Here is a 44,826-nt window from a genome sequence, read left to right on the forward strand (position 1 = left end):
GGAACGAAGGCGAAGCCCAGTCGGCGGCGGGCGGCCGCGTCGAGCGCGCCAACATCCTTTCCCATCATGTAGATACGGTCGGACTGTTCGCGCGGCAGCACAGTTTCGCCTGAAATCAACGCTGCCAGTTCACTCTGCCCGTTGCCCGATATGCCCGCGATCCCGAGGATCTCGCCGGCCCGGACCGTCAGGCTGACGTCGGAAAGCGCCACGGCGAAGGGATCGTTCGGCCGATGGTCGAGGCCGACGATTTCGAGGCGCTTTTCACCGCCGGAATGCGCGAGCGCCGGCATGGGCTGCGGCATGTCGCGGCCGATCATCATCCGGGCAAGGTCGTGCGCGTCGTGGTCGCGCGGGTCCACGCGGCCGGTGATGCGCCCGCCGCGCAGGATGGTCGCGCGGTCGCAGACCGCGCGGATCTCCTCCAGCTTGTGGGAGATGAACAGGATGGAGACGCCGCGGTCGCGCAGCCGCCGTAATGTCTCGAATAGCTTGTCCACCGATTGCGGGGGCAGGACGGAGGTCGGTTCATCGAGGATCAGGAGTTGGGGTTCGGTCATCAGGCAGCGGATGATTTCCACCCGCTGCCGCTCTCCGACAGAGAGCGCGTGCACATGGGCGAGCGGATCGACTTCGAGTCCGAACTCGCGGCCGAGCATGCGGATGCGATCCGCAAGATCCGATTTGCCCCTGGGCAGGACCAGCCGGATGTTCTCCACCACCGTCAGCGTCTCGAACAAGGAGAAATGCTGGAAGACCATGCCGATCCCCTTGCGCCTCGCATCCGCCGGGGAAGCAAGGGCCAGGGGTTCCCCTTTCCAGGTCGCCATTCCGGCGTCCGGCTGCTCGACGCCATAGATCAGCTTCATCAGGGTCGACTTGCCCGCTCCGTTTTCCCCGAGGATCGCATGGATCGAGCACGGAGCCACATCCAGATCGACGTCTCTATTGGCATGGATTTGGCCGTAGCTCTTGGAGATGCCGCGCAGCGACAGGAGCGGGGTGGTCACGGTCACTTGGGCAGCGGCGTGGTGACACCCTTGACGTGCCAGTCCATTGCGACGATCTCGGCATCGGTCATCGTTTTGCCGGCGGGGACTCCCTCGCTGCCGTCGGCCTTGGCGACCGGACCGGCAAAGGGCGAGAAGCTGCCGCCGGCGATCTTGGCTTCAACCTCTTTGATCCTGTTCATCGTCTCGGCCGGGATACCCGGGTTCCAGTCGACGACCTCTACAACCTTGTCGCCGACACCCAGGAAAGCGTTGGCGCCCTTGAACTTGCCGGCGAGGTGGGCGTCGACCGAGGCTTTGAAGAAGGGTGACCAATCGGTCGCCACGCAGCCGAGATAGGTTTCAGGCGCGTATTTCTTCATCGACGAATTGAGGTTGAAGGCAGGGACGCCGGCCTCCTCGCAGGCCGACACGACGGAGGGCGTGTCCTGCGCGTTGGAGAAGATCACGTCGCATTTCTGCGCCAGCAGCGCCTTGGCGGCTTCCTGCTCCTTGGCCGGATCGAACCAGGAGTTCACCCATACGACCGAAACCTCGACATCGGGTTTCACCGCTTGCGCGCCCAGCGTGAAGGCGTTGATGGAGGTGATCAGTTCGGGAATGGCGAAGGCGGAGACCGAGCCGAGCTTGCCGGTCTTTGACAGCGCGGCGGCTGCCATGCCCATCAGGTAGGTACCCTGGAAATATTGGGCCGCGAAGGGCGAGAAGTTCGGCGCTACCTGGAAACCGGAAGCATGCAGCACGGTGACGTCGGGGTTCCGGCGCGCGATCTGCAGGGCACCGTTCTGGTAGCCGAAGGAGCCGGCGATCAGGAACTTGTTCCCGTCGGCGACCACCTTATTCATGATGCGGTCGGCATCGGGTCCTTCCTGTATATTCTCGATGATGGTGACCTTCACCTTGTCGCCGTAGGCTGCCTTCACCGGCTCGAGCCCGTCGGCGAGCGCACGGCCCCAGCCGACATCGCCGACCGGCGACGGGACCACGAGCACGATGCCCAGAGGTTCGTCGGCAGCAAGCGCGCGGCCGCCCGCCGCTGCGACGAGGCCGGAGGCGGCCGCGCCCTTCATCAATGTTCTGCGGGTAAGATTTGTCAGCATGTAGGTTCCCCTTGTTTTCGGTTTAGAGTTCCACGGTCGCGAGCGCCGCCTCGGCTTCCGCGAACAGCTGCGCCTCGTCGAGCCCCGGGAACTCGCCCTTGGCCCAGACGATGCGGCCGTTGATCATGGTCATGTCGGTCGGCATGCCGATGCCCACCTTGGCAAGCAGGCTCAGCGGATCGTGCCGCGTGCCGACATAGTCCATGCGCCGCGTATCGATGGCGAAAAGGTCGGCAGCCATGCCAGGCGTCAGCCTGCCGATGTCGCCGCGCCCGAGCAGCGCCGCGCCCCCCGTCGTCGCATAACCGAGAAAATCGGCCGGCGGCGGAACGGGATGGTCGCGTGTCGATGCCGACAGACATTGCAGCATGTAGGCGGAATGGATGCAGTGCATCAGGTTGGAATTGTCGTTCGAGGCTGCACCGTCGCAACCTAGTCCTATGCTGAGGCCGAAGGCCGACATCGCCGGGATATCGGTGATTTCGGCGCCGACGAGATAGACCGGCTCAGGGCAATGCGAAACGCCGGTGCCGCTTGAGGCCATCTTGCGCAGCTCGTCGTGGGTTAGCTCCCAGCAATGGGCATAGAAGGCATCCGGCCCGCAGAAGCCGATCTCCGCGCAGTAATCCACCGTCCGCATGCCGTGACGGTCCTCGATGACCGGGCTTTCGCCCTCGCCGACATGGGTATGCATACGCACCCCGCGATCACGCGCTAGCGCCACCGATTCCACGAAGGTCTCGCGATAGCAGTTGACTGGCTGGCAGGGCGCGACGGCCACCTGGCGCATGCTGAAAGGACCGGCATCATGATAGGCGTCGATCAGCCGGGCGCAATCGGCGATGAACTCGTCCGTCGTCTCCAGCATGGCGTCGGGAATGGTCGAGCCTTTCGATTTCGGTAGCGTGTTGCCGCCGCGTCCGGCATGGAAGCGCATACCGAGGAGTTCGGCTGCTTCGAACTGCCGGTCGATCAGCCGCTTGCCGGCCTTCCGCGGAAAACAATACTGATGGTCGAATGCGGCCGTGCAACCGTGCTTTATCAGCTCGGCCATGGCCGTGACCGAAGCGTGGTAGAAGCATTCCTCGGTCAGCCGCGAGAAAATGGGATAGATGCGGTCGAGCCATTCGATGACCGACAACTTCGTCCAGTCCAGATCGGCGCGGTTGCGCACGAAGCATTGAAAGAAGTGATGATGGGTGTTGACGAGGCCGGGATAGACGAACCAGCCGGCGGCGTCCTGCGTGACGGTCCCGACGGGCAACTCTCCCTTGTCGAGGCCTTCGCCGATGGCCCGTATCGCCGGGCCGTCGGTCAAGAGATCGACATTGCGCCGGATGTCCGGACCGTTGCCCTCGTCCACGATGACCGCTGCGCAGTTCTTCAGCAAGTGGCCCGCCAAGTCACGCCTCGCCGGCTTCGAGGACGGGCTCGGGCTTCAGTTCGTGCAGCCGGTGGATGCCGGGCATCTCAATGAAGCCCTCGAGACTGCGGATCGCCCGCGACCAGAGCCGGATCGCGGGATAGGGGTCGAGCGAAACGCCGCCGTCCGGCGCCAGCGCCACATAGGGAAAGCAGGCGACGTCCGCGATCGTCGGCCGGTCCGACGCGAGGAAGCGCTGGCCGCGGATATGCTGTTCGACGAGGCCGGCTTCCAGCTCCCGCAGGGCCGCTATCCCCTGCCCATGCAGGGTGGCGATATCGCCCGGACGCAGCAGCATCTCGTGCAAGCGCGCCGCCCCCAGGCTGCCGGTCAGCCGATGCGAGAAGGAAAGCCATTGCTGGACGCGTGCCGCCTGCAGAGCAGTATCGTTGCCCAGCCATTGCGGTGCGGCCTTCGCGGCGAGATAGACCAGCATGGCCGAGGATTCGGTCAGGACGAGGTCGCCATCCTCCAGGATCGGGATCGAACCCGCCGGATTGAGCGCCATGAGTTCGGGACCGCGATGCTCGGCGCCGGGATGGAAATCGACGGGGCGGATGTCAAGCTTCACGCCGGTCAGCGCCGCCATCAGGCGCGCCTTGTAGCAACTCGGGGACAGCACGTAGTCGTAGAGCTTCATTGCGCCACCAGTTGCGCGCCGTAGGTGTAGCCGTGGCGTTTCAGCCAGCGCCGGTAAGCAACCGATGTCAGGTCCGCCCTTGTGGGGATCTCCATGCCCGGATCGAGCGGCAGCAGCCTCGGGATTTGGTTTTCGAGAATCGACCGGTCCTGAAGGAAGATCGTCTGCTGGAAATGGATCAGGTCTGCCATCGATGTTTCGTCGTCAAACAACGCCATCCACGGCCAGACGTCGCACAGGTCTTCGGCAAGCGGCTGCACGAAAAGCGTGATGACGTCCCATTCACCCGGGCGCGGCGGGCAGGTCTTGTAGAGGATCGAGCAGGTCGGCGCAGGCACGCGATACATGTATTCGGTGGTTATGCCGCCTTCCGCCGACTTGGCGGCCTGCGGCTGGTAGAACTTCACCTGGGTCGCCCAAACCTCGTCTTCGTCCTCCCGTATCTCGACCTTGTAGTTCGGGACTTCCGTGTGCGGTTCGGCCCCTAATATGTCCGTATGCACGAAGGGGAAATGCGCAATGTCCAGGAAGTTCTCCACCGCGCGCAGCGGCGAGCAGCGCACGCGCACAACCCCGACATCGACGAGCCGGCGGCCCGGCTGATCAGCCTCGGGGATGGCAAAGAGCGCCTTTTGCGGGTCGCCGAGCGACGACCAGACATGGCCGTAGCGGATGCAGACCGGCAGGGCACGTCCGTTGCTGCCCGTAACCTTCGCGTTTCCGTCTGCGCCGAGCCTCACCCCGATCGGCTCGCCCATGAGCGCCGTCTGGCGCTCATGCGTGTCAAGCCGGCCGGCAAGGCCGACCGGATACCATTCGTCGATCATCGCGTTGCGGGTCATTGGGCGACGTCACTGCGCAGAATATCCTCGGCCGTCCGCCGTAGCGTCTCGGCTGCCCTCGACGCAGCGATACGCTTGGCCGGACCAGTGCCTTCGTCGACCAGAACATGCATCAGCGTCCGCGCTTTCCCCTGGGGGGTCAGCAGCAGCCGTAGGGTCTGGGCATTTTGCGCGTAGTCGAGCAGGCCTCCGTCGGCCTTCGTACCGGCGGCCGCCTCCAGCGCGGCAATGCCCGCCTCTACTATCATGGAGCGAAGAGGGGCCAGGCCGTCGAACCGCGGCGGCCGAGCGGTGGGTTCGCCTACGGAAATCCATATGATTCCGCCGCTGTCCTCGACGGGCTGTGTTGCGACACCAATCGTTTCCGGCGGCGTCAGGCCCGGATGGGCCGGAATGCGCAAGCAGTTTCCGGCCTGGGCATAGCTCCAACCGTGATAAATGCAGGACAGGGCCTCACCGCGCACGAAACCACGGGAAAGGCGCATGCCGCGATGAGGGCATCTGTCCGCGAAGGCCGCCGCGCGGCCGGACCGGCTTCGCCAAAGGGCAATCGGTCCGACCGGGGTTTGCGCCGGCATTACGGTTCCCGCTGGCAAGTCCGCGGAGAGGGCAACTGGCATCCATGAGCCGGACGGATAGGGCAGCATGCATCAACCTTCGAACGACATCGACCCATCTTCCCAAATGCAGATTCGCGGTCAAGACATGACGATCAGTCCGATCACGTTTGCACAATATTTTCGCACTGGCAACAATGCCCAAAAAAGAGGCAGAGACCCTGGTCCCAACCTAGCCTGATTCGTTTTCTATCGGCGTCCGACGAATGGCCTCGACCCAGACATCGATTGGTCCAAGAGAGCACCCCATCTCCATCATATCGACCAGTTCCGCAGGACCGGCAACGTCGAGTTCGATCCGGTCGGCACCGGCAACGAATATTGCCGGCGCGAGGCCGAGCTTGGCGGCATGACGCTCGATCCATGGAAGAAAGGATGCCGCTTTGACATCGCCGAGGATTGTCATGCGCTCGCGCGTAAAACGTCGATCTTGCTCGTTCATGAAGGACCCTAACAACGAAATTGATGTACAGATACGTCGTATCCAATCACGTGGCTAAGGGCGTGAAAAGGCGGGCGGATCTTTCGCCGACAAGAACGCTCGTCATCCTCGCCGACCGGTCAAGACCGGTCGCTTGCCGTCCCGATGCTCCTTGGTAAGCGACAGACCTTTGACCGGCCATGTCCGGTAGCCCGTCATCGAGGATGCGCTGCCAAACCGTCAGACGCTTGATCATGCCCTCGCCCCTGTTTGTCGTCGATGCATTGGCCGCTGCTCAGATTATCTGTACTGCCAGCACTACGCCGACCAACGAACGTCCTCAACGGCGGGCACATCGTCCGGCCCACAAGATATCTGATTCTTGATCCACTGGCGGTCGATCGACGCCTGAGGCTTACCGGATCGGCGTCTCGCCGCGAAACAGCGGCTGGTGCGCCCGCATCAAGGCGGCAATCCGCTCGGCGACTTTTCGTACCGGCGGCGAGTGACGTTCCTCGTGATGGGTGACGATCCATTGGTCGGTTTCGAGCTCGGGGATAGGCTGAGCGACGCGAACCAGCCGCGGATCGCTGTCACCGACGAAGCACGGAAAGACCGAAAGGCCGGCGCCGGCGGCCACCAGTTCACGCACCGCATGGGTGTTGTTGCCGCGTACGGCGATGCGGTCGCCGTGATGGGCTTGCAGCCAGCGCGCCGATGCAACGTTTGCGCCTTCGCCGGTGACGCCGACGAACAATCCAGCGGCGATGCCGTTGATCAGGTGACGTCCGGAATAAATGGCGTGAGCGACTTTGCCGCTGTGACGGCCGGCCAGCCACTGCTCGGTCGGACGCTCGCTGCGGATGCCGATGTCGGCGGCACGGCGGCCGATGTCGACCCGCTCGGTCGTGGTGACAAGCTCTACCCTTATGCCGTCATCGACCGTCCATATCTCGCCGATATGGGCGGAAACGAAGGCCGACGTCCATGGCCCGGCCGAGACGCGGACAATGCGGTCGGGCAGGTTTCCCTCGCGCCAGCGCGTCAGCGACTGCATTGCCGCCTCGACGTCTTCGGCGCGTCGCAGCAGTTCCTCGCCGACCGGGGTCAGCCGGTAGCCGGTCTGCTGGCGCACGAACAGAGGTTCGCCGATCTGCTTTTCGAGCGCGGTGACGCGTCGTCCAAGGGTGGCTGCGCTGAGGCGCGTGGTTCCCGCCGCTGCGCTCAAGCCACCCAGCCGCGCAACGTCGAGAAACAACCTCAGATCGTCCCAGCCGATATCCATTTTGCAGAAATGAAAAACTCCTTGCGACCGTGGCTGTAGCGCGAAGCGGGCATCGTGCGCAAGTATCGAGGCGTTGGACAATCCTGCCTGGCGGGACGTGACAAGCGCCTCCGCTGGCCAAGAAGCGACCTCAACCCTTTCGATCGCGCATGCGATTGGCGCAGATGTTTTGCGCTTCCGACCAACCCAGGCGCGCAGGCATTCTGCGGGCCAAAGGAGACGATCATGTTGGATGAACTTCGATACCGTTTCGCCCGCTGGATTGCCTATCGCCAGACGCTTGCGAGCTTGAGGCAGGCCCGGAACAGCACACTGGCTGATGCCGGCATTTCTCGCGAAGAGATCCGCGAACGTGCCCGCCACGCCAGCCTGCTTCGTTGAGGAACCGGGCATGCAGATGATGGAGCTTTGGGATGGCCGCTCGGTCCCGCGCATCGGCATCGGCACCTGGGCGGCGGGTGGCCCCGCGCGCTGGCGTGACACGGCGACAATCTATGGCGAGGTCGACGACATCAGGTCACAAGCCGCGCTGGCGATGGCCTATGACATCGGCGCGCGGGTGTTCGACACGGCTGCCGCCTATGGCGCCGGCAATGCCGAGCTGATCCTCGGGCGGGCGTTGAAGGGTAAGGACGAAGCCGTCATCGTCACCAAGGTCGGCTATTTCGGCGATCCCGAAACGCGCAAGATTGCTCCCGAGGACGCCTCTGCCGCAGCGATCCGGACATCGATCGACAATTCGCGGCAGCGCCTGCAGCGCGATTGTATCGACGTCGCGCTGCTACATATCAACGAGTATCCGATCGAGCGCGCCGGCGAGGTGTTCGATACGCTCGGCCTGTTGCGCCAGGAGGGCAAGATCGGCGGCTTCGGCTGGAGCACCGATCACCGCGAACGGCTTGCCGCCTACGCGCCGCGCGAGGGCTTCGTCGCCGTAGAGAACGACTTCAATGTGTTTACCCCGGCGAACGGGCTGATGGCCGTTGCGGCGCGCGAGAACCTCGTCTCGTTCAGCCGGCTGCCGCTGGCAATGGGGTTGCTCACCGGCAAATACACGCCGGCCATGCGGCTGCCCACCAACGATGTGCGCGGCGGCAATGCCGAATGGATGGTATTTTTCAGGGATGGCGCCGCCAACCCGCACTATCTGTCAAGGCTCTCGGCAATCCGCGACCTGCTCACGTCGGGCGGACGCACGCTTGCGCAGGGCGCGCTCGGCTGGATCCTCGCCAAGTCGGCAATCGCGCTGCCGGTTCCCGGCTTCACGCGGCCCGAGCAGGTCGAGGACAATCTCGGTGCGTTGGAAAAAGGGCCGCTGCCGGCAGCGGTGATGGCCGAGATCGACGCCGTGCTGAAAATTGCCGAGACCGCTTAGGGTGTGGCGGCGCCGAAATTCGCATTGGCGATATGCCGGCCAACTCCGATCTGTCTGATGTCAGCCGATATCATATCTTCCTTGATCAAGCTTCCGTGGCGCAATTGAACAAGGACGGAGCGGCGGACACGCTCGAGTTGAAGGTCCGCCGCTCTGGTTTTCAGATCAAAGAGTGATGCTGCAACGGGAGATGGGTGGCGAGCTGCGCTTGAGCTGCGCCGCCCGCCGCGTCGCTGTCGAGAGAGAGCGACCCGGTTGAGCTGTCAAAGATGATGTGATGGGAACCATCATCCGTGGCCGTACCAGCAGGAGACGCATGCAACGAAAGCCCGCCCGACTTAAGCTCGGTAAGAGCGGCTTGATCGAGGTGGAGCTTGTCCTGAAGCTTGCTGAAGTCGAAGGCATCGTTGCCTCCGTGACCCGACATGATCTCGGCGGCGGCGCCGTTCTTTGCCTGGGCCCCGACATTTTCACCGCTCTGCACGGTCTGGGCGAACCCATGGCCGGTCAGGTTGGTTGCCGTTGTGGCGGACGGATCGTTGGTCGTCGGGAGAAGCTCCGAGCCGGCCGAAAGAGAATGGCTCAACGAGGCCAATATGCGGTCAACGCTGCTGCCCTCACTTACCTTGTCGCCGGCATTATCGTGGGTAGTGTCAGTCGAACTGCCGTCGCTGGCGAGCAGGTGAGAAAGCACGGTCTTGCCATGACTGCCATCGCTGGCGGTGGCGCTGTTGCCAGCGAGGAGTTGGGAAAGCGCGGTCTTGCCTTGACCCCCATCGCTGGTGGTGGCGCCGGAGGCGGCGGTACCAGTCGAACTGCCGTCGCTGGCGAGGAGGTGTGACAGCGCGGTCTTGCTATGACTGCTATCGCTGGTGGTAGCGCCGGAGGCGGCGGTAGCAGTCGAACTGCCGTTGCCGGCGAGGAGGTGCGAAAGCATGGTCTTGCCATGATTGCTATCGCCGGCGGTGGCTTCGGAAGGGGCGGTGGCAGTCGAGGTGCTGCTGCTGGAGGTGGCCTCGGTAGGGGAGGTGGCAGTCGAGGTGCCGCCGGTGGTGGCTTCGGAAGGGGCGGTGGCAGTCGAGGTGCTGCTGCTGGAGGTAGCCTCGGTAGGGGAGGTGGCAGTCGAGGTGCCGCCGCTCGAGGTGGCTTCGGAAGGGGCGGTGGCAGTCGAGGTGCTGCCGCTGGAAGTGGCTTCGGAAGGAGCGGTGACAGTCGAGGTGCTATCGCCGGTGGTGGCCTCGGAAGGGACCGTCGCCGTAGAAATGGGATCGGTGGCCGCAGCTTCGGAAGGAGCAGTCCCGGCGGTGCTGAGATTGTGTTGCCGGAAAACAGCCTGCAGTTCCGGGGAGCTCTCAAGCGCGGTGTCGCCTCGCTGCGAACCCCAGGCATACGCGTAGTCGAAGGCGGGTGACGGAACCAGCTTGGACCAATGGTCCATCATGGTTTCCATCTGGGCGGCGGTGGGCACGACATATTTGCCACCCATGTCGGTGTTATAGTCGCCACCGCCAAACGTTTGGTAGCCTGGAATGATCTTGCTCGTCGGGATGCCCGATGCCTGAGCGGCGGCGACGAATTTGTCGATCATGTTGTAGTCGACCGCGCCATCCGTGCGGACAGGATAGACATCTATGCCGTAGTAATCGATACCGGTATTGGCGGGATTGTACGTGCCCGAAAAATCCGGATTCGCCGACGTTCCCAAGCTCATCATCGTGATATAGGTCTTGGCGTCCGGCACATTGGAATGAATCCAGTCGGATTCTGCCTTCAGATTCGCAGCGGAGGCGTAAGTGCCCCATTGGCCGGTGGGATCCGGCTCGTCGACAAGGAAGAATCCGAACAGCTTCGGATTGCCGATGAAGGGCGTGACCTTGTCGATAAACGATTGGGTTACTCCGTCGGTTTCGTTCAGATAGACCAAGCCTTTCATACCGTCCGGCAGCGCATTGAGTTGGTCAACGGATGAAACGTCAGCCAGGTTGAATCCGGCTTGCGCAATTTCCGTGCCGGATCCGCCTGACGTGTAATGCAGAGTTGTCATCCAATATTCCTTTTTCTGTTTCGACAACGCCCTACCTACAGACAGCGTATATTAGCGCCAAATCACATACCGGCACCCGGTGTGAGAATCTTTGATCGTAAGTTGATACACACATCGCGACGTTCTCGCCGACAAGCCCTTCGATGGGTGTCAGGTCGCAAGAGAGTCTCGAGCCATGTGTCGGACCTGGCGTGCGCTATTTGGGGCGCGCATCGCCGCTCTTGAAGCTCCGGTCTATCCTGAAGAAGGGCTCGTCATGCCAGGTGCTGAGGTATCGGCTGAGCCGTCAACGAAATCGGAAGCGGGACGCATCCAGTGTGCCGTACAGCCGTGCCAAGCCCCAGATGCTCCGGTGTTTGGCGATTAACGCGAATCTTTCTGGGACGCCCGCCGAGAGCTTGCGATCATGATGTTCGTGCGGAAGAGGTTGGCCGGATTGGCTGGGAGGCTGGTGCAAGGCGATATATGCCGGACATCAGGGCGCGGACGAGCGGCTTGCGTACCGGCGTCTCGATAAAGCGCCAGACGAGAAAAGAGGCAAGGAGGACCCCGGCCAATACAGCGACGAATGCGGCGTCCTTGCCGACATGCGGCGCCAGTGCGTTAAGCGAAATATAGCCAATGTACTGATGCAAAAGATACAGCGGATAAGTCAACCCTCCGAGCATCATAACGGTCTTGGATGGAGCAATCATGGAGCGGAGCAGTATCGCGCCAGCGAAGACTCCGTAGACCACTATATTGGCAGCGAGGAGGGCCGGATACGAAATGGCTGCGCCAAAGTGCTCCTGCATCCAGTTGTGAGAGAACATTATGGTCTGGCAAGACACCAGGAACGCGACGGCAAGAAGCAGGAACGCAGCTGGCGAACGACCCCTTGCAACCATGTCTTCCGCCAGGATGCCGGCGGCAAACAAAGGCGCATAGTTTGTAATAAAGAGAATGCGTATCGCCATGTTTCCAAAGAATAACTCGTTGCTTGCCGAAATTGCGAGCCAAATGGCAGCGATGGGTATTTTCCAGCGCTGAAAGGCACCTGCAAAGATCAGCACTGCAACCCAGCCGTAGAACAGGATCTCGAGCATGATCGACCAATAGGCGCCATCCATGGATGGTCTGCCGAAGAGGCGGGCGAACATGGTGACATTGGCTATATAGGTTGCAACATCAGTCGGGAAACGCTGGTCTTTGGCGACGACGAGAAAAACAAACGTCGCGGTCATGCAGACGAGGAATCCGGGATAAAGCCGGGCGAAGCGGGCGACCGCGAATTCTTGCCACGTTCGACCTTCGGCCGACCACGCGATGACGAAACCGCTGATCAGGAAAAACAGATTGACGCCGAGATAACCATAGATGGCGTAAGGTGCTGCGGCAGGATATTCCACATCGAGACTTCCGGCGATCGCGCCGCCAAAAAGATAATGATAGAGCACGACCGCGAGGGCTGCAGCCAGGCGCAGCAGGTCGAGTGATGCCATGCGCGCCGGAATGGCCTTGCCTGCCGGTTCCACAGCTACCTCCCGCAGCCGTCTCAGCTTTTGACAACCATCAGCGGCCTGATCCGCAATACCAGTGCTAACGCGAAGAATGCAAACCGGCGGCAGGCCAAGCCTTTACCTTCTCAAGTACGAACAGCTGCTCGCAGGACAGGAACCGCAGGACGCTAATAGAGCGTACCAGCTTTAGCCCCGCCGCCGCGAAATCCTGTCGTGCAACGGTGATATTGACGGGATGAGGCGCCGACATCCTTCCGGTGATCATCTTGCGCAGCCTTAGCCGTATTCTCTGGAGGCGGGTGCCAAGGCCGTAGGATACGATCAGGCGACGGCTGGCAACGCGCGCGAGCTCAATGATAATGTCGCGCCTGAGATGTGGCGGGATAAGGTGAATGAGACGAAGGCAGACCACCGTATCAAAGCTTTCGTCGGCGAACGGCAGCTGCGTCACGTCACATCGGATGAATCCCCGAAATCCGGATTGACCTTCATACGCTGATTTAGCCAAGGCCATCATTTCCATTGAAATGTCTGCAGCCAGCACCCGACAATTATGCTGGCCGAGCACGCCGGCCAGCTTCCCGGTTCCGCATGGGATATCGAGCACCTGAGATGGAGGCGGGCTGCACCTCTCCAGCGCCTTGGCGATGCAGCGTTGCTCCCGTCGCGCAATGACGTATGACGCAACGGTGGACAGCTTCAACCGGCCTGCATAGCCGTTCAGGTACCAGCTTGCAAAACTCGGATCTTGATATCTCTGTTTTGTCGGGAGCTCATAGGCCGCGACTGCCGCGACCTTGGCGTTGTAATTGGCAGGTATAGCCGTATTTGCCGCTGCCGTCTGATGTGGCTCGAGGTTCTCGCTCATATGCCTGCTTTCATACGATTTCTCCTGCAGATGAGATCGAAGATTTTTGTCCGACACGTTCATTGGATAGCCGACCAAGAGGGGATAAACGGCCAGTTGGCTGCGTCCATCACAGAAGGTTTCCAGAAGGCTGGGCGTCTCGCATCCCTCGAACGGATGAGACATGCCGAACTCATGACTGCCGCGCCCTCGCGGAAGTGTGCTGGGGAATACGGCTACTGCACAACCTTCTCGGAGACGGAACGGTAAACGGACGGTAGGCAGTCCGGAAGGATAGTGACCGAAACGCACTCCTTCCGTTCACGATTTTGGCATTCGTCGATATCTTAACGTGACCACACCGTCATTCATACGGATGGCGCGGATTCCTAGCTCGTCGGCTAGACATCCCAGGAAGAGATGGGCGTTCGCTTCAGCAAATGGACATGACGTCACTGCCAGTAGGCTTCCCTCAGTCTGGATTGAAAGATGATCTTGGAGCTATTTGGGCCGTCCGGTGCTGGTAAGACGACGTTAGCTTCCGAGCTGGTGCACGTTTTGCGAGATCAGGGCTACTGTGTTGTTTTGCAGACCGGTGACCGCCGACATCCGGTTAGAAGGGCTGCCTTCAAACTGGTCTCCGGCTTGCATTCAAAGTGGATCGGACAGCGTTCTCTCGGTGCAGAAGTGCTTAAGATTCTTCCACCCAAGAATGAGCTGTGGGCGGCTCGCCTGAACTGGCATCTTGAAGCCCTTCTTCAAGCTTGGCGCGCGGCAATCGCGTCCAATGACAAGATCTCAATTTTTGACCAGGGTATGGTGCAATTCGTATGTTCACTGGTTTTGTTCAGCGGCATAACGGATCGTGAAAGGGTGTCGCGCGCGCTCGAGCTTCTACCCAAACCGGATCTGCTTGTCCGATTGCAGGCGCCAAGGGAAATTCTAGAGGTCCGTCTGAAGGAACGCCGGCGTAACCTCGGTATCATTCAGAAATTCCTCGAAGTCGATCTGCAGAGCAGTCTTGATCATATTGACCACGTTAATCTCATTGGGGAACAACTTGGATCGTTTCCGGTGCCAACAACTTGCGTCGAAAGTTTAGATTCGAACGGACTCACAGCCGCCACAGAAATGATAGCGCGTGGAGTAATCGACAAGTTCGGTGCGGCGCGGGCGAAATTTAAAAGAGTTGAAGCTTAGAGGGATGGGTTTTTGAAGCGTCGACAAGAAGATATCCAATAATATGGAAAATAATATGGAAAATCGAATTATTGAAAAGGAACCGCGCGAGTTGACATGACATGCCCTTTTCTCGCTACCAGACTGCCTTGGCGTTGACGTTAGCTGCTGTCAGCGTGATATCCATAGTTATCCACGGGGCGGTGAGTGGAGAGGACGTCGCATCGACAAAGTTCGTCGCGCCGGTAGCCATGGACCTGCCGGATTACCTGCACGCCGCGAAGGATGCGGCATTTGGCACAACTTTTACCCGGATAACCAAACCCGGAATCCTCGGCGCCGGCATCGCATGCGGGAGCAAATATTGCAGCCACCGCTATTCGAGCGCCCAGGCCTGGAATTCGGATCAGAGCCTTCTTGTCATCAGCAACGGCTGCGGCGGCTTATGCTTCCTGGATGGGCGCACCTACGCCCCGCTTTTTCGCCGTGATCGATCGACCGAATGCGAATGGCATCCTCGCGATCCCGACCTGATGATCTGCGTCGGTGGTCGGAAAATCTCGACCTGGGCGCCACGCACCAATCATGAGGAGGTCCTGTTTGTTTCGACTGACAGTAGCAATCTCCAGTTCGGGCCAAACAAAGGTAATCCAAGCCGTGATGGCAGCCGTATTGCCGTACGCGCGGTTCGCCGGGACGGCAAAGCGGTCGTCTTTGCCTACGATCTCAAACAGCGGCGGAAATTTCCGGAAATCGATCTCGCACAGCTTGTCGGGGCCAACAACTCCTGCTCAATCTCGCCGTTGGGCGTCAACATCTTATGCATTCAGAACCTGAAAGACGACACTGAGCAGACGTTCATCTTTTCTGTCGACGGCGTTCTGCGCCAGAAATGGACTGAGCATCATCGGCCTGGCCATGGCGACATGACCGTCGATGCCGACGGCAGCGAAATCTATGTGGGGATCAGTAAGTCCGATCCAGACATATTCCAGGTGATCAAGCGAAGGCTGTCAGATGGGAAAGTCACCTCGCTCATGAGATATGGTGAAGCACAGCATGCATCGCTCAGGTCGCTAGACAGGCCCGGTTGGGTGTTCCTTACCTATTCGGGCAATCCGGACGAAGTATCGAAATATCCGGCTTGGGCGCCGTATGCGCGGGAAGTCATCGCGTTGCGCATCGACGGCAGCGGAGAGGTCCGGCGCATCGTGCAGACGAAGAACGTTCCATTCGACTACTGGAGTGAGACCCACGCCTCGCCGTCCCCGGACGGTTCACAGGTGATCTGGTCTAGCAATTGGGGAGTACCCGGCGGCCCGGTTTACGATTTCGTCGCCCGTATTGACTGGCCGGAAGGATCAGACACTGGCTCGAGAGCATTAGCCGCGAGCGGTCTTCAATAACGAAACCTTCCGGTCGCCTATGGCGATATCGCCGATCGTGCTTGCTCCATTCACGCTTTTTGACGCCTCACGTGCAACTTCGCCGCCATACGGCTCCGTCCGATGTCGATTCATTCAAACGGACGACGACAGTGGCCAAGCCTGCACCTAGCGTGATTGTGCAGTTTGCAAGGCTTATGACACTGCCGGAATCCTACGAACTACAGCGATGACGTTGGGTGACGGCTTGGATCGCCAAGGCGCTCGCGCCGGAGCTCACTGTTCATGTCACGGCCGAGAAAGGAATAGCAGATGGATACGGATAAGCGGGCCGAAGGGAATGCCTCTTTCAACCCTGAGTTGTTGGAATGGTTGGTATGTCCAATGACCAAGGGCTCACTTGCCTGGGATTCGGATCGCGATGAACTCGTTTCGAAGAGCGCAGGACTTGCCTATCCGGTTCGCGACGGCATTCCAATCCTGCTAGCCTCGGAGGCACGGACGATCACCTCCCGCGTGGTCAAACTTCGCGCATCCAGACGGTGATGGGAACCGCGCTAAAGTAGGCGGCTTTCCGACGACAGCCAGCAATGACAGGAAGTGTGCCGTGGAGCGCGAGCCGGTTGTCTGCGGACCACTGCGCTCGGCACCCGGGCAGTGCCGACCTCTTTGATGTTTGATGCAACGCGCGGCGACCTGAACCGGCTGGATACGGCGGCCCGCTGCCGGGACAGGGTTTGCGTCATTTAAACAGACGAGGACAGTGGCAAGACCTGCCCCTACCGTGACCTTGGGCGAGATGGGTAGCGAAACCAACACCATGAAAGCAAATTCAAGGGCCGGCCACTTCGCGCGATCGGGCTACAGCGAACGGTCAGGAGACGCAGGATGAATCCGCATCTGGTGTGTGTCGGAGGCGAGGATCATGCCCTGCGAATTCCGTTCTTGATGTCGCTGCGAGAGAAGGGATTCCGTGTTACTGCGGTGTCGAGCGGCGGTGACGCCGCATTCCTGCGGCATGGCATTCCGCATCGCAGCTACGGTTTCGACCGATTTACCAGCAGCAGCGGAGAATGGGCCGCCATCAGATCCATTCGAAAGCTGATGGCGGAACTCCGGCCGGACATAATCCAAAGCTTCGACACCAAGCCCAACCTGGTGACGCCACTTGCGGTGCGCGGAAGCGTTCCAGTCGTGCGCACCATCAACGGTCTGGGCTGGACGTTCTCGTCCCTGGAACCGCGCGCCCTTACCCTGCGCCCAATCTTTTGCGGACTGCAATGGCTTTCGTCGTTATGGACGGCGGCTACGGTGTTCCAGAATCGGGACGATCAGGCATTCTTTGAACGCTACCGACTGATCGGACGCGGCAGCGGACGACTGATCCGCAGTTCTGGAATCGACGTCGATGCGTTCGCCCTGGCAAGGCATCTTGCCCCGTCGGCGATGAAAATGCGCGAACAGCTTGGGCTCCAATCCGCCGAGATCGTAATTTTTGTCGGCCGGCTAACGCGCCAGAAAGGCATCCTGACACTCCTCAAGGCAGTCCCTCGCATCCTGTCGGAAAGGCCCAATGCCCGTTTCGTGCTTGTCGGCCCATTGGAATCCGAGGGCCCATTTGCAGTGGACAAGGCTGAGATCGATCGACATGTGCCGCATGTCATCGCCTTGGGTCCACGACGCGACGTTCCTGCCCTTCTTGGCATGGCCGATCTGTTCGCCTTTCCAACACAATACCGAGAAGGGATTCCGCGCGTGCTGCTGGAGGCAGGGCTCGCGGGATTGCCTATCGTCGCCTCGATGATGCCTGGTTGCAATGAGGTGGTCGAGGACGGATGGAACGGCCATCTCGTCCCCCCGCACGATGCGAACGGCCTTGCCTCTCGAATTATAGAGGTCCTGTCCGACCGCCGGAAAGGACGGACCATGGGCGCTCGCTCTGTCGAGCTCGTCCGGACGCAGTTCTCGCTGCCTTGGGTGGTCGAGCAATATTGCGATCTCTACGACAATGTCCTTAGTGCCAGATCCCGGGGCGGCTTCGCTCGACCGGCATCGCCGGTGTTGCTTGAAGAGCCTGCTGCAAACCGCGGATCGGGCGGAGCGCGCCGATGATCCGGGACGCGATCCTGGCCTGCGGCGTTGCCATGTCGTATGCGGCGCAGCTCTCAGTTCCGGGCTTGCCCTTCGGCTATGGCGAATTGTTTCTCGCGCTTTGGATCATGCTGTCGATCGGGCGGGTGCTCGCCGGCGGTCAATTGGTCGTCAGGCCCGCCCTGATCCGCGTTGCGGGCTTCTGGCTGATCATCACGCTCGCTCTGAGTATTGGCACCATCGTCGGCTACCTGACCACGGTACTGTATCTGTCAGTGGTGATGCACGATGTGGTGGCCTACCTGCTGCTGATCTGCGTCACCTGCCTAGCCGCCGCGGAGCCCGACGCGGATCGCCGTCTGCGCAGTACCGCCTGGTGGGTGGTCGCTATTGCGAATGCATGCTTTATTGTTCAGGTGGCACTTGGATGGGGTTGGATCCACCAATCCGGCGTCGATCCCTGGTACTGGGATCGCTTCCGAGGCTGGTCCGAGAACCCCAACCAGCTCGCGCTCTATTGCGCACTCCTTGGTCCGCTCGCCTTGCATCTTGCGACGACTACAGGCAACCCGTGGGCGAGGTTGGCCGGGCTCAGCAGCCTTATCCTGACCATCTATGTCGGAAGGCTGACGAAGAGTGACACGTATCTTTACACAACGGTTCTGGTCGGCCTGATATTTCTTGGGCTGCGGGTTCGGACATGGCTCGCAGCCGGTGACGGCAAGGTCAGCCTGTCCCGGCAAGTTACCCTCCTGCTGATGATTGGCTTCCTTCCGTTGGCCATCTCGATGACGCCTTACATTGTCACGGAGGTGGGCAGCGTCGAACAGTTCGCCTTGAGTCTTACCAAGGACAAGGGCGGCGAAGCGACCACCGAAACCGCTGCACTTCGAATCCATCTCTGGGGAGATGCGTTGGGCAAGGGCCTAACGTCAGGATCCCTGGGCCTTGGTCCTGGCCCGCATCTGGAGCGCCCGCCCATTTCCTACAGCCAATTTCTGCCCCGGCCTTTCGAGGCTCACAACACGATTCTCGATCTGTACACTCAAGGTGGTTTGGTTGCGGTCCTGGCGCTGGCCTGGATTGTCGGGGCGGCGGCTTTATGCGCATGGCGTGCGAAGCTCGATGCCCTGTTCGTGCTGGTGGTGTCGATCGTCATCTTCGGAATGCCACATCTGATCATCCGCCATCCAATCGTGTGGTTTGCGCTTACCATTTGCCTTGTTGCCGGAACGCCGCGAACGATTTCGGCAACCTCTAGCGACCTGAGGTGATGGCATGTGTGGGATTACCGGAATTCTCCTTGCACCCGATGCCGCCAACATCAAGCCACTCAGGGCAATTGGCCAGATGACGACGGCCCTTCGTCACCGTGGGCCTGATGGCGAAGGCTTCTGGATCAATCGCGAAGCCGGCATTGCCTTCGGCCACAGGCGTTTGGCAATAGTCGATCTATCCGAAGCAGGACGCCAGCCGATGCATTCGGCAAGTGGCCGATATGTCATTACCTTCAACGGCGAGATCTACAATTTCCGCGAGCTGCGCCGTGAGCTTGAAGACGCTGGCCATCGGTTCCGTGGCGCCAGCGATACCGAAGTGATGCTGTGCGCAATCGAGAGTTGGGGTCTCGACACCGCACTCACGCGCCTCGCTGGCATGTTCGCATTTGGATTGTGGGATCTAAAGACCAGGACCCTCCATCTCGCCCGCGACCGAATTGGCAAGAAGCCGCTCTATGTTGCTGCAACGCGCGATGCGCTCGTTTTTGCCTCCGAGTTGAAAGCAATCCATCGTTTTCCAGGTTTCTGTCAGGAGCTCGATCTCGACGCGGCCGCGACAATGCTTTCGAAAGGATGGGTACCGGGTAACTGTTGCATCTGGCGAGGCGTGTTCAAGCTACCTCCGGGCTCGGTCCTGTCTGTGACGGCGGCGGATTTTGCCGAGGCGCGCAGCGCCGCATCCCTTTCGCAGCGCGCCCGACACTGGTGGTCGCTGCCTGAAGTCGCCGCGAACGGTCGACAGAATCCAATCGCCGGTACCGACGAAGAACTGACCGATAGACTCGACGACCTGCTTCGACTTGCCGTCCGGGAACGCATGATAGCCGATGTGCCGCTGGGCGCCTTTCTGTCTGGTGGCCTCGACAGCTCCACGGTTGTGGCGCTGATGCAGGCCCAATCGACAAAACCGGTGCGCACATTCACGATCGCTTTCGGAGAAGGCGGGTTTGATGAGGCTCCCTACGCGGCGGAGGTCGCGCGGCACTTGGGCACCGATCATACTGAACTCCACCTTTCCGCAGCCGCTGCGCGTGAAGTCATTCCGGAACTGCCGCGGATCTGGGATGAGCCGTTCGCCGATGAATCGCAGATACCGACTTTGCTCGTGGCGCGGCTCGCTCGCCAGCACGTTACGGTGGCCCTATCAGGCGACGGTGGCGATGAATGCTTCGCCGGTTACGCCCGTCATTTCATGGCTGCGCGGTTGAAACGACAGCATGCGCTGCCGTCGCCGCTGCGTCACGCACTTGCTGCAGGGGTCGGATTGCTGGCCCGCGCAGCGCGTCACGATTTCGTCGGCAAGCTGCCGCTTTCGGCGAGTGGACGGCACGCGCTGCGCAGCGACCGGCTGCATCGCCTCGCTCGGCTGCTCGCTGCGCCAGATGAGGACGAATTGCATCGACAGCTGACCGGAGCATCGACCGGGAGCCTCGCACTCCACACGCCGCCCACATCAATTCAAGGGTCCCCCCGGCTTGATGGCCTGCTGTCCCGCCTCTTGTACGACGACATGGCCGGTTACCTGCCCGACGATATATTGGTGAAGTTGGACCGCGCCAGCATGGCCAATAGCCTCGAAGGCCGGTGCCCGCTTCTCGACCATCGGGTTGTCGAATTCGCCTGGCGGCTGCCGGCACATGCGAAGGTCCGCAATGGCAAAGGCAAGTGGCTTCTTCGTCAGCTGCTTAGCCGCTATGTTCCGCAACGGCTGATCGACCGGCCGAAGCAGGGTTTCGATGTTCCCATAGCACTCTGGCTGAGCGGCCCGTTGCGCATCTGGGCCAGCGATCTAGTCGCCGATATACGCCTCTCCGGAGATGAAATCTTCGATATTGCGAAGGTCGAAACCTGCTGGCGCGACCATCTTGACGGAAGACAGGATCATTCTCGCGATTTGTGGCCCGCGTTGATGTTCCAGGCCTGGCGCAACGAGGCCGGGCTGTCCGCGGGGCCGGCAACGGGCATGTCCACAGCGCTCGAACTGACAGGAGTATGAGATGGAAGGTTCCATAGTCAGCCGAATTCACCTTCCGCGCGCCACTGAAATGCACGTGCCGACGCGCGAGATCAATCCGCGCATGAGGCCGTTCCTGCACGAACAGCTCGACGCGCAGACGCCCTTCCATCAGCTCCTCATTACCATCGCGAGGAGAAAATGGTTTCTGCTTGCAATGGTGATTTTGGGCGGAGTGTTGGCTGGGCTTGCGGGTTTTGTGCGTCCTGTCCTGTTCGAGGCGACCGCCCAGGTGATTGTCGATGCTCCTGGCAGGAACGCGGCTCCCGGAGGTGCGGATTCTGCTCAGGAGATGCTGGATGCGAGCATTGATGACCATTTAACCATGCTCTCTTCGCAGGGGCATCTGCGTCGCGTGGTGGCAGCCCTACGCGAGACAAAGATCGGCAACATTGCTGAGCAAGGTGATGTCGGAAATTCCCGCGCCGCCCCGGTAGGCGGCAACCTGCAGAACATACGCACCTTCGCAGCTGGTCTGCTAGAAAGGATTTGGCCGCAGGGCGGGCCGGAGGCGGCCGATGCAGCCGAACTCAAGGCATTGCGGAAGGGCATGAGGGTTGGACAGGAACTGAGATCAAGGGTGATCACCGTCGGCTTCGCCGACGACGATCCGGCGCGAGCCGCCCTGGTGGCCAATACGTTCGTTCAAGTATACATCGACGATCTCGCACAGAAACGCAGGGCGTCAGACAGGCTGGAACTCGCCTCGATCGCCGCCAGCCTGCCGGTCGTACAAAGCGACCTGGCGAAAGCGACCGACCGCCTGGAAAAGTATCGACTGAGCCACGGCGCGGTCGATCAAGGTGCGGCGGATAACGCTGCCAAGGAGACAGCCGAACTTAGTCGGCAGATATCCTTGTCGAAAGCGGATCTCTCAGCGACGGAATCTCGCCTTCAGCACATCAAGGCTTTGCGAGAGGAAGGAGCATCGGTCGCGGCGCTCGCCGAAGCGATCGGGTCTCCGGTATTGGCCGACATGGCGGCCCGCCAAGCCAACGACAATGCGGATGCGGGCCTTAGCACTGCGATCAACGGCGAGATCGAACAAGGCACTGCTCGCATTGCGGCGGAGGGGGACATCTACCGTGCCCAGATCGCTGCTCTGGAGGGCCGTAAGAATGTACTCGATGCGGTGGTGGCCGACACAGCCGGCCGGCTTTCCGGCTTGCGTGCGCTCGAGCCGCAGGTCAGCATCCTGACGCAGCGATACAACCAGCTTCTCACCCAACAACAGGATCTGGTGCAGCGCATCGCAACTCCCTTGCCCGGGGTCTCGATCCTTTCAGTGGCATGGCCGCCAACGAGTCCAAAAACCCTGCCGCCCATCTTTCTTATTCCGCCCGGCATGATCGTGTTTGGCCTCATTGGCGGGGTCTTCGTCTTGGTCCGCAGCCGTCTCAATCAGACCTTGCGCGGCGGGGCCGAAGCTGAAGCCGCGCTCCGGGTTCCGTGCCTGGGGCTGATACCGGAAGCGCCCACAATACACGCGAAACGACTACAGCAGCTGGTTCTCGGCCAGCAAAACTGCAGCTACAGCCGAGCCGTCACTTCTCTCCTTGTCACTGTGGCTCTCAACAAAGCGAGAGGCCGTGCGTCGCACGTCATCCTCGTCACGTCCAGCGTCCGGCATGATGGCAAGACCGAGCTCGCATGGAGCCTCGCCTTGGCAGCCACCCGACTTGGGGGACGAGTGCTTTTTCTCGATCTTGATGGCACCGGCGCCCGCCTCACGAACGAGTTTCTGAATGAATTCGGTGCGTTCAGGCCGCATAAATCCTTTGGAGACTATATGAGCGACCGTTGTCCCCTGCACGACGTGGTCACGGGAATGCCTGAAATTGGAATCGACTTCATGGCACTCGCACCATCAGAGGATCTGCTGCCGCAACTGTCCACGATCGACGGGTCCCTGGTCACAGATGAGCTGCGCTCGATGTACAGCATCGTCATCATAAATGGACCGCTGGGACTTGGAGGACCTGAGGCCAGGCTACTGACGGGCTGGGCTGACGCGGTTCTTTTCGCTGTTCACTGGGCCAGGACGCGTCGCAGCATCGCGCGTGGTGTTCTGCAGTTGCTGACGGAGGACGAGACGGCTCAGGTCCCGGTAGGTAGCGTTCTCACGCAGGTCAATCTTAGGAAACACGCCGGCTATCGGTTTGGGGATAGCGCGGATCTCTTGCTCGAGAGAACATCATGAGTGTCACATGCGGGGTTCCGCGTAACGACCGCCACCGCATTCGGCCTGTCGAGCGGAAGATAGTATCGACGATCTCGCAGTCCGGGGCAGGGTCCGCGGCCAAAGGCGATCAAGGCGATGAAATGCGCGATGCCGGCGCAAAAGACATCGACGATTTCAGCGATCCGAAGCTCGCCCGCTTCCCTACGGCCTCCGTTGCTCCAACGAATATGGTTTTGCCGCACAAGGAGGACACGGGCCGGGGTCTCGGCTATGCCAGCATCTTCGCTCTTTTGGTCTATATCGGGGGTGCGGGCTTGACCAGCTTGGCGCAGTTATTGATTGCGCGCATCGTTGGCTCCACCAGCTATGGCATCTACTCCTATGTTCTGGCCTGGACCTCGGTGCTTGCCTATCTTGCAACGCTTGGTTTCCATGTATCCTTGTTGCGTTTCGTCTCCGCCTACACTGCCAAAGGGCGGCTTGACCTGGTGCACGGCGTAATCAGGTTTGCTCTGCAGAGGTCGCTGGCGGCGGCGACACTATTCGGCATCGTTGGCGCCGCCTTGATCTTTTTCTTTTCAGATCCTTCTCACAAGGAGCTTCAAATCAGCCAGCTGCTAGGCATGGCAGCAGTGCCTTTGGTCACCGCCTACGCTTTGGGCGCAACACTTGTTCGTGCTTTCGGCGGCGGTGTCTCGGCCCTCCTGCCGGAACGCATAGTGCGCGACGGCCTCTTGTTGACTTTGCTGGGAATGGCAGTCTTATCCGGATCATGGACCCCCAACGCACCCTTGGTGATGCAGGCGGTGCTGGCAAGTTCGGCCATCACGGTCGGCCTAGTGTTCGTCATGGCGACAAAATTTCAGCCGCCTGGCTTGCGGCAGGTTCAGCCAGGCGACGAGTCGCGGGAATGGTGGTCCGCGGTTCCGCCAATGATGCTCATGGCTGGGCTCGATGTTTTCATCAGCCGGGCCGGAGTCATGGTGCTGGGCTGGACGCATCACATTCGCGAAGCAGGCATTTTCGCATTGGGATTGAACGTCGCCTTGCTTGTGAGCCTTTCCCTGGTTGCCGTCTCTACGATGTTTGCGCCGACAGCGGCTGCCCTTCATGCCCGAGGCGATCGGCTGGCTCTGCAGCAGCTGTTTTCACGGGCCGCCCTACTTTCCTCTGGTGGGGCCCTAACGATGGCCATCCCGATGCTTGCGATTATTGAACCTCTGTTGAGCTGGTTCGGCGGGGATTTCAGTACCGCGGCACCCGTCGCGCGGATACTCATTCTCGGATATGTCTTTGTCGCGCTGTGCGGACCCCAGATGCTCCTCTTGATGATGACCGGAAACGAATGGGCAGCAGCGGCAACCATGATCGTCGGCGCTGCGGCGAGTGTCATAGGCTGTGCCACAGGAATTGCGCTCTACGGCGCGCCGGGCGCCGCAGTGGGCCTCGCGCTTGCGTTGGCGATTTGGAATGTGGCGATGTCGATCTACATCAGCAAACGGCTGAAAATTATCCCTGGGCTGATCTTTGCGCTAACATCGTTCAGAACGCACGCAGTCGAGGGCCAGCGGCGACATTGGTTCCTGCGCTGATTTGAGACCGTCGCGCCCCGATACGCGACGGCATCAGCGTTCAGGGATTTCGAGTCCAGGGTTGTGTCGGATAGAGGCTGGCGAGTGCGGCTTTGTGGCCGACGCGTTACGCGCCGAGTGGCAGATCATCGCCCGACAGGGCCCGCGGCCTCCACGGTGGCCTCATTCACCAACGTCTGTTGCCGTATGCTGGCCGCGGCATCCGTTCCATGAAAGTCCCGGTACCATTCGACAAAGCGTCGCACTCCTTCCTCTAGCGGTGTTGCCGGGGCGAAGCCGACGGCCTGGCGAAGATCGCTGACGTCGGCGCGCGTCTCCAGAACGTCGCCGGGCGGCAACGGCACATCCACGCGAACTGCCCGGCTGCCAAGAGCGGTCTCGATGATCGAAATCAGCCGGTTGATCTCCTCGGGCCGGTCGTTGCCGATATTGTAGACGCGATACGGCGCGGAACTTGTGGCAGGGTCGGCGGTGCAAGGGTCCCAATTCGGATCTGCCTGCGGCGGTGTAGCAAGTGCTCGAACCACGCCCTCAGCGATATCGTCGATATAGGTGAAATCTCGCCACACGCGGCCGGCATTGGCTACTTCAATTGGTTTGCTCTCGACGATCGCGCGCGTGAACAAGTAGACGGCCATGTCGGGCCTGCCCCAAGGGCCATAAACGGTGAAGAAGCGCAGTCCGGTCACGGGCAGGCCGAACAAATGGCTGTACGAATGCGCCATGAATTCATTCGAACGCTTGGTGGCGGCGTAGAAGCTGACGGGATGATCGGCGCCGTGGTTTTCGGAAAACGGTATGGTTCGATTCAAACCGTAGACGGAGCTCGAAGAGGCGTAGACGAGATGGCTGATGCCATGATGCCGGCAGCCCTCAAGGACGTTGAGAAACGCCACTATGTTCGATTGCACATAGGCGTGCGGGTCGACAAGTGAATGACGCACGCCGGCCTGAGCCGCCAGATGGACAAGGTGTGAGGGGCGAACGTTTGAAAACAGCAACTGAACGCGCGCGGCATCCGCCAGATCCATTCGTACCGGCGTGAACTTCGCCTCGCTGCAGAGGCGTGCAAACCGCGCTTCCTTGAGCCGCAGATCGTAATAGGGCGTGAAATTGTCGACGCCCACGACTTTGACACCAAGACGCAAAAGCCGTGAGGCCACGTGAAAACCAATGAAGCCTGCGGCGCCGGTGACGACGATTGGTCCTGTCCGTGCAAGTTTCTTCACCGCGCGATCCGAACGGGATCGAGCGATTTCCATCTTCTCCGCTGCGACAAGGACAGAATCGCTGCATAGATCGTTGTCCACTTGTCGCCTTTCGAATCCGTTCGACAGTACCGAATGGCCGGTCCGGGATTGCGGCTTTCGATGTTTACGCTGGCGCATCGAACCTAGTGGAGTGCGCAATGCAGCGCATGACCTGCCAAGTCATGACACGCCAACTTGCATAGTTTGAATCCCGGGCGGATGCCGACGTCCGGCGATTGGATCCAAGTGGCCGGCCTTACGGCAGGACCGAAATACGCCCAAGAAGGGCCACCAGTTCAGCTTGGCGTTTTGTTTCGGTCTTGGCGAACAGCGAGGCAAGCTGGGAACGGATCGTGGTTCGGCTGAGGCGCCAGCTGCGAGCGATCTCCAAAGGAGCGTCGCCCTGAGCCAGGCGCAAGGCGAGGTGCGTTTCTGCGCTCGTCAGGCCAAACATTCTTTGCAACGTGCGAGGATTTGGCCCAGATCTGTTATCCCGATCCAGCAACGCCACAATGCTCGTTCCGTCGGGAGCGATAACGCCGTTCTCGTTCAGAATCACCGGACGGTCGCCTCTGCTGCGGATCACCACCCAGGATAGTGAGCCCGGCAGGAATTGACCCGGAACATTTGCGATCAGCCGCCTTAGGGCGGTCGTAAGCTCGCTCGCCGTGTCGACCGCTTCGCCCTGGCGCTCAAGCGTGGTTTGGGCGGCTGCGTTCCACTCGACTACCTTTCTCTCGCGATTCAGCACGAGATAGCCACAGCCAATGCGATCAAGCACGCCGGTTATGGATTCCAGACTGCGGCCTTTTTGTTCGCCGAACCTTGCGTCCAATAGATCCGATGCGCGATCGGCAAGGTGACCAGAAGAGGGCCGCGTATTCCGCGCTTCAAAATCATACCTGGTCCTCGTAGCAATGTACCGATTGCTCGAAGAAGCATTGACCTGTCTATCGATCAGATTCATTTTCTACCCCTAACCCAAAGTTTCACACGCCCGAAATAAGTATTCGGGATTCATGTAGTCTTCTATGTGTCGCTGGATTCTAGTCTTCTATGCGCTGACGGATAATACGTTCATCACCACCTTGAAAACTTAATATGATCCGACAGTTCTAAGGCAGCTCTTAGGCCCCGCTGCGTCCGATAAAATGCGCGCTATGATAGCGGTATGGCAATCCGGCAGTGGTACTAAGCTGTACGTTTTTTGCTCTAGTCTCGACGGGCTAATCAGAAGGTTGTAGTCTGTGTCCATGAGATCGCAGTCGCGCAGGTCGAATTCGAACCCGTCGGGCAGATTGCTAACTCATATTGCCTCCGCATCGGTGTTAGCTGCCACACTGATATTTGAAATAAAATCGTCAGCCTATATTGGGCAAGGCGCCAGTTTTCTGGAATTTATTCCGGCTATTATTATTATCGCCTATCTCGAAGACCGCATGGCGGCGCTCGCTGCGACCATTCTGATGGTGACTGTCGGCCTGTGGGCGCGAGGACACGATCACATTTCAAATGGAGATTGGGCACGCGCAATCCTGCTTCTGGTTTCGGGCGGGGTAATTGCCATGACGTTCCATCGCCTTCGGCAGGACTTGCGTGAGTTGCTGGAAGTCGCGGAGGCCAGGCTAGCTGCTGTCGAAGCGACAGAAAGCCGCTATCGTTGGGCCTTCGAACGTGCTGCCCTGGGATTCGCGAACACCAACGACAAAGGTGAGTTGCTGCAGTCCAACAAACGCCTTTGCGAGATGACCGGGTACAAGGAGGAGGAGCTTGCCCAATTGCGGCTCGATACGCTCGCCCATCCGAACGACCGGCATACCTTGGCGCAATTGTTGGCGAGGCTGGGCAATGACATCTCTTCGTTCGTTTCCGAGGTCCGTCTGTTAAGAAAGGACGGTATGGCATTCTGGGCTCGGCTAACGCTTTCTTCGTCCGTGCCCAAGGGGGGACTCTCGGAGAGCATCTTCGTGGTGGTCGACGATATTTCGGAACGACGCGCTGTTCACGAAGCGCTTCGGGCTCAGAAGGAATGGCTGGACCTCGCTCTGTCTGCTGGACGCTTGGGCACGTGGCGCATCGACCTTAAAGACGGGACAGTCACGGGGTCGGACACGTTCTGGGACATTCTCGGCCTGGCCCAGGCCAATAGCCGCAGTTTGGAGGAACTGTCAGCTGTCGTCCATCCGGCGGACTGGCCAAAGCTGGCGGCATCGAGAAAGGCCGCACCATCGGTCACGAATTACGATGTTGAGATACGTGTCCGCCGACCGGACGGACATATCCGCTGGGTTGCGCTGCGCGGAAGGGAGGAAAGACATGATGATGGTGGACAGCGGCTTGGAGTGGCTGCCGACCTGAGCGAGAGACGACAAACCACGCTGCTGCGCGCCGCGGCAAAGAAGCGGGAGCGCATGATGCTCGAACAGCGTCATAGATTCGGCAATGTTTTCGCGGTGATCACGGCGCTCGTGAAGATGGTCGATGTTCCCGGAAACAACGTCGCCAAATACAAGGAAATGCTGATCGATCGGATACGGGCGCTCGAGGCAACCCATTTGCTTCTTTCACGCAACGGCAGCGTATCGGGGGCGATAAACGATCTCGTTGCGCAAGAGTTGCACCCTTATATGGGAACACGCGCCATATCGGTCAGCGGTCCGTCCGTGGCGATATCGGGAGGCGCCGCCGAGAGTTTTGCAATGATCGTTCACGAGCTTGCCACCAATTCCATGAAATACGGAGCGCTTGGCGATTCAAAAGGCCGGATCGACGTAAGCTGGACGTTCGCAACTGAAGACACAGGCAGCGATATCGTGTTCGAGTGGGTGGAATCGGGGCGGCGGCGGACCTCGAGTGTAGTCCGTCATGGCTTCGGTTCGATGATAATCGGAGTGGATGGAGCGCCGCTTGTCGGTCACTCTCCCAGGTTGGAAATATCGGACCAAGGGTTGCGGTATTCGCTGCGGCTGTCGCGCAAGGAAATCGGATTTTAGTGGAGTGCTACAATCGGAAGCCGATATCTAAAGGCGGGTGGCGCTGAGCTGCCTTTGAGATGGGCAGTGTTCTTTCAAAGAATGTCGTTGGCCCAAAGCTGCGCCGCGGCTTTGGAATATGCAGTAATATGCATGAGGAGTCATGGGATGCCGTTGCACGTCCAAAAGGACGCGCGGCGCTCTAGCTGGCATGTCTCGAAAGCCAAGTCTTCAGCATAACGGCAGCTTCGGTCCGATTGCGTACCCCCAATTCACGCAGAACCGCAGCTGCGTGGATTTTCGTGGTCGCCTCTGCGATTTCCAGATCGCGCGCAATTTCCTTGTTTGAATAGCCTTCCGCCATCAGCTTGAGGACTTCCTTTTGCCTCGAAGTCAGCCTGCCAAGGTTGACGCCTGCGGTACGCCTCTGTGGGCCTTTATCGTCGGAATGGGTATGCGCGTGGGTTGTTTGCGTCGCTGCCGGGCGCGACAGAAGTGCAGGGACATAGATGCGGCCGGAGAGGATTTCATTGACGGCCAAAACAACCTCTTCGTCCGTCTGCGATTTTACGATGTAGCCGTGAAGCCCGATCGACAGAGCCGTGAGTATTTCCGAGCGTGAATCGTTTCCGGAAACGATCGCAAATCGCGTGTCCGGATAGGCAGACAGGATCCCGCCGAGCACTTCTTGATTGAACAGGCCTGGCATATTCAGGTCCAGGATCGCGAGATCCACGAACGATTGCTCCGCCAACAAACTGAGCACCGCGTCGAAACAAGACGCTTCAAATATCTCTACACCTGGAATGCCTGCGGTCAGTGCCAATCGCAAGCCGCGACGATACAAGCCGTGATCGTCGGCGATGACGATTCGATACATTGAACTACCCCAACGCGTATCTGAATGGATTGAACGGTGATGGGCCTGAAGTCGTAGCCATTCACTCGTCGATTCATCCAGCCGACGCCGCGGCACCCCCAACACCACAAACGCCGAATTTCTAATATAATCTTAAATAACGGGAAACGCTCCTCTTTTTTTTGCCCTTTGTGAGCGAACCCGCCGAACGTCGTCGAACATACGTTCTGACCTTTTGGAAAGCTGACAGACCGGCTGGTCGTTCAGCACTGCCATAGATCCAAAGATATAGAACAGCAAAACGGCCGAATTGTTACCATTCGAATGCACGACGACATCCACCCCGACGGCCACATACCATCCAGATGCAATGTCCGGATCAGGGATCGGTGGGGAAATCTCACCGGCTTCTACGGGAAATCTCACCGGTTCTTCGGAGGGGCAAAGAACGTGTTTCCCGGGTGCTGACCAAGGCAGGATAGCCGGCCCGTGACGATAGCGTTCAGGCCGAATGAACAAGGGAGGACCAGGATGAAAGCGGTGATTCAATGTGGAGGAATGGGAACACGCCTCCGCCCCTTCACTTCGGTCTTGCCGAAGCCGCTCATGCCGATCGGCGCACGGCCGGTTCTCGAGATGCTTCTGAAATGGTTGCGACGCAACGGTATTCAGGAAGTCTATATTACAACCGGGTATCTCGGCCACTTGATCCGCACCGTGTGTGGAGATGGCTCGCAGTGGAACCTGAAAATTCGATATACGCAGGAGATGGAGCCGCTTGGCACCATCGGGCCACTGTCTTTGATCAGGGATGAACTGACGGAGCCATTTATCGTTCTCAATGGCGACGTCCTTACGGATCTAAGCCTCAGTCGATTTGTAGCAGCGCACCGTAAGCACACCGATCCGGTGACGATCGCAACAGCCTGTCGTCTGATCAAGATGGATTTCGGCGTCATCGACGAAGTCGACAATACCGTGCAGGTCTTTCGCGAGAAGCCGACCCTCTCGCATCTGGTCAGCATGGGAATTTACTGCATGAATCCGGACGTTCTGCAGTTTATCCCATCCGGCATACCCTTTGGATTCGACGACCTGATGTTGCAGATGATGCAGAACGGCACAACCGTGCACGTGTACAAGCATGAGGGTCTCTGGCTCGATATCGGGCGCGTCGACGACTTCCAGAACGCACAGACCATTTCCTGGGAAGACCAGTCGGCCTCGATCGAGGTCACCGCGACGGCTGCATGATGAAGTCACGAGCTCGGTTCCCACAATTATCAGTCTAGGAGGTTGTGATGCTCTTGGTCAGTGCCCCGATCCTGGGTGTGCCGGAAAAGACTGCTTTGACCAAGGTCATCGACAGCGGCTGGCTGACGATGGGGGAGCAGGTACGAGCCTTCGAACAAGCTTTTGCCGACGTTCATGATGCGGAGGATTGCGTCGCGGTCAGTTCTTGCACCGCAGCGCTTCATCTCATTTTGCACGCACTTGGCATCGGCCCGGGCGACGAGGTGCTGGTGCCATCCTTGACGTTCGTGGCGACCGCAAATGCGGTCCTTTATGTCGGTGCGACGCCGGTTTTCGTCGACATCGAGTCAGCCGACGTGCCGCTGATGTCGATCGTGGAAGCCGAAGCAAAATGCACGGCCCGCACCAAGGCAATCATTCTCGTTCATTTCGCCGGCTACCTCGCCGATCGGGAACAATGGCAGAGGTTCGCCCGTGCCCGGGGGCTGCACATCGTCGAGGACGCGGCGCATGCGCCGGGCTTGAAGGAGGTGGGGACATTTGGTGCCGCGGCCGCCTTCAGCTTCTACGGCAACAAGAACATGACCACGGCGGAAGGCGGGGCTGTGATCGCCAGGGATGCCGGTCTGCTCGAGACAATCCGCCAGGCGCGTGGACATGGCATGACCACCGGGACACGTCAAAGGCTGAACAGCCGCACCCCTCAGTATGATGTCACCATGCTCGGATTCAACTATCGCATGGACGAATTGCGGGCTGCGATAGGACTGGTCCAGCTGCAAAATCTGCAGGAGTGGAATGAGATCAGGCGTATCCTGGTCATGCTGTATCGCCGTCTCATAGCCAAGCATTGTCCGGCCGTGACCATCCCGTTCCACGAGCCGCGGACGTCGGCCTACCACATCATGCCTATCCTTTTGCCACGTTACGCCGACAGGCAAGACGTCATCGACGCACTGCGCGGGCAAGGGATACAAACCACTATCCACTACCCGCCGGTGCACCAGATGACGCTCTATCGTGAGCTTATCCCCGGTACTCACTTACCGCGCACTGAAGATTTCGCGCAGCGCGAACTGACTGTACCGCTGCATCCGCAGATCACCGCGCCATTGGTCGAATCGGTAGTCGTCGCTCTTGCCGCGGCGGTCAATAATTGCGCTCAGACAGGAACAGCCGCATGAATGCCCTGGACCTAGCCATTCACCGGTCTAACGTCTCGAGCGCCGCCCATGGGTCTGCGAGGCGAGCAATCGATCTCGTCATTGCTGCAGCCGCGGCGATCGTCTTCGCCCCGCTGATGCTGCTGATTGCCGTGGCGCTGCTGCTGGAAGGCGGTCGGCCCATCTTCTTTACGCAGACCCGCGTCGGGGCCGGTGCTCGCCCATTCCGCATGTACAAGTTCCGCAAGTTCAGCGTAAAATGCGATCCCGGTGGCTTGGCGCTGACCATGGCCGATGACAGCCGCATGACGCCGGTAGGACGGTTCCTCGCCGTCACCAAGTTCGACGAGCTGCCGCAGCTTTGGAACGTCTTCAGGGGCGAGATGGCAATCGTCGGGCCGCGCCCGGAGAGCCTGGCCTTCGCCGATTGTTTTCGCGGGGGCTTCGAAGACGTTTTACAATACAAGCCAGGCTTGCTGGGTCCAGCCCAGGTTCTCTTCCGGCATGAAGCGCGTTTCTATCCGCGATCTGTGGACCCGCTACTGTTCTATCGTCAGGTTCTGTTTCCTGCCAAAGCCAGGCTCGACCTTTCCTATTATCCGCAGCGCACGATCGGCTCCGATGTCGTCTGGATGGTGCGCGGCCTGCTGGCGGTGCTTGGCGTCGTTTCGCCGCCGCCGATCGGAACTTGAGAGCAGGTGGGACGTCCGCGCTCTCGTGGATTGCAAAGTCAGTGCCTCACGTCATAGGGGGAACGCCTGGGTCATGGCATACAAGGGCAGGAAAGTTCTGGTTACGGGCGCCGACGGGTTCATCGGTTCGCATCTCACCGAAGCACTCGTCCGCAGCGGCGCCGACGTCACCGCTCTGGCACTCTACAATTCCTTCGACAGCCACGGCTGGCTGGACGATTTGCCCGACACCATACGAAGCCAGTTGAATCTCATCCGCGGCGATGTTCGCGACAGCGCGTTCCTTAACCGGATCGTGCGTGGCCAGGCGGTCGTGTTTCATCTCGCCGCACTGATAGCTATCCCGTATTCGTATGCCGCTGCCCAGTCCTATGTGGAGACCAACATCCTGGGCACGGTCAATGTTCTCGAAGCGGCGCGCCAATGGGAGACGGAGCGCGTAGTGCACACTTCGACGAGCGAGGTTTACGGCACCGCGCTGACAATGCCTATCAGCGAATCCCACCCGTTGCAGGGACAGTCACCATATTCGGCATCCAAGATCGGCGCGGACATGATGGCGGAGTCCTACGCCAGATCGTTCGACATCCCCGTGGTCATCATGCGGCCCTTCAATACGTACGGCCCGCGCCAGAGTGAGCGGGCCATCGTACCGACCATTATACGCCAGGCTCTCGACAAAAAATGCCCGGCGATCATGGTGGGAGACACAAGCCCGATCCGCGACCTTACTTTCGTGGAAGACACCGCGGCGGCGTTTTTGACCGCAGGTTCGGCCGACCTCGAATTTGGCCATGCCTACAACGCCGGAAGCCAGCGCGCTGTGACGATCTCGGACATATTGGATCTGGTGATCGAACTGAGTGGCTGCAAGAAACCAATTCACCGCGACGAGCGCCGCCTGCGGCCGCAGAATTCCGAGGTGCGTGCCTTGCTGGCCGATTCTTCGCTCCTCGAAAGCAAGACTGGATGGCGTGCCCAGACCAGCCTGCGCGAAGGCTTGGAGCGGACCATCGGATGGTGGCAAGGGCGTCTCAGCGAAGGCCGGGTGCGACACGAAATGGGTTACATGACATGAGCTTTCGCCCGGGAGGATTGGCTCCGCTGTTGATTGCGGCCGCGGTATTGCCGGATTCGAACCAGAAGGAGATTGCCGCCAATGGTCCTCGTTAGTCGAATCCTTCTTGTCATGCTCGGCATGTTGGCCGCCATGGAAACTGCGGCTGCAGCGGAAGCGCGGGCTGCTTATCGACTTTCCGCCGGCGATACCGTCGAGATAGGAATTGCATCCATCTCTGAGCGGACACAACGTGCGGTGGTCCAGATGGACGGCACGATCGCGCTTCCCGAAGTCGGGATGGTTTCGGTTGGCGGCCTCACTCCGGCCGAACTGCAGACACGCATGCAGACGATCTTGCCAACCAAGATATTCCACCAGCGGCTGCCTGACGGGCGGGAGCAAATGATCGTCATCAAGCCGACAGACGTGACCGCCGTGGTTGCAGAGTACAGGCCGATCTATGTGACCGGCGACGTGCTCACTCCCGGACAGCAGGCCTATCGCCCGCTGATGACCGTGCGGCAGGCAATTGCCGTGTCAGGTGGCTTCAGCCTTTTGCGGTCCCGGGCAAACCAGGTTGGCCCCGATCCGGTGGATCTGCGGCGCGATTATGAGTCGCTTTGGGGGGAATACACGAGAGACTATTTTCACAGCGCCCGTCTCCGCGCCGAACTTCAGGGTAAGTCGACTTTCGACATGCAGCCACCACAAGGGTCACCCTTGTCGGCAGGTTTTGCGTCGGCGATCGCGCAGGCCGAAGCAGAAGGGCTGAAGCTCTCGTTGGACAATTTCCAGAAAGAGCAGAGCTTTCTCGATAAAAGTGGCAAGGATGCTGCAGCACAAAGCGAGACCTTGCTCGAGCGCGAGCGGGCCGAAGCGGATGGGGTGAAGGCGGACGAAGACGAGCTGGCGCGCGTAAGGAAAGCATTTGAGTCGGGAAATCTAACCAATAACCGGCTCGCCGACGTCCGGCGCGCTTTGGTGCTCTCTTCCAGCCGGGCACTCGAAACCTCGGTTGAACTTATGAGAGCACGACGTCAGCAGGAGGATTTTGCCAGACAGCGCGAACGCAATGACAACCAAAGAAGGATCGGTCTGCTGACCGAGCTGAAGGATACCAACGTGCGCCTTGCCGACGTCAGCGCAAGACTTCGCGCCGCCAGCCAGAAGTTGCAGCCCACGGGAGCGGCCGCCCTGCCGTTGCCGGTTGCCGGCGAAAGGATCCAGGCCGAGGTCACGATCATTCGCAAGCTCGGCGAAGAATGGCGGAAACAGCTTGTCCAAGAAGACACCGAGGTCATGCCGGGAGACACGATCGAGGTCAGGTTCAGCAGCGCTCTCGAAAACGCGGCGACCCGATGAATCGGCCGGGCTGCCGGTTGAGAGTGTGGCAGCCCCCTTACTGCCTGAAGGCCCTGGAGAACTGGTCGGTAAGAGGCTTCATCAAGTAGGACCAGACACTGCGCTCGTCGGTTCTTATGTGGACTTCGGCGGGCATGCCGGGTTTGAGTATTTTCTCTCCAGTCAGGCAGGTCGCTTCATTCTCGACGTCGATGCGAGCCGAAAAATAGGAAAGCTGGCGTTGCTGATCCTTGATCAGATCCGCTGAGACGCGCTTGACCGAGCCTTCGCAAGCAGGTGTGGTGCCGGCGTCGAACGCCGGAAAGCGGATCGACACCTGCTGTCCGGGATGAATCTCATCGATACGCGACGGAGGAATGGAAGCGTCGACGACAAGGTTGTCGGAATCGGGAACAATCATCATGAGCACCTCTCCAGCGCCAATTACGCCTCCGACGGTGTGGACCGAGGATTCTTGTACCGTGCCCGATTGCGGGGCACGAATGTCTGTCCTGCCGAGTTCGTCTTCGGCGACCACCTTGCGCTCACTGAGTTCGGTCTGCTTGGCTTCCGTTTCGCGAAGTTCGTTGGTCACGTCGCTCCGCATTTGTTCGTCGAGCTGAAGCACCTGCAGGTCCGTTTCACTGATGTGAGCCTGTACCTCCGCTATCGCCGCGACAAGGCGTCCCGATTCGCCGCGAGCCCGGGTCTTCTCCAGGCTGACATTGCTCAACCTCTCCTTGGACACCAACTTCTTTGCGTAGAGAGATTCGACATCTGCAAGGTTCTTGGTCAGCAGATCCAGAGACTCGTCGGTCGCAGACTGCTGCGATTTGAGGCCATCAATCTGACGTTCCAGCTGCTTCGCGCGGCTTTGCAATTGTGCTTTCTGGCCAGCCAGCGCCGCAGCACGGCTTTCAAACAAGGCACGCTCGCCACTGACAAGTGCCGCCACTTGCGGGTCACCCATTTGAGCGCGAAGGTCGGGCGGGATCTGCATTTCCGGCAGACCCTGGCGCTCGGCCTCCAGTCGGGCCAGACGAATGGTGGCGCGATTGAGGTCCTCGGTGATTATCTGCAGGTTTGCTCGGGTCAAGGTGTTGTCCAGCCTGACCAACACGTCGCCGGCCTTCACATGATCGCCGTCCTGCGCGAAGATTCCGCCGATCGTGCCGCCGGTTTGATGCTGCACTTTTTTTATGTTGCTTTCGACCACCACAGTCGCAGGCGCAATCACCGCGCCGGCAATCTTGGTCAATCCCAACCAGAGCCCTCCGCCAAAGACCAACAGCAAGCTGGTTGCCAGGCCCAGGAGCAGATTGGCCCGGATTCCATCCGGATCTTGCTTCGTCCCCAACGAACGGCTCTCGCCACCGGCGGCGACGTATGACGACACGGTGACAGTGGAGCGATACCTCGCATATGCTCGGCCGCACATTTGCGCGGCGGAACGACAATTTGTTGCCAGGCTCCGGACCAGATTACTCCAGAGTAGATTGGCTCGGATGCCACCCGACTCCGGCTTCGCCCCGGTCGGCTGGCCTTCGCCGCCAACCGCAGCATATGGCGACATGGTCACGTTAGACACTAAGCAATACCTCACGCATGCCCGCTTGCACCGTGCTGCAGCGGAACGACAATGTTTGGCTTGTCCGGACGCGGGAAGGGCCGGACCACATTTGCCAGAACGTCTTCGCGCGAGCCGAACGAATGGAGCATCCCGTTCGACAGGACGAGTACCTGATCGATGTTGACGAGAGCGGAGGGGCGATGCGCAACGACGATCACGATACCGCCGCGCTGACGCACAGCCAGGATTGCGCCGGCCAAAGCAGCATCGCCGTCTGCGTCCAGATTGGAATTTGGTTCGTCAAGAACGACGAGGAAGGGATCGCCGTAAAGTGCCCTGGCAAGCCCGACGAGCTGCCTCTGCCCAGCCGAAAGGGCCGCGCCGCCTTCTCCGATGCGTGTTTGAAAACCCTGCGGAAGACGCATGATCATCTTGTCCACGCCCGCAGCCTTGGCAGCTGCCAGCACGCCTTTTGCGTCGCTTTTGCCACCGAACCTCGAAATGTTATCGGCGATCGTCCCGTCGAACAGCTCAACGTCCTGTGGCAGGTAGCCAATATGAATGCCGAGCAGTTCTGAGTTCCACTGATCGAGCGAGGCGCCGTCCAATCTTACCGTGCCACGAAGCGGCTTCCACGCCCCGACCAAAGCGCGCACGAGCGTGGTCTTGCCGGAGCCGCTAGGGCCGACGACCGCCAACCCTGCGCCTCTTGCCAAGCGGAAGCTTACATTGAAGATGGTTGGCTTCTGCAGGCTTGGTGGCGCGACAGTCAACTCTTCGACCGCAAGCTCCGCCTTTGGGCGCGGCAATTCCATTGTCTCTTGCTGGCTAGCAAAGGCATCCAGCGCTGCCGCCAGCTCGGAATAGCTCTTGCGGGTTGCCAGAAACCCTCTCCAGTTTGCGATGGCCACATCGACCGGCGCTAGTGAGCGGCCCAGCAAAATGGACGATGCAATGATCACGCCGGGCGAGGCCTCGCCCCCGATCACAAGGTAGGCACCAAGCCCAAGCACACATGATTGCAAGGCCATTCGGAGCGTCTTCGACAGTGAGCTCGCTGCGCCGACGACGTCCGAAAGCCGTTCCTGGTTCTTCAGATAAAGATGACTGACCTCGTTCCAGCGCCGGCTAAGCGGAGCAGACAGGCCCATCGCCTGAACGACTTCTGCATTGCGGCGGCCGGAATCGGCCAGCAGCCGCTGCGCCACGAGTGTTTCAGATGCACGAGCCGCAGGTTTGCGGCCGATGATCTCGGCAACCACCGTCAAAAAAACAACGGCGCATGCACCGAGCGTTGCCAGCACGCCAAGGGCGGGGTGCAGCAGATAGATGACCACCATATAAAATGGTATCCAGGGAGCATCGAATAAGACCGTCGGCCCCAGCCCGGAAAGAAAGCCACGTAGCTGGTCCAGATCACGAAGCGGGTGTATCCGGTTCGCATCCGGCCCGGCGACGAGGGGCAGGGAAAGCGAGGCTGCAAACGCCTTTTGCTGCAGATTTTTATGCAGGCGGCTGCCGATGCGGACCAACAGGCGAAGCCTCACGAAATCGAGGAGCCCATAGGCCGCGTAAAGTCCCAGCATCCCGACGGTAAATCCGATAAGAGTCGGCACGCTCTGCGAAGGCAGCACGCGGTCGTAGACCTGGAGCATGTAGACGGAGCCGGTCAAGGCGAGGATATTTATCAATGCGGAGAAAACGCCTACGCCGACGAGGCCGTGCATACAGCCGAACATTGCGGAGCGTAGATCGAGCGAGCGCTCTTTGGTCGACTTCATGATGCGCGCTCGTTGACGCGAAATTGCCGCGCAATCTCGTCGATTCTTTCGATGAGGGACAAACTTTAACCTTCCGGGAAGCAGCAGCTCCGCCCCGCTGCTGGAACATTACGAATTGCTTACATATGTGCCTTCTTTGATTAAAATGTAGCAAAATCGTGACGCCAGGCTGAGAATTCGGCAACTGGCTCGCCAGCCTGGGGATAACCAGCTCGAGTAAGGAGATATTCCTAATCATGACACGAGGCAGAAGCTTATGGTCATCTTTGTAGCATCAGGGCTTCAAAGCGTCTGAGGCGGGATTGGGTTTTGATTTTGTCGATCGAGAGTTAAGCGGTTTTAAGATACACTTTATCGGTGCGCCATTGTCGGCCACCAACGCCGGGTAAAACGGGAGGCGAGTGTCGTGAGCGAAGAGATCAATGTCGCCGATGCCTATGGCAGGGGCCGCAGCGCCTTCATGGGACTGCAGCTGCTCGTCTCGCCCGGTGCGCTTGTTCCTCGACCGGAAACGGAACTGCTCGGCAACGCCGCTCTCGATGTTCTGAGCCAACTGAACTTGCCGGTACCTCGCGTTGTCGACATGTGCTGTGGGGCGGGCAATCTGGCGTGCGCCATCGCGCACCACGCCCCCACCGCGCGCGTGTGGGCAAGCGATCTTACCGACGGATGCGTGCAGGTCGCGCGCCGCAACGTCATCCATCTTGATATGGAGGAGCGGGTAACGGTGCTTCAGGGCGACTTGTTCAGCGCCTTCTCCGGCCTGGAGCTTGACGGCACGATCGATGTGGTCGTTTGCAACCCGCCCTACATTTCGGAAAAACGGCTTGAGGGCGACCGTTCGCATCTGGTCGAACTCGAGCCGCGTGAAGCATTCGCAGCCGGCCCCTACGGCCTGAGCATCCACATGCGGGTGCTCAAGGAGGCGCCGCGTTATTTGCGGCGCGGAGGCGTCCTGCTTTTCGAGGTCGGCCTTGGCCAGGACCGGCAGGTCATGAGTTTGCTCGAGCGTTCCAAGGTCTATGAGAGTATCCGGGCAGTCACCAATCCAGCCGGCGAGGGCCGGGTGGTTGTGGCACATACAAAGGCGCAGGCATAAGCGCCACAGTCGCGGCAGGCTTCAGACGCGCTGTCGCGGCTTAAAACAGCCGGGGATTTGAAACAGAGCTGCGGGCTTTCGGCAATCAGTTTCTCTTGCGCATGACGTATCGCGCAATTCCCTGGATGGAATCGAGGTTCTCGGGCAGCAGCTCGCTGTCTTCGACCGTGATGCCGAAGGTCTCCTCGATGAAGCCGATAACCTCGAGCACCCCCGTCGAGTCCACGATGCCCTGGTCGAGAAGCGAGGTGTCGCTCTCCAGGCTGTCCGGATCGGCTATATAGAAATTCGAGGCCAGGAAAGCGCGAATTTGTTCACTGAAGGTATCGGTTCTATCCTTGGTAGATAACATTGATTTCGCCTCCGATAAAAAAGATGAATGCTGATCAACTTCGCTCTGGTGCCGACTCATGACAGGGCCGTTTTTTTGAGTTTGCCCGTGTCGGTCATCGGCAGACTGGGTACGATGACGATGGACTTCGGAACCATGAAGTTTTCCAGCCGTCTCTGGCACTCTTTCTGCAACTGCTTTTCGCCGAGCATGCTTCCCTTCTCCATCACGACAAACGCCTTCACTGCTTGCCCGAGCAGCTCGTCCGGAACGCCGATGACCGCGGCTTCCCGTACGCCGGCAATGTTCATCAACGCGTTTTCCACCTCCTTCGGCGCTATCTTCTCTCCGCGCGATTTTATGATCTCGTCGCCGCGACCGACAAAGTAGAGGTAGCCCTCGGCGTCCATCCGGCAGTAGTCGCCGGTGTACAGGACCTGCTCACCCGGCAGCGGTCCGGGCTTGAGCTTTCTGGCTGTCGCCTCCGGCTTGCCCCAATAGCCCTTCATCACCGTCGCTCCGCGGATGACGAGCTGACCAACGACGCCGGGGCCGACCCGCCTGTCATGCTCGTCGACAATCCACATTTCCGTGTTGGGGATGGCGATCCCGACGCTCAACGGCTTTCGCTCAAGATCGTCCGGCGGCAGGTAGGTGCAGCGCTTGCATTCGGTAAGGCCGTACATCGAATAGATACGGGCCCCAGAAAACAGCTCCTGCAGCAGGAGAATGTGCTTGAGCGGCAGGGCGGCCGCAGTGTTGGTGACATAGCGAATGCTCGAAAAATCCTGATCCCTCAGAGATTTGAGCTCCCCGAGTGCGGCAAAGATGGTCGGTACGCCGGGAAAGCCCGTCACCCTTTCTTGCTTGATCAGCCCAAGGATCTGCGCCGGGAAGGCGAACGAACGCTCAAGCACCAGCCGGGCGCCCGCGCCGAACGCCATGATCATCTGGTAAAGACCGTAGTCGAAGGCGAGCGGCAGGACATTGAGGATCACCTCGTCTTCAGCAAGCGCCAGGTATGAGGAAATTGAGGCGCATGCGGCGATCATGTTTCGATGCGTCAGCATCACGCCCTTGGGCTCGCCCGTCGAGCCGGACGTATAAATGATCGCAGCGAGATCGATGTCGATGCAGCGGCGCGCGGGCGGCGTGCTGCGGCCTGCCGCGACCGCGGTATCCCAGCGCACAGCATGTGGCAGTTCTTGCAGGTCGTTGCGTTCGATCGGCCCGGAGACGATCATGCGGCGCAACGATGGGCAATTCCGCGCCGGGTCCCTGAAAATCGAGTGCAGGTGTTTGTCGGTGATCAGTGCCGTCGGGCGGCAATCGTTGAGCAAATAATCGAGCTTGTCGCTTTTGGTGAGCGGATTGACGATGCACACCACGGCGTTGGCCTTGAGCACCGCCCAGAAAGCGACGACGGCCTCGACAGTGTTGTCGGCGAAGATCACCACTCGATCGCCACGTGCAATTCCAGCCTCGGTCAAATGGTGCGCTATGGCGTTCGAGCGCACGTCGAGATCGCCATAGGTGACACGTTGATTGCCGCACACCAGGGCCACCTTGGCGCCGAGCCGGCTGGCAGAGTTGGTGAGATAGTCGTGCAGGAGCGGTACGGCGCCATTCATCATGCGAGCACCTCTTCACGATGCTCGCGGTCGATATCGATGCTGAGCTTGAGCGTGCGAGCCCCACTTGGACGGCTCGCGATAAATTGCCGATGGAGAAGCTGCGTCGACAGCACTCCGACCAGCGCCATATTGTCGGAGTTGGACAGGTCGCCGCCGCCGGCGCTGGCTTGGCACTTGCTCAGGAGCCGGGTAACCGATTTGGGATCGAAGACGTTCGCTTCGCGCAGCGCCGCCTCCGAAAGTGCTTCGCGAATGTAGGCCGGAGCGCCATCTGCGACGAAGCAAAGCGCGTTGGGGGCCCGGTAAGGCTGTTTCTTGCGGGTGACGATTTCCGACGGCACGATAGGTTGCGCCACACGTTTCAGCACATGCTTTTCGTCGAGCACGCGCAGCTTGTAGGCGGCCGGAAGCGAATTCGCGAGCCTCACGAGTTCATGGTCGAGGAACGGGAAGCGCCCCTCGACGGAATGAGCCATGAGCATCCTGTCCCCTTGTGAGGACAGCAGGTAGCCCGACATCAGCGTCTGGATCTCGATATACTGGTCCTGCGCAAGAGAGCCCCATCGCGAAAACTCCGGCGGCAGGCGGGCAAGCAGCTCGGACACGGCGTTATGGCGCTCCGTTTGGGCGCGCATGTCTGGCGAAAACAGCCGCTTGATGGCGCTCGTGGTACGCCAGCGCGTGCCATGCGCAAAACCAGGCGCATCACAGGCATGGATGTCGCGCCCGAAGAACTGGCGTGCCATCGCTTGCTGCTGTACCGGCGAGCGGCTGAGATAGGGATAGAGGCGCTCCAGCAAACGGGAGCGTCGCTTCGAGGCGGGCTGGCGTCCCCAGAAGCGGCGGACCTTGCCTTCGCGGAACAAATCGTAGCCGGCGAACATTTCGTCGGCCCCTTCGCCGGTCAGCACGACCTTGATGCCATGCTGGCGCACCAGTCTCGAGAGCAGGAACAGCGGCGCCGGCGCGGTTCTTAGGATTGGCCGCTCGGCATGGTAGATCACCTCAGGGAAGATGCCAGCGATATCGCTGCGCGAAACAACCACCTCATGATGGTCACTGCCGGCCGCGCCGCCAATCAGGCGCTGGAAATACGTCTCATCATATTCGGCGTCGGCAAAACGCAGCGAGAAAGTCTGGAAGCGCTCGCCCGCGAAGCGTCTCCCCAGCGTGGCGACTAGTGAGCTGTCGAGCCCGCCGGATAAATAGCAGCCAACCGGCACGTCGGCGCGTACTATCCTGAGCGCCGTCGCGGCCTCCAGGGCGCTGCGCACTTCCTCCACCGCGTCATCAAGCGAGCCGCTGAATTCATCATCGCCAGGCCCGTCAAACTCTGGATAGGCAGGCTTCCAAAAAGCCCGCTCGCGAACGACGCCGCGGTCATAAATGCGGACGTGCCCAGGCGTGAGTTCGCTTACTCCTCCAAACACGCCTTGTGGCGGCGCGACAGTCCAAAGAGTAAAAGTCTGATCGATGCCGGCTGGATCGAACGCGCGGGGTATGTCCGCATCGGCCGCGAAAATGGCCTTCACCTCGCTGGCGAAGTAAAGCCGTCCGCCATGCTCGCAAAAGTGCAGCGGGCAGATGCCGAACCGATCCCGCGACAAGACGAGACGACCAGCCACGGAGTCCCAGATGGCGACTGCCCACTGCCCATTCATTCGCTCGAAAGCGGCCTCGCCCCAGGCATGATAAGCATGGACGATGACCTCGGTGTCGCTGCGTGTGCGGAAGCGATAACCGAGCGCGGCCAGGTCTTGTCGCAGCTCGACGTAATTGAAGATTTCGCCGTTGAAGACGATCCACATCGTGTCGCCCGCGCCGGCGAGTGGCTGCTGGCCGCTCGCGAGATCGATGACGGACAGGCGGGCATGCGCCAATCCCGCACGTCTGTCCCGGTAAAGGCCGCGCTCGTCCGGGCCGCGATGCGCCAACGCGCCCACCATGCGCATCAGCGCATCCCGGGAAGGGGGAGCCGCGGCGCCGCTCAGCGACACAATTCCGGCGATGCCGCACATCGCCTAGCCCTCGCCCATTGAAGAGGACACCAACGGCCGCGCGTGAAGATAACGTGCGGCGCGCCGCTTGCTATCGATATCCTTGAAAACCTTCTGGACCTGCGCCTCGGTGAGGCCGGTTGCCTGAGCGATCTCTCCGTCGGCTATCCCGTGGTTCAAGCCGTAGAGGCACAGATCCATCAAATAATAAGGCAGCGCGAAGTAGAACTCCTCCTGACTCTGCGGCATCGAGAAGGTGTCCGTGGTGGGCGGTCTTCGCCGGACCTCTTCCTCCACCCCAAGATATTCGGCCAATTGATAGACCTGGGTCTTGTAGAGGTGGACGATTGGCATCAGGTCGGCAATTCCGTCGCCTTGCTTGACGAAGAAGCCCTGGTCGTACTCCAGGCGGTTCGGCGTGCCCGCTACCGCGTAGTTGAGGCGGTCGGCATGGTAGTATTCGGTCATCTTGCGCAGGCGCTGCTTGTAATTGGTTGCCGCGACGATCTGCAGATAGGCTGCCGACGGCAGACGCACCGTGTCGGTCCTGCCCTCGGGATCCTGAACCGTGAGGCGCGTGATGTTGAGACCGTTGCTCTCGAGAACCGAGGCGAGCACCAGCTTGCATTTCCAGCCGTCCCCATATTCGGGAACGACAGTCTTGATTGCTTCGGTCTGCCGTCTGTAGGCGCCGATCGCTTCGAGGGCCGGCGTTATGTCCTCCAGGACCGTATCGATACCAAGCTGCGCGGCGACGGTGCGGCCGAGCCTTAGCGAGTCGCCGGAGGAATGGCGCTCCGGCATGAATATCCCGAGGACCTTGTCTTTTCCAAAGGCGCGAACACACAACGCCGCGACGACTGAGCTGTCGATGCCGCCTGAGAGGCCGACAACCACCCCTCGACGTCGCAGCGTGCCAAAGACTTGCTGGCGCAAGATCTGGACGATGCGATCGACTTCCGCGCCAGCGTCGAGCACCAGGGCGTCCTTGCCGAAT

At 60.1% G+C, this 44,826-nt stretch carries 37 protein-coding genes (1 of these 37 cut by a window edge); 17 read left to right on the top strand and 20 right to left on the bottom strand.

The annotated features are described in order from the left end of the window. From NMG46_RS20315 to NMG46_RS20350, 8 genes are all read right to left on the bottom strand, one after another. Window positions 1-1,010: the 5' portion of an ABC transporter ATP-binding protein gene (locus NMG46_RS20315; RefSeq protein WP_254819396.1), read on the bottom strand. It extends 514 nt beyond the left edge of the window; the window shows 1,010 of its 1,524 coding nt (coding positions 1-1,010); the start codon lies at window positions 1,008-1,010; its stop codon lies off the left edge, out of view. Window positions 1,011-1,012: 2 nt separating this feature from the next. Further along, window positions 1,013-2,107 carry a BMP family ABC transporter substrate-binding protein gene (locus tag NMG46_RS20320; RefSeq protein WP_254819397.1) on the bottom strand — a complete coding sequence of 365 codons (1,095 nt, stop codon included), beginning with the start codon at window positions 2,105-2,107 and terminating at the stop codon, window positions 1,013-1,015. A 25-nt stretch (window positions 2,108-2,132) separates the two neighbouring features. Beyond that, window positions 2,133-3,512 (bottom strand): amidohydrolase, encoded by a 1,380-nt coding sequence (locus NMG46_RS20325; RefSeq protein ID WP_254819360.1) that lies wholly within the window; start codon window positions 3,510-3,512, stop codon window positions 2,133-2,135. A 1-nt stretch (window position 3,513) separates the two neighbouring features. Then, window positions 3,514-4,173 (bottom strand): glutathione S-transferase family protein, encoded by a 660-nt coding sequence (locus tag NMG46_RS20330; protein ID WP_254819361.1) that lies wholly within the window; start codon window positions 4,171-4,173, stop codon window positions 3,514-3,516. Further along, window positions 4,170-5,015, bottom strand: a complete 846-nt coding sequence (locus NMG46_RS20335) for an aromatic ring-hydroxylating dioxygenase subunit alpha (RefSeq protein WP_254819362.1) — start codon at window positions 5,013-5,015, stop codon at window positions 4,170-4,172. Before NMG46_RS20335 ends, NMG46_RS20330 begins: the two co-directional genes overlap by 4 nt. Next, on the bottom strand, window positions 5,012-5,662 hold the full coding sequence (locus NMG46_RS20340) for an aromatic ring-hydroxylating dioxygenase subunit alpha (protein WP_254819363.1): 651 nt from the start codon (window positions 5,660-5,662) through the stop codon (window positions 5,012-5,014). The genes NMG46_RS20335 and NMG46_RS20340 overlap by 4 nt, the downstream gene beginning before the upstream one ends. Before the next feature lie 142 nt (window positions 5,663-5,804). Further along, a complete protein-coding gene (locus tag NMG46_RS20345; RefSeq protein WP_254819364.1) occupies window positions 5,805-6,074 on the bottom strand; it encodes an acylphosphatase in 270 nt (89 codons plus the stop codon). A 394-nt stretch (window positions 6,075-6,468) separates the two neighbouring features. Then, on the bottom strand, window positions 6,469-7,338 hold the full coding sequence (locus NMG46_RS20350; protein ID WP_254819365.1) for a LysR family transcriptional regulator: 870 nt from the start codon (window positions 7,336-7,338) through the stop codon (window positions 6,469-6,471). Between the two features lie 225 nt (window positions 7,339-7,563). On the opposite strand from NMG46_RS20350, the gene NMG46_RS20355 reads away from it, so the two are divergent. Further along, window positions 7,564-7,719 (top strand): DUF1127 domain-containing protein, encoded by a 156-nt coding sequence (locus NMG46_RS20355; RefSeq protein WP_254819366.1) that lies wholly within the window; start codon window positions 7,564-7,566, stop codon window positions 7,717-7,719. Between the two features lie 10 nt (window positions 7,720-7,729). Continuing rightward, window positions 7,730-8,713: an aldo/keto reductase gene (locus NMG46_RS20360; protein ID WP_254819367.1), complete on the top strand. Its 984-nt coding sequence runs from the start codon at window positions 7,730-7,732 to the stop codon at window positions 8,711-8,713. Window positions 8,714-8,873: 160 nt separating this feature from the next. Here the strand turns inward: NMG46_RS20360 and NMG46_RS20365 are convergent, their stop codons facing one another. The 3 genes from NMG46_RS20365 to NMG46_RS20375 form a co-directional block, all read right to left on the bottom strand. After that, entirely contained in the window at window positions 8,874-10,757 is a 1,884-nt protein-coding gene (locus tag NMG46_RS20365) for a calcium-binding protein (protein ID WP_254819368.1), read from the bottom strand. A 404-nt stretch (window positions 10,758-11,161) separates the two neighbouring features. Beyond that, window positions 11,162-12,271, bottom strand: a complete 1,110-nt coding sequence (locus tag NMG46_RS20370; RefSeq protein ID WP_254819369.1) for an acyltransferase — start codon at window positions 12,269-12,271, stop codon at window positions 11,162-11,164. Between the two features lie 64 nt (window positions 12,272-12,335). After that, on the bottom strand, window positions 12,336-13,289 hold the full coding sequence (locus NMG46_RS20375; RefSeq protein WP_254819370.1) for a class I SAM-dependent methyltransferase: 954 nt from the start codon (window positions 13,287-13,289) through the stop codon (window positions 12,336-12,338). A gap of 303 nt (window positions 13,290-13,592) precedes the next feature. On the opposite strand from NMG46_RS20375, the gene NMG46_RS20380 reads away from it, so the two are divergent. The 8 genes from NMG46_RS20380 to NMG46_RS20415 all read left to right on the top strand — a co-directional run bounded on the left by NMG46_RS20380 (window position 13,593) and on the right by NMG46_RS20415 (window position 24,826). Beyond that, window positions 13,593-14,303 (top strand): AAA family ATPase, encoded by a 711-nt coding sequence (locus tag NMG46_RS20380; RefSeq protein WP_254819371.1) that lies wholly within the window; start codon window positions 13,593-13,595, stop codon window positions 14,301-14,303. Between the two features lie 101 nt (window positions 14,304-14,404). Further along, the gene (locus NMG46_RS20385) at window positions 14,405-15,688 is read left to right on the top strand and encodes a hypothetical protein (protein WP_254819372.1); all 1,284 of its coding nucleotides are present in this window, start codon (window positions 14,405-14,407) and stop codon (window positions 15,686-15,688) included. 291 nt (window positions 15,689-15,979) lie between these two features. After that, a complete protein-coding gene (locus tag NMG46_RS20390; RefSeq protein ID WP_254819373.1) occupies window positions 15,980-16,213 on the top strand; it encodes a Trm112 family protein in 234 nt (77 codons plus the stop codon). A 342-nt stretch (window positions 16,214-16,555) separates the two neighbouring features. Then, on the top strand, window positions 16,556-17,779 hold the full coding sequence (locus tag NMG46_RS20395; RefSeq protein WP_254819374.1) for a glycosyltransferase family 4 protein: 1,224 nt from the start codon (window positions 16,556-16,558) through the stop codon (window positions 17,777-17,779). After that, window positions 17,776-19,032, top strand: a complete 1,257-nt coding sequence (locus NMG46_RS20400; protein ID WP_254819375.1) for an O-antigen ligase — start codon at window positions 17,776-17,778, stop codon at window positions 19,030-19,032. Before NMG46_RS20395 ends, NMG46_RS20400 begins: the two co-directional genes overlap by 4 nt. 4 nt (window positions 19,033-19,036) lie before the next feature. Further along, entirely contained in the window at window positions 19,037-21,034 is a 1,998-nt protein-coding gene (gene asnB, locus NMG46_RS20405; protein WP_254819376.1) for an asparagine synthase (glutamine-hydrolyzing), read from the top strand. A 1-nt stretch (window position 21,035) separates the two neighbouring features. Then, complete coding sequence (locus NMG46_RS20410; RefSeq protein WP_254819377.1) at window positions 21,036-23,252, top strand: GumC family protein; 2,217 nt, start codon at window positions 21,036-21,038, stop codon at window positions 23,250-23,252. A 122-nt stretch (window positions 23,253-23,374) separates the two neighbouring features. Further along, window positions 23,375-24,826 (top strand): lipopolysaccharide biosynthesis protein, encoded by a 1,452-nt coding sequence (locus tag NMG46_RS20415; protein WP_254819378.1) that lies wholly within the window; start codon window positions 23,375-23,377, stop codon window positions 24,824-24,826. Window positions 24,827-24,951: 125 nt separating this feature from the next. Here the strand turns inward: NMG46_RS20415 and NMG46_RS20420 are convergent, their stop codons facing one another. Together NMG46_RS20420 and NMG46_RS20425 are read right to left on the bottom strand one after the other, a co-directional pair. Continuing rightward, complete coding sequence (locus tag NMG46_RS20420) at window positions 24,952-26,088, bottom strand: NAD-dependent epimerase (RefSeq protein WP_254819398.1); 1,137 nt, start codon at window positions 26,086-26,088, stop codon at window positions 24,952-24,954. A 244-nt stretch (window positions 26,089-26,332) separates the two neighbouring features. Continuing rightward, on the bottom strand, window positions 26,333-27,043 hold the full coding sequence (locus NMG46_RS20425; RefSeq protein ID WP_254819379.1) for a helix-turn-helix transcriptional regulator: 711 nt from the start codon (window positions 27,041-27,043) through the stop codon (window positions 26,333-26,335). 286 nt (window positions 27,044-27,329) lie between these two features. On the opposite strand from NMG46_RS20425, the gene NMG46_RS20430 reads away from it, so the two are divergent. Further along, window positions 27,330-29,069, top strand: a complete 1,740-nt coding sequence (locus NMG46_RS20430; protein ID WP_254819380.1) for a PAS domain S-box protein — start codon at window positions 27,330-27,332, stop codon at window positions 29,067-29,069. 181 nt (window positions 29,070-29,250) lie between these two features. On the opposite strand, the gene NMG46_RS20435 is transcribed toward NMG46_RS20430, so the two are convergent. Next, window positions 29,251-29,928: a response regulator transcription factor gene (locus NMG46_RS20435; RefSeq protein ID WP_254819381.1), complete on the bottom strand. Its 678-nt coding sequence runs from the start codon at window positions 29,926-29,928 to the stop codon at window positions 29,251-29,253. A 510-nt stretch (window positions 29,929-30,438) separates the two neighbouring features. Here NMG46_RS20435 and NMG46_RS20440 point away from each other — a divergent pair. The 5 genes from NMG46_RS20440 (at window position 30,439) to NMG46_RS20460 (ending at window position 35,438) form a co-directional block, all read left to right on the top strand. Beyond that, window positions 30,439-31,161, top strand: coding sequence for a sugar phosphate nucleotidyltransferase (locus NMG46_RS20440; RefSeq protein WP_023675619.1), 723 nt, complete (start codon window positions 30,439-30,441; stop codon window positions 31,159-31,161). Between the two features lie 47 nt (window positions 31,162-31,208). Then, on the top strand, window positions 31,209-32,345 hold the full coding sequence (locus NMG46_RS20445; RefSeq protein WP_254819382.1) for a DegT/DnrJ/EryC1/StrS aminotransferase family protein: 1,137 nt from the start codon (window positions 31,209-31,211) through the stop codon (window positions 32,343-32,345). Beyond that, entirely contained in the window at window positions 32,342-33,016 is a 675-nt protein-coding gene (locus NMG46_RS20450) for a sugar transferase (RefSeq protein ID WP_254819383.1), read from the top strand. The genes NMG46_RS20445 and NMG46_RS20450 overlap by 4 nt, the downstream gene beginning before the upstream one ends. A gap of 73 nt (window positions 33,017-33,089) precedes the next feature. After that, a complete protein-coding gene (locus NMG46_RS20455) occupies window positions 33,090-34,094 on the top strand; it encodes an SDR family NAD(P)-dependent oxidoreductase (protein WP_254819384.1) in 1,005 nt (334 codons plus the stop codon). An 81-nt stretch (window positions 34,095-34,175) separates the two neighbouring features. After that, window positions 34,176-35,438, top strand: coding sequence for a polysaccharide biosynthesis/export family protein (locus NMG46_RS20460; protein WP_254819385.1), 1,263 nt, complete (start codon window positions 34,176-34,178; stop codon window positions 35,436-35,438). A 37-nt stretch (window positions 35,439-35,475) separates the two neighbouring features. On the opposite strand, the gene NMG46_RS20465 is transcribed toward NMG46_RS20460, so the two are convergent. After that, entirely contained in the window at window positions 35,476-36,813 is a 1,338-nt protein-coding gene (locus tag NMG46_RS20465; RefSeq protein ID WP_368389307.1) for an HlyD family type I secretion periplasmic adaptor subunit, read from the bottom strand. A 203-nt stretch (window positions 36,814-37,016) separates the two neighbouring features. Then, window positions 37,017-38,768 (bottom strand): type I secretion system permease/ATPase, encoded by a 1,752-nt coding sequence (locus tag NMG46_RS20470; protein WP_254819387.1) that lies wholly within the window; start codon window positions 38,766-38,768, stop codon window positions 37,017-37,019. A gap of 406 nt (window positions 38,769-39,174) precedes the next feature. On the opposite strand from NMG46_RS20470, the gene NMG46_RS20475 reads away from it, so the two are divergent. Beyond that, the gene (locus NMG46_RS20475; RefSeq protein WP_254819388.1) at window positions 39,175-39,867 is read left to right on the top strand and encodes a class I SAM-dependent methyltransferase; all 693 of its coding nucleotides are present in this window, start codon (window positions 39,175-39,177) and stop codon (window positions 39,865-39,867) included. Between the two features lie 85 nt (window positions 39,868-39,952). Here the strand turns inward: NMG46_RS20475 and NMG46_RS20480 are convergent, their stop codons facing one another. The 4 genes from NMG46_RS20480 to nadE are packed head-to-tail and all read right to left on the bottom strand — an operon-like array spanning window position 39,953 to window position 44,807. Continuing rightward, window positions 39,953-40,219, bottom strand: a complete 267-nt coding sequence (locus NMG46_RS20480; protein ID WP_254819389.1) for an acyl carrier protein — start codon at window positions 40,217-40,219, stop codon at window positions 39,953-39,955. 56 nt (window positions 40,220-40,275) lie between these two features. After that, a complete protein-coding gene (locus NMG46_RS20485) occupies window positions 40,276-41,832 on the bottom strand; it encodes a class I adenylate-forming enzyme family protein (protein WP_254819390.1) in 1,557 nt (518 codons plus the stop codon). Continuing rightward, window positions 41,829-43,850, bottom strand: a complete 2,022-nt coding sequence (gene asnB, locus NMG46_RS20490; RefSeq protein WP_254819391.1) for an asparagine synthase (glutamine-hydrolyzing) — start codon at window positions 43,848-43,850, stop codon at window positions 41,829-41,831. The genes NMG46_RS20485 and asnB (NMG46_RS20490) overlap by 4 nt, the downstream gene beginning before the upstream one ends. Window positions 43,851-43,853: 3 nt before the next feature. Next, window positions 43,854-44,807, bottom strand: coding sequence for an NAD(+) synthase (nadE, locus tag NMG46_RS20495; protein ID WP_368389308.1), 954 nt, complete (start codon window positions 44,805-44,807; stop codon window positions 43,854-43,856). Window positions 44,808-44,826: the final 19 nt, after the last annotated feature.

The sequence above is a fragment of the Mesorhizobium sp. LMG 17147 genome, from assembly GCF_024297145.1.
Taxonomy (GTDB): Bacteria; Pseudomonadota; Alphaproteobacteria; order Rhizobiales; family Rhizobiaceae; genus Mesorhizobium.

What these genes read in the sequence shown, in the direction of transcription:
- NMG46_RS20330 (WP_254819361.1), bottom strand. Translation starts at nt 4,173, where the DNA reads ATGAAGCTCTACGACTACGTGCTGTCCCCGAGTTGCTACAAGGCGCGC.
- NMG46_RS20395 (WP_254819374.1), top strand. Translation starts at nt 16,556, where the DNA reads ATGAATCCGCATCTGGTGTGTGTCGGAGGCGAGGATCATGCCCTGCGA.
- NMG46_RS20385 (WP_254819372.1), top strand. Translation starts at nt 14,405, where the DNA reads ATGCCCTTTTCTCGCTACCAGACTGCCTTGGCGTTGACGTTAGCTGCT.
- NMG46_RS20360 (WP_254819367.1), top strand. Translation starts at nt 7,730, where the DNA reads ATGCAGATGATGGAGCTTTGGGATGGCCGCTCGGTCCCGCGCATCGGC.
- NMG46_RS20430 (WP_254819380.1), top strand. Translation starts at nt 27,330, where the DNA reads ATGAGATCGCAGTCGCGCAGGTCGAATTCGAACCCGTCGGGCAGATTG.
- NMG46_RS20460 (WP_254819385.1), top strand. Translation starts at nt 34,176, where the DNA reads ATGGTCCTCGTTAGTCGAATCCTTCTTGTCATGCTCGGCATGTTGGCC.
- NMG46_RS20455 (WP_254819384.1), top strand. Translation starts at nt 33,090, where the DNA reads ATGGCATACAAGGGCAGGAAAGTTCTGGTTACGGGCGCCGACGGGTTC.
- asnB (WP_254819391.1), bottom strand. Translation starts at nt 43,850, where the DNA reads ATGTGCGGCATCGCCGGAATTGTGTCGCTGAGCGGCGCCGCGGCTCCC.
- NMG46_RS20480 (WP_254819389.1), bottom strand. Translation starts at nt 40,219, where the DNA reads ATGTTATCTACCAAGGATAGAACCGATACCTTCAGTGAACAAATTCGC.
- NMG46_RS20400 (WP_254819375.1), top strand. Translation starts at nt 17,776, where the DNA reads ATGATCCGGGACGCGATCCTGGCCTGCGGCGTTGCCATGTCGTATGCG.
- NMG46_RS20335 (WP_254819362.1), bottom strand. Translation starts at nt 5,015, where the DNA reads ATGACCCGCAACGCGATGATCGACGAATGGTATCCGGTCGGCCTTGCC.
- NMG46_RS20340 (WP_254819363.1), bottom strand. Translation starts at nt 5,662, where the DNA reads ATGCTGCCCTATCCGTCCGGCTCATGGATGCCAGTTGCCCTCTCCGCG.
- NMG46_RS20365 (WP_254819368.1), bottom strand. Translation starts at nt 10,757, where the DNA reads ATGACAACTCTGCATTACACGTCAGGCGGATCCGGCACGGAAATTGCG.
- NMG46_RS20470 (WP_254819387.1), bottom strand. Translation starts at nt 38,768, where the DNA reads ATGAAGTCGACCAAAGAGCGCTCGCTCGATCTACGCTCCGCAATGTTC.
- NMG46_RS20410 (WP_254819377.1), top strand. Translation starts at nt 21,036, where the DNA reads ATGGAAGGTTCCATAGTCAGCCGAATTCACCTTCCGCGCGCCACTGAA.
- NMG46_RS20345 (WP_254819364.1), bottom strand. Translation starts at nt 6,074, where the DNA reads ATGAACGAGCAAGATCGACGTTTTACGCGCGAGCGCATGACAATCCTC.
- NMG46_RS20415 (WP_254819378.1), top strand. Translation starts at nt 23,375, where the DNA reads ATGCGCGATGCCGGCGCAAAAGACATCGACGATTTCAGCGATCCGAAG.
- NMG46_RS20485 (WP_254819390.1), bottom strand. Translation starts at nt 41,832, where the DNA reads ATGATGAATGGCGCCGTACCGCTCCTGCACGACTATCTCACCAACTCT.
- NMG46_RS20445 (WP_254819382.1), top strand. Translation starts at nt 31,209, where the DNA reads ATGCTCTTGGTCAGTGCCCCGATCCTGGGTGTGCCGGAAAAGACTGCT.
- NMG46_RS20380 (WP_254819371.1), top strand. Translation starts at nt 13,593, where the DNA reads ATGATCTTGGAGCTATTTGGGCCGTCCGGTGCTGGTAAGACGACGTTA.
- NMG46_RS20355 (WP_254819366.1), top strand. Translation starts at nt 7,564, where the DNA reads ATGTTGGATGAACTTCGATACCGTTTCGCCCGCTGGATTGCCTATCGC.
- NMG46_RS20440 (WP_023675619.1), top strand. Translation starts at nt 30,439, where the DNA reads ATGAAAGCGGTGATTCAATGTGGAGGAATGGGAACACGCCTCCGCCCC.
- NMG46_RS20435 (WP_254819381.1), bottom strand. Translation starts at nt 29,928, where the DNA reads ATGTATCGAATCGTCATCGCCGACGATCACGGCTTGTATCGTCGCGGC.
- NMG46_RS20450 (WP_254819383.1), top strand. Translation starts at nt 32,342, where the DNA reads ATGAATGCCCTGGACCTAGCCATTCACCGGTCTAACGTCTCGAGCGCC.
- NMG46_RS20350 (WP_254819365.1), bottom strand. Translation starts at nt 7,338, where the DNA reads ATGGATATCGGCTGGGACGATCTGAGGTTGTTTCTCGACGTTGCGCGG.
- asnB (WP_254819376.1), top strand. Translation starts at nt 19,037, where the DNA reads ATGTGTGGGATTACCGGAATTCTCCTTGCACCCGATGCCGCCAACATC.
- NMG46_RS20425 (WP_254819379.1), bottom strand. Translation starts at nt 27,043, where the DNA reads ATGAATCTGATCGATAGACAGGTCAATGCTTCTTCGAGCAATCGGTAC.
- NMG46_RS20420 (WP_254819398.1), bottom strand. Translation starts at nt 26,088, where the DNA reads ATGGAAATCGCTCGATCCCGTTCGGATCGCGCGGTGAAGAAACTTGCA.
- NMG46_RS20375 (WP_254819370.1), bottom strand. Translation starts at nt 13,289, where the DNA reads ATGTCTCATCCGTTCGAGGGATGCGAGACGCCCAGCCTTCTGGAAACC.
- NMG46_RS20390 (WP_254819373.1), top strand. Translation starts at nt 15,980, where the DNA reads ATGGATACGGATAAGCGGGCCGAAGGGAATGCCTCTTTCAACCCTGAG.